This is a genomic window from uncultured Williamsia sp. (assembly GCF_947494875.1).
GTDB lineage: Bacteria > Actinomycetota > Actinomycetes > Mycobacteriales > Mycobacteriaceae > Williamsia_A.
This window is the reverse complement of sequence record NZ_CANLWM010000001.1, coordinates 972,298-1,029,255: the sequence shown is the minus strand read 5'-3', so window position 1 is coordinate 1,029,255 and position 56,958 is coordinate 972,298. Positions and strand designations below refer to the sequence as shown.

Genomic DNA, 56,958 nt, shown 5'->3' with positions numbered 1-56,958 from the left:
TACAGCTTCTTCTCGGTGTCGTCGACGGCGCCACCGGTCGTGCAGTTCACGTCGGTCGGCGGCGCGAAGGACAGCGCGCGCAACGCGATCGAGACCGGCCAGTTCGTCATCAACATCGCCACCCAGGCGCTGATGGAGAAGGCGAACGCGAGCTCCGCCGGGTTCGACCGCGACATCGACGAGTTCGTCGAGGCCGACATCCCCTCGGCCCCCGCCACCGTCGTCGACTGTCTACGCGTCCGGGACTCCCCGGTGGCCATCGAGTGCCGCCTGCACCGGAGTGTCGAGGTCGGGAACAGCGTCGTCGTGATGGGCGAGGTCGTGGCCCTGACCATCGATCCCGAGATCCTGGCCGACGACGGCATGCCCGACTACGCCAAGCTCGCCGCCGTCAGCCGTCTCGGCCGGATGGAGTGGGGCCTGCCCAGCTCGACGGTCGACCTCGAACGCCCGAGCTAGGCGGAGGTGAGCGCCTTCTCGGCGTCGGTCGCCTCGCCGGGGATCTCGGTCCCGCGCAGGGACGTGCCGGCGGTCTCGCGGAGGAACAGCATGGACACCATGCCGATCGCGCAGGCGATCATCATGTACCCCGCAGGGAAGAGGTCCCATCCCGAGTTGTTCTCCACCACAGCGTCGTTCACCAGCGGTGCGGTACCACCGAACGCCGCCGTGGCCACGTTGTAGGAGATCGCGAAACCCGCGTAGCGGACCTGGGTCGGGAACATCGCCGGGAAGGTCGCGGAGATGGTCGCCAGCTGCGGGATGTACAGCACACCGAGCACCACGAAACCGATGATGGCCCAGACGAAGCCCTTGCCCATCAACCAGAACATGGGCAGCGCGAACACGAACAGGCCTATCAACGATCCCCACCACATCGGTTTGCGACCGGTCCTGTCCGACAGGCGCCCGACGAAGGGGATCAGCGCCATCATCACCAACTGACCGATGAGCATCGTCACCGTGGAGTTGTTGCCGTCCAGGCCGATCGTGTTCTTCAGATAGGTCGGGAGGTACGCCAACAGGGTGTAGTTGGCGACATTGAGCGCGATCACCATCCCGAACATGATGATGATCGGGCGGCGGTAGTCGCGGAGCAGGTCGACGAAGCGCGACCATGCCGTGCCCTCGATCTCGCCCTTCTGCTCGATCTCGCGGAACACCGGGGTGTCCTCCATCTGGCTCCGCAGATAGAGGCCGACGAGGCCCAACGGCAGTGCGAAGAAGAACGGGATACGCCAGCCCCAGGTCTGCATCTGGTCGTCGGTCAGGCCGAGCTCCAGGAACAGGACGAAGGCGGTTCCCATGACGAAACCGGCGAGCGTCCCGAACTCCAGGAACGATCCGTACCGGCCGCGCTTGGCATCCGGGGCGTACTCGGCCATGAACGTCGCCGCGCCGCCGTACTCACCACCGGTGGAGAAGCCCTGCACCACACGTAGGACGATGAGCAGGATCGGAGCCCACACGCCCGCCACCGCGTGCGTCGGCAGGACACCGATGAGGGCGGTCGCGATCGAGATCAACAGAATCGTCATGGCGAGAACGGCTTTTCGGCCGATACGGTCGCCGATCGGACCCCACACCATGCCGCCCAGAGGGCGCAGCGCGAACGACACCGCGAAGCCGAGCATCGTGCCGATGGTCCCCAGGTCGCCGGGGAAGAACGCCTGCGTCAGATAGGTCGCGGTCGCGGCGTAGACGCCGTAGTCGTACCACTCGGTGGCGTTGCCCATGGCAGACGCGCCGATCGCCTTCCGCAGCAGCTTCTTCCCCTCCGGCGAGTCAGAGTCGGGAAGGTCCGGCGCGGGACCGTCGGATGCTGTCTTGGTTGTCATCATTCCTCCGCCGCCATCGGGGGCATCGACTCTCCGGACGCGGTCTCGATCCGGACTCTCAGACTGTTCGACGGTAGACCCTCGGCTCGCCGGATGCGGAGAATCCGCACGCTTGTGCTGGTCAGGTCGGGTGCCGCGGGGGCACCGTCCGTGCGGTCACCGTCGATTCCTCCGGCATGATCCGTGACAGGCCGTCACGCATGTGCGCGATCATCAGCTGGTCGGCCGACTCCGGGTCGCGAGCCTCCACGGCTCGCAGCAGATCGGTGTGTTCGTCGATGCGCGCCTGCGCCGACACGTAGGTACCGCGCATGGCGCCCAGGCACATTCGCGTCTCGACGAGGACGGTCTCGTGCATCCGCGACAAGCGTGGGCTGCGAGCACATTCGACGAGCTGGGCGTGGAAAGCCATGTCGGCGTCGGCGATCTCGCGGCCGTTCGGGTCGTCGGCGAACTGCTGCATGTGGTCGATGGCGGCCTGCAGCACCGCGAGGTCCTCGTCGTCGTGACGGGCGACGACCTGCGCGAGGGCGGCGCGCTCGATCGCTGTCCGCGCCACGTACATGTCGTTGATGTCGTCGTCGTCCATGGAGATGACGAACAACCCACGGTTGCGGTGGCTGACGAGCAATCCCTCCTGCGTGAGACGTTGCATCGCCTCCCGCAGCGGACCGCGGCTCACGCCCAGGTCAGCGGCCAATCCTGCCTCGGTGAGCTGCGAACCGGGCGGGAACTCGCCCTCGGCGATCGCAGTGCGCAACTGCCGGGCGATGATCGCCGGCGTCGACTCCTGCACCAGGGGCGCGAGCACACGGCGACGTGCGCCTGCGGCGGCTGCGGCTTCGGTCATGGGCACACCCGGTGGTGCCCGTACACGACAGTCAGGGCGGTCTCCCCAGTTCGTCTCGGTCAGTGATCCGATGGTGCGGTCCCGACGGTAGATTGTCAACAATCCAACCACCCGTGTGACAGGGAACCTGTTCTCGCCCGCTCGATAAGGTCGGCGGATGACGGATACCTCCCCGGACACCGGTGTCCGGGTCCACGCCTTCACCGACGACGCGCTCGGCGACGACGACGCGACCGGTCTCGCGGCTCGCATCGCGTCCGGCGAGATCTCGGCTCTCGAGGCGGTCGACGCCGCACTCGCCCGTCTCGACACCGTCGGCGCCCTGCACGCGATCGCCCACCCCGACTTCGATCGCGCCCGCGCGTTCGCGCGCAGTCCCGGCAAGGGTGTGTTCGCCGGTGTCCCGACCGTGGTGAAGGACAACACCGACGTCGCCGGGCTCCCGTCGGACCAGGGCTCCCGCGCCGTGCACGGTCGACCGGCGAGGCGGAACGCGCCGGTCACCGACCAGTACCTGTCGACCGGTGTCATCAGCCTGGCGAAGTCGCGGATGCCCGAGTTCGGCCTGAACGCCAGCACCGAGTTCGAGGACGCGCCGGCCACCCCGAACCCATGGGACACCCGGTTCTCGGCGGGAGCGTCGTCCGGCGGATCGGCGGCACTCGTCGCGTCCGGTGTGGTCCCGATCGCCCACGCCAACGACGGCGGCGGATCCATCCGCATCCCCGCCGCCGCGTGCGGTCTCGTCGGGCTGAAGTTCACGCGCGGCCGGGAGCTGCCCGACGACCACGCCGACCAGATGCCCGTGAACCTCGTGAGCAACGGCGCCCTCACGCGCACCGTCCGCGACACCGCTGCGTTCGCGGCGCAGGTCGAGCGGTACCGACCGGCCCCACGCCTGCGGCCCATCGGGCACGTCGAGGGCCCGTCGGATCGGCGGATGCGGATCGGTCTCGTCGACCGCTCAATCAGCGAACTCCCCGTCGACGAGGAGACCCGGGCCACGGTCACGGCCACCGCGGAGCGGCTCGAGGCACTCGGGCACGAGATCATCCCGGTCGGTCTACCCCTGCCCGAGAAGGACCTCGTCGCCTTCAAGGACGACTTCGTCCACTACTGGTCCATGCTCGGGTTCGCGCTGACCAAGTTCGGTCGTCGCATCATGAGCCCCGAGTTCGAGGCGTCCGAACTCGAGTCGTTGACGACGGGACTGTCACGACGGTTCCAGCGGAACTTCTGGCGGACACCCGCGGCCTTGTGGCGCCTGCGCGCGTCGGAGGCCAAGTACCGCGCCGCGTTCGCCGACCGGGGACTGGACGCGATGCTCTCACCGACGGTCGCGCACACGACGCCCGAACTCGGACACCTGTCGCCCGCGCAGGGTTTCGACGTCCTCTTCCCCCGCCTGGTGCGCTGGGTCGCGTTCACCCCGCTGAACAACGCGACCGGCGGGCCCGCGATCTCGCTGCCCGTGGCCTCGACGTCGACGGGACTGCCCCTGGGGGTGCAGCTCTCGGCCGACCACGGCGACGAGGCCACCCTGCTGGAGCTCGCCTTCACACTCGAGGCCGATCGCGCGTTCGCGCGGATCCAGGACGCGTGACACCACGGGGGTTGACCCTGACACGGTGTCAGACGGGATCGTCGTGAGCGCCATGATCACCATCGGAGATTTCGCCTCACTCGGCCGGGTGTCGGTGCGGATGCTGCGGCACTACGACGCCATCGGGCTCCTCACCCCGGCGTTCGTCGACCCGCACACCGGCTACCGCCATTACGACCTGGATCAACTCCGCCGTCTGAACCGCATCGTCGCACTGAAGGAGCTCGGTCTCGGGCTCGACGTCGTGCGCCGCGTCCTCGACGACGACCTCACCGGTGACGACCTCCGCGCCATGCTGCGTCTGCGGCAGGCCGAGCTCGCCGAGTCGATCCGGGCCGACGCACACCGCCTGGCCCGCGTGCAGGCGCGACTCCGACTCATCGAGCAGGAGAACACCATGTCCGTCACCCCGACCACCGTCACGCTTCCCGCGACCCGCCTCCACGGGCGATCCGGGGTCGCGTCCGCCGCCGTCTCCGACGAGATCGGCCCGCTCATCCAGTCGCTGTACCCGACCGTCGTCGACACACTCGTCGCCGCAGGACATCCACCGGCCGGACCGGCTGTGGCGCACTACGAGTCGGCACCGGAGACGTCGGAGGACGCGTTGCGGGTGTGCGCCTGCTTCCCGACCGACGCGCTGGTCGGTCACCCCGAATCGGTCACCGACCTCGAGGTGATCGACGTCGCGGCCGGTGAGTTCGTGTCGCTGGTCCACCGCGGGTCGATGGACACCGTCGACGAGACCTATCAGCTGCTGCGGCGATGGGCCACCGAACAGGGCCTGCATCTCGACGGTCGCGGTCGCGAGGTGTACCTCGAGATGGGCGACGACCCCGACGAGTGGGTGACCGAGGTCCTCGTCGGCGTCACCCGCTGACCCAGCCCGTCGCAGACGTCCGCTCCACGTGAGCAGAGGGAGCATTGCCCTCGGCGCCCGTGGAGCGGACGTTCGTGACGGCGTCTACTTCTTCTTCGTGCCCGGGAGCACGCCGGCGTCGATGATGGCCTTGATGTAGGGGCGGATCCGGCCCATCAGCTCGTCGAAGTCGTCGACGCCGGCCCACGCGGCCGCCGCGGCGTCGTCGGTGATCACCTCGAGCTCGTCGTACAGGCGACCGCCCGCGTCGGACAAGGCATCCCGCTCGTCGGGACCGGTCTCGGCGAGGAGCCCGCGGGCGATGAGGGCCGACGACGCGGCGTCCCAGTCGTCGTCGGACCATCCGCGGGTGAGCTGCGAGATGCGTTTGCCCAGCCCGCGTTTGCGGATCGCGGGATCCGGATGCGACGCCTCGTGGAAGACGACCGCCTCCACACGGTCGAACCCGGCGGCGGTCAGTGCCGCCACGTGGCCGTCGCCGCGCCACTCGCGCAGCACCGACACCGCATGCCACAGACGCACGGCGGGATCCTCGGGTGGCGTCGCCTCCGCCCACGCGGACGCGAGCGTCCGGCCACCCATCGGGACGGATGCCCCGACGCTGAGCAGGCGGTCGGCGAGGGTTCGCACCTCGTCCGACGCGGCACGGTCGCCCCAGATGTCGCCGAGCGCGGTCGCCAGCATCTGCTCGCGACGCGCGTGCACGACGTCCAGGCCGACCTTCCGCGCTGCCGCCCACCCGGGTTCGACGATCGCGGGGTTGAAGTTGAAGAACGCCGCGGACACGACCGAACCGGCGCAGTCACCGAGCGGCGCGCCGCGGGCACCGACGTACCAGGCGTAGGGGTCGAGGCCCGTGTCGGACTGTGCCTCGCCGATGCCCGGGTGGAAGTAGGCGAGCACGTTCAGTGGCTCGAGCGTCTCGTAGGCGGTGCGTGCCCGGGCGCGCTGTGCGTCGTCGTACCTCGGTGGCGTCATGCACCGACCCTAGAACCGACCGGTTCGCCGCTCGCGCCCCGCCGTCGCCGCGGATGCGCGATCATCGACCGGATGAGCACCACCTCGGACACCGAGCAGACACCCGGCACCCAGCTCGGCGCCGGACTCAAGCCCCGGCACATCACGATGATCTCGATCGCGGGCGTCATCGGGGCGGGCCTGTTCGTCGGGTCCGCGAACGCCATCGAGAAGGCCGGGCCCGCCGTGCTCATCTCGTATCTGATGGCCGGCACCCTGGTCATCCTCGTGATGCGGATGCTCGGCGAGATGGCCACCGCGAACCCCGACACGGGGTCGTTCTCGGTGTACTCGACGCGCGCGCTCGGCCGCTGGGCCGGTTTCTCCGTCGGCTGGCTCTACTGGTGGTTCTGGGTGCTGGTGATCCCCGTCGAGGCGACCGCCGCGGCGTCGATCCTCACGAATCTGCTCGGCGGGCCGCAGTGGGTGTGGGCGTTGGCCGTCACCCTCCTGCTGACGGTCACGAACCTGGTCAGCGTCGGCAACTACGGCGAGTTCGAGTTCTGGTTCGCACTCATCAAGGTGGTCGCGATCGTCGCGTTCATCGTCGTCGGTGTGTTGGCGATCGTCGGCGTGTTCCCCGGCTCCGAGGTCAGCGGCGTGAAGAACCTGTGGGAGCCGGACGGGTTCATGCCCAACGGGTTCGGTGCCGTGATCACCGGTCTGCTCGTGACGATGTTCTCGTTCATGGGCACCGAGATCGTCACCATCGCCGCAGCGGAGTCCCCGGATCCGAAGGCCGGAATCACCAAGGCCGTCAACTCGGTGATCTGGCGGATCTCGCTCTTCTACATCGGGTCGATCTTCGTGGTGGTGTCGCTGCTGCCCTACAACCGCCTGCAGGACGGGTCGTATCAGTCGGTGCTCGAGGCGATCGGTATCCCGCAGTCCGGCCGGATCATGGACGTCGTCATCCTCACCGCGGTCGCGTCGTGCCTGAACTCGTCGCTGTACACCGCGTCACGGATGCTGTTCTCCCTCGGCGACCGCGGCGACGCCCCTCGTGCGGTGCGGTCGCTGACGTCCAAGGGCGTGCCGTGGGTCGCGGTGCTCGCCTCCATGGTGATCGGCTTCCTCGCCGTCGTCGGCAACTACGTCCTGCCCGACAAGATCTTCGGCTACCTGCTGGCGACCAGCGGCGCCGTCGCCCTGTTCGTCTACCTCGCGATCGCGTGCAGCCAACTGCGACTCGGCCGCACCCTGCGGGCGTCCGGCGAACGCCCGCCCGTGCGCATGTGGCTGTTCCCGTATCTGACGTCGGCGGTCATCGTGTTCATCGTCGCGGTGCTGGTGCTGATGGCGTTCGACAAGAGCCAGCAGCAGGCGATCGGGTTCTCGGTCATCTCAGCCGTGGTGATCATCGCGCTGGGCGTGTGGCGACAGCGGGCGGGGCAGGACTCCCCGGTCGACACCCGGAAGGACACCCGTGTCTGACGGCACCCGACCGCCGCACACCTGGATCGCCGTCGACCCCGACCGCTTCCTCACCGATGCGATCGCCGGCCTCGTCGCCGCCACCGACCACCTCGCGTGGGAGCCCGACCCCGGATTCCTCCACCGCACCGATCGCACCGACGACGGCGTGGCGCTGGTGTCCGGCGGCGGATCCGGCCACGAGCCCATGCATTCCGGGCTCGTCGGCGCGGGCATGCTCGACGCCGCCTGCCCTGGTCTGGTGTTCACCTCACCCAACGCCCTGCAGGTGGCAGCGGCGACGCGTCACGTCGACCGCGGCGCCGGTGTCCTGCACATCGTGAAGAACTACACCGGTGACGTGATGAACTTCCGCGTCGCACGGACGATGGTGCGCGACGAGGTGGCCACCGATCACGTCCTCGTCGACGACGACGTGGCCACCGATCCCGGAGCCGGAGACGACGAGGGCGGCCCCGGCCGACGCGGCACCGGGGCGACGGTCCTCGTCGAGAAGGTCTGTGGCGCAGCGGCGGCGCGGGGAGACAGCCTGGACACCGTCACCGCGATCGGCCGCCGGGTCGCCCACAACGCACGGAGCTTCTCCGTCGCGTTCGCGCCGTGCACCGTTCCCGAAGCGCGGAGCCCCAGCTTCGACCTCGCGCCGGGCGAGATGGAGTTCGGCGTCGGCATCCACGGCGAGGCCGGCGTCGACCGGATCCCGCAGCAACCCGCCGACGAGCTGGTGGACGGGATGCTCGGCCGGATCCTGGCCGCACTGCAACCGGATGACGGGGACGACCTGCTGGTTTTCGTCAACGGGCTCGGGACCGCGCATCCGCTGGAGCTGAACGTCGTGTTCGATCAGGCGGTCCGACAGCTCACCGACCGCGGGTTCACCGTCCGCCGCAGCCTCGTCGCGTCGCTGGTCACGGCACTCGACATGGCCGGCTTCTCCCTCACCGTCGTCCGCTGTGACGACGAGATCGTCGAGCTGTTCGACGCCCCGACCGGCGCGCCCGGGTGGCCCGCCGTCACCGCCACCGGCGCGTCCCGACCGGTCGACGTGCATTTCGCCGAGCCCGACGACGCCGCCGACTCCGGTGACGAATCCGCCTGGCTCACCGCGTTCGTCGGCAGGGTGCAGGAGTCGATCGACGATCTCACCGATCTCGATCGGCAGGCCGGCGACGGCGACTTCGGGACCAACATGGCTGCGGCGCTGCGTCACTTCGGGCTCCCCCTGCGCGGTTCCGACAGCGAGGTCCTGCGGGCCATCGGCACCTCGTTCCTCGTCCGGGCGGGCGGGACGTCCGGCGCACTGTTCGGCGTGTTCTTCGACGAACTCGCCCGGGCCGCAGGAGAGTCCGACGATCGCCTCGAGGTGCTCCGGACCGGCGTCGTCGAGGCGCTGCGCCGCATCCAGGACCTCGGCGGCGCCCGGGTCGGGGACGACACCCTCGTCGACGCGCTGTCACCCGCAGCCGACGCGCTAGGGGCGGGCGTATCTCTGGCGGAGGTGGCGACCGCCGCCGCCGACGGCGCCGAGTCGACGCGCGACCTCGTCGCGTCGCGGGGACGCGCGAGCTACGTGGGTGACCGGGCGCGCGGCGTCGTCGACCCGGGTGCCCTCGTCGTCGCGTGGTTCTTCGCCGCAGCGGCCGACGACCTGTGACCGTTCGCGCGGCCGGGTGGGTGTGGCTCGTCGCCGGCGCGGTCTACATCATCTGCGAAACCGTTGCTGCACAGCCTTACCCGGACTACAGCTACGCACGCGACTACATCAGCGCGCTCGGTGTCCCGCGCGTGTCCCCGTCGGCATCCCTGATGAACGCGGGGGCGTTCGTCCTCCACGGCGTGCTGTTCGCGACCGCCGGGGTGCTGCTGACCCGTTCCGTCCGGCAGCGCGGTCGAGCGTGGATCGCGTTCGCTGCGCTGACTGTGACGAACGGTGTCGGCAACGTGCTCGTCGGCCTGTTCCACGCCGGCGCCTCACCACTGCACGGGTTCGGTGCGCTGCTGGCGATCATCGGTGGCAACGCCGCGATGATCCTCGCCGGGCGTCTTTTTCGGGACGTCGGTGTCGCGCGCTGGCTCTGTGTCGCCGGCCGCATCGCTGGGGTCGTTGGGATCGCGAGTTTCGGTGCGCTGCTCGCGATCGCCGACCAGAACACGGGTGTGGAAGGTGCCGTCGAACGGGGCAGCGTCTACACGATCATCGCCTGGGACGTCGCGGTGGGACTCGTGCTGCTCAGCAGACGGCGGTCACCTCACTCGGTGTGAGGCTGGCCCGTCGAGGCACTCGTCCCACCGTCGACCGCGAGAAGCGCCCCCGTGACGTAGCGCGCGTCGTCGGAGGCGAGGAACACCACCGCCGGCGCGATGTCGTCGGGTTCCCCGGGTCGCCCGAGTGCGATCCGATTCACGAACGGCGCCAACGCCTTCTCGTCGCTGGCCATCCCCGACGTCATCTCGGTGAGGGTGAACGCGGGGAGCACGGCGTTGACCCGGACACCCCGTCCGCCGTAGTCCAGGGCGAGGGAGCGGACGAACCCCGTCATCGCGTGCTTCGAGGCGTTGTACGCTGCCTGACCCCAGTCCCCGGCGATCCCGGACACCGACGACACAGCCACGAGGTTCCCACCGGAGCGCACGAGTTCGGGCAACGTCGCCTGCGCGACGTGGAGGAAGCCGTCGATGTTGACCCCACGCAGCAGTGCCCAGTTCTCGTCGGTCAGTTCGGTGATGTCGCCGCCGCCGTCGTGGACGCCCGCGTTGGAGACCACGACGTCGATCCGCCCGAACCGCTCGAGTGTCGCGGCGACCATCGCGTCGACGTCCTCACGTCGGGCGACATCGCCCGGCAGCACCACGGCGCGCCCGTCGTCCGCACCGGCGACGGTCTCCTCGAGCGGTTCACGACGTCGGCCCGTGACGACGACGGTGGCCCCGTTGGCCAGGAACGCCCGGGCGATCGCGCGTCCGATGCCGGACCCCGCGCCGGTGACCACGACGACCTTGTCGTCGACTGCGTAGGTGTTGACGGTGCTCATGCGCTGCGTGCGCCTCCCTCGACGTGGATGGTCTCGCCGCTGACGAAGCCCGCGGTCATCATCCAGAGTGCCGCGTCGACGATGTCGTCGCTCCTGCCGACCCTGCCCACGGGGTTCGTGGCGGCGACCCCGTCGAACAGCGAACCCCGGTCGGCGTCGGCCATACCGTCCCAGGTCCCCGAGTCGACGATGCCCGGCGAGATGGCGTTCACCCGCACGGGGGCGAGTTCCCTGGCGAGGTGACTCGCGGCGAACGCGACCGCGCCGTTGGTGATGCCCATGACGGCCTTCCCCGGCGACGGCTTCCAGGCCGCCACACCGGAGAAGAGCGTGAGCGAGCCGCTCGCCGGCATCGACGGCGCGAAATGCTTGGCGACGAGCATCGGGCCGATCACCTTCGCCTCGAACGCCGTGACAGTCCGGTCGTGGTCGAGCTCGGTGACCGCGACGTTGTGGTGTGCCGCCGAGGTCACGACGATGTGGTCGACGGCGCCGAGCGTGGCGGCCGCGTCGCGGACGGTCGCCTCGTCGGTGACGTCGATCGCGAGCGAGCGGGCGCCCGCTCCGAGAGATGTCGCGGCCAGGGCCGCCGCCTCGCCGTCGCGCGCCCCGACGACGACATCGGCCCCGAGCTCCGCCGCCCGGCGGGCGATGGCCAGTCCGAGGTTCTTCGCACCGCCGATCACGAGCACGGTCGTGCCGTCGAGTCGCTGTGTCATGTCGTCTCCTCCTGGTGTCGTGAATCTGTCGAGCAGGACGGTATGGTTTCGATACCGGTATCTACAACGAAACCGACCAGGAGCAGCGACGATGAGCACCCGTGCGTACGACGTGATGGCACCGACATGCTCCAGTCGGGTGGTGCTGCATCGGATCGGCGCGCGCTGGACCGTGTTCGTGGTGACCGCGCTCGCCGACGGGCCGATGCGGTTCACCGCGCTGAAGGCGCACATCCAGGGCATCACCCCGAAGGTGTTGACCGAGACGCTGCGCGCCCTGCACCACGACGGTCTCGTCGACCGCATCGACCGCGGCGGTCAGCCCCCACACGTCGAGTACGCACTGACCGAGCTCGGGCGGTCACTGCTGGTGCCGCTCGCGGCCGTCCGCGAGTGGGCCGAGACCCATGTGCCCGACGTCGAGGCGGCGAATGCCCGCACCGACCGCGGTCGGGGATAACGGCTCGATCACGGCGACCCGGCCGCGGTCACGATCGCCGTTCGATCTCCCGCACACGATTCGGGCCCCGCCTCAGCGGGCACCATGGGGACATGGCTGATGCACAGGACAAGGTGTTCGTCGTCGTCGGTGCAACCGGCGAACTCGGGTCGCGGATCGCGAAGGGGCTCGCCGAGAAGGGCGCAGCCCTCACGCTGACGGGGTCGTCGGAGGAGTCTGTCGGGAAGCTCGACATCGACGGCGCTCACACGATCGCCGCCGATCTGCGTCAACCCGACGCCGGCCAGAAGATCATCGACGCCGCGCGTGACCAGCACGGCCGCATCGACGGGGTGGTCATCGCGGCGGGCGTCGCCGCCTTCGGACCGCTCGTCGACATCGACGACGACACCGTCGACGACCTCGTCCTCATCGACTTCCTCGGCCCGCTGCGCATCACGCGTGCGGCGCTGCCGGTGGTGGAACAGGGCGGTGTGATCGCGAGCATCAGCGCGGTGTTGGCCGAGCAGCCGGTCGCGTTCATGGCGACCTATTCAGCGGTGAAATCGGCTGCGGCGGCTCTGTTCTCGGCGGTCGCGAAGGAGGCACGCAAGAGCAAGATCCGCGTCGTCGACATCCGTCCCCCGCACACCGAGACCGGTCTGGCCGATCGCGCGATCGCCGGTGACCCGCCGAAGATGCCGTCCGGTGCCGATCCGGACGCCGTCGCCGCCCGTATCGTCGAAGCCCTTCTCGGCGACGACAAGGATCTCGCCAGCAGCGAGTTCAGCTGACGATCACCGCGGGCTACCTGCGCAGCGACGATCGGGACACCGGGAAGTCGAAGTAGGTGTCCGGGAACGGTTCCGGCTTGTAGGTGAAGTGCCACCACTCGTAGGAGTACGGCGCGAATCCCTGCTGCACCAGCCCGTTGAGCAGCATCACGCGGTTGCGCAGCTGTTGTCCCTGGATTCGCGGGTCGAGGGGCCACGCGAGGGTGTTGAAGCAGTCGAACCCGGTTCCCATGTCGATGGAGTTGTCCGGGAAGCGGAGCGCCTGGGGCGCCGTGCAGTCGACGAGCTTCTGCCCGCGCACATAGGGCCGTGTCTGCCGGGCCGGCAGCCGGACCAGGGTGAGATCCATGGTGCTGCCGCGGCTGTGCCCGGACTGTTCGGCGATGTAGCCGTCCCGGAACAGATTCGCCTTGTCGACGCCGGTGTAGAACTCGGCCTTCATCCGCTGGTCGTCGAGTCGCTTCGCCCAGGCGACGAAGTCGTTCACCGCGCGTTGGGGGCGGTAGCAGTCGTACACCTTCAGCGAGTAGCCCTGCAGGAGGAACAGGATCTGCGCGCGGTGCAGTCCGTCGGCTGCCTGCCGGGTGAGGATGCACATCGGCGCGCGGTATCCGTCGACGGGATCACCGGTGAAGTTGTGCGGCGTGAAGTATCGGATCTCCTGGATGATCGTCGGATCCACGTCGCTGAGGGCCACGAAATCCGACGGAGCCTTCGGATCGACCGGCGCGGCAGAGGCGGATGGCGCGGCCAGTGACAGCGCGACGAGGACAGCGGCCAACACCGCGAGGAGTCGTACGTTCATGCCTCGGGATCATCGCACCGTGGTCGGCAGGGTGTCGGTCAACGGGGTGTTCTGGCCCGCGGCGACCCACCACCGGCCGTCGTGGCGCACCAGCACGTACATCGCCATCTCCGAGAACCCGCCGTCGATGGCACGGCGACGGATCTGGGCGATCACGACGTCGTCGGTCGGTGACGACGCCTGCGCCACTTCGAACGCCGACGCCGGGGCGACCGGCGTCGACGAGCCCAGCTGGGCACGGTGGATGGCGTTGAGGGGCGCGAACCCCTGCAGTACCTGCCCCTTCGGTGAGCCCCACAGGATGTCGTCGGCGAAGGTGCGGTCGTAGGTGTCGGCGTCGGCGGCGTCGAGACCGCGCTGGAGATGGTCGACGAGGTGCGTGACCGCGTCGCGGTGATCGCCACGGTCCAGCGTCGGACGGTCGATGTGTTCCATGGCGCCGACGCTAAGACCTCGACTCCACTCGAGGTCAACAGGCGACCGATGAGTTCCGTCGCTCCCAGCGGTCGGTATCTGTGAACCCCGATGAGAGGAGCCGAGACCGATGACGGGTCACTGGTGGAGTGGCAGGCGGTCCCCGGTGCGTGGATCCAGGTGTACGCCGATGCCGACCGCGCCGGTCGGACCCAGCTGAACCTCGCCGTCGACGACCTCGACGCGGAGATCGCCGCGGTGACGGCGCGCGGTGTCGAGGTCGGCGACGTGGTCGAGGCGAACAAGGGTGTCCGCCTCGCGCCGATCACCGACCCCGACGGCAACGTGGTGACGCTGATCGGCGGATTCCGCGTCGACTACTGAGGCGGACGGTCAGAAACGTCCGCCATACGGCGGCCGAGGGAGCATTGCCCTCGGCGCACGTATGGCGGACGTTTGTGACGGTGTCAGCCCAGGACCAGCGAGTCGCCGTCAGCGCTGACGTTCACCGGCACGACGTCACCGTCGGTGACGGTGCCCGCGAGCAGCTGCTTGGCGAGCTGGTCGCCGATCGCCTGCTGCACCAGCCGCCGCAGCGGTCGCGCACCGTACAGAGGGTCGAATCCTCGTGCGGCGAGCCACCTCTTGGCGTTGTCGCTGACCTCGAGCTCGAGGCGGCGCTGTGCCAGGCGCTCCTTGAGCTGACCGAGCTGGATGTCGACGATCCGCGTCAGCTCCTCCGGGTTCAGTCCGTCGAAGATCAGCACGTCGTCGAGGCGGTTGATGAACTCGGGCTTGAACGCCGAGCGCACCGCCGTCATCACCTGCTCCTCGCTGCCACCGGCACCGAGGTTCGACGTCAGGATCAGGATGGTGTTGCGGAAGTCGACCGTCCGTCCCTGACCGTCGGTCAGACGTCCCTCGTCGAGCACTTGGAGCAGCACGTCGAACACGTCGGGGTGGGCCTTCTCGATCTCGTCGAACAGGACCACCGTGTACGGGCGACGCCGGACCGCCTCGGTCAGCTGGCCACCGGCCTCGTAGCCGACGTAACCGGGAGGCGCACCGACGAGCCGTGCGACGCTGTGCTTCTCGCCGTACTCACTCATGTCGATGCGGACCATCGCGCGGTCGTCGTCGAACAGGAATTCCGCCAACGCCTTCGCGAGCTCGGTCTTGCCGACGCCCGTCGGGCCCAGGAACATGAACGACCCCAGCGGACGGTTCGGGTCGGCGACACCGGCGCGGGCGCGGCGTACCGCGTCCGACACCGCTTCGACGGCCTTCCTCTGACCGATCACCCGGTGACCGAGCTCGTCCTCCATCCGCAGCAGCTTGGCGGTCTCACCCTCGAGCATGCGGCCGGCCGGGACGCCGGTCCACGCGGAGACGACCTCGGCGACGTCGTCGGGACCGACCTCCTCCTTGAGCATCACGTCCTCGTTCACGATGGCGCCCTTGTCCGCCGCCGCCTCGAGTTGCTTCTCGAGTGCGGGGATCTGGCCGTATCGCAGCTCTGCGGCACGACCGAGGTCACCGTCGCGCTCGGCCCGGTCGGATTCGCCGCGCAACGTCTCGAGCTGCTCCTTGAGGTCGCGGACCGAGTCGATGGCCTGCTTCTCGCCCTGCCAGCGGGCGGTCAGCTCGGCGAGCTTCTCCTTCTGGTCGGCGAGCTCACCGCGCAGCTTCTCCAGCCGCAGCTTGGACGCCTCGTCGGTCTCCTTCTCCAGGGCGACCTCCTCGACCTCGAGCCGTCGGACGATGCGCTCGACCTCGTCGATCTCGACGGGCCGCGAGTCGATCTCCATACGCAGGCGCGATGCGGCCTCGTCGACGAGGTCGATCGCCTTGTCCGGCAGGAACCGCGACGTGATGTACCGATCGGACAGGGACGCGGCGGCGACCAGCGCGGAGTCGGTGATGCGGACACCGTGGTGCACCTCGTACCGGTCCTTCAGACCACGCAGGATGCCGACGGTGTCCTCCACCGACGGCTCACCGACGTAGACCTGCTGGAACCGGCGCTCCAGCGCGGCGTCCTTCTCGATGTACTGGCGGTACTCCTCGAGCGTGGTCGCACCGACCAGTCGCAGCTCGCCGCGGGCGAGCATCGGCTTGATCATGTTGCCCGCGTCCATCGCCGAGTCACCGGTGGCGCCGGCGCCGACGATCGTGTGCAGCTCGTCGATGAAGGTGATGACCTGACCGGCCGAGCCCTTGATGTCGTCGAGGACGGCCTTCAGCCGCTCCTCGAACTCACCGCGGTACTTGGCGCCGGCGACCATCGACGAGAGATCCAGGCTGACGACGGTCTTGCCGCGCAACGACTCCGGGACATCGCCGGCGATGATGCGCTGTGCGAGCCCCTCGACGATCGCGGTCTTGCCGACGCCGGGCTCACCGATGAGCACCGGGTTGTTCTTGGTCCGGCGGCTGAGCACCTGGACGACGCGGCGGATCTCGGTGTCGCGACCGATGACCGGGTCGAGCTTGCCCTCGCGGGCCTGTGCGGTCAGGTCGGTGGAGTACTTCTCGAGCGCCTGATAGGTCGACTCGGGATCGGGTGAGGTGACGCGCGCGCTGCCGCGCACGGCCACGAACGCCTCACGCAGCGCCTGCGGTGTCGCGCCGACGTCGTGCAGGAGCTTGGCGACGTCGGAGTCGCCGGTCGCGAGACCGACCATGAGGTGCTCGGTGGACACGTACTCGTCGTCGAGTTCGCCGGCCAGCTGCTGGGCGGCCGAGATGGCCGCGATGCTGTCGCGAGTCAGCTGCGGCGCGGCGTTGCCGCCGGACGCCGAGGGCATCCGGCGAACCATCGCCTGAGCCTGGGTCAGCACCGACTGCGGATCGACACCGACCGCCTTGAGCAGGGGCGATGCGATCCCGTCGGGCTGCTGGAGCAGTTCGACGAGAACGTGCGCGGGACGCACATCGGGGTTGCCGGCCGCGGTCGCGGACTGCACCGCGGCAGACAGCGCGGCCTGCGTCTTGGTCGTCGGGTTGAACCCGCCGCCGTTCGGTTGGGTCATGGGCTCACCTTTCTTGAGTGAGGTATGTGCAAGTCTTGTCGGGCCGACTGGTCCGTCCTACGACTCAACGCACCACCACTTGAGTCTGTTCCGCTCAAGTATGGGGTAGTCGGTCGACGGGCGCAAGCACCGACCTGGCTCACCGGGGTCAGCTCACTTCGAGCCGCGTGCCCACTTCATGCCCCAGCCGTACGTCTCGTCGAGCAGTCGCTGTCCGCCGTTGACGTAGCGGACCTCCCGCGTGACGCTCAGCTCCCCGTCGCGCACCTCGAGCAGCGCGATGGCGCAGGTGATGGCGCCGGCCTCGGCGCTGTCGAGGCGCACCTCGACCTCGGTCCCACCCGGCGGGAAGAGCGTCACCACGCCGTCCGCGGCCGACCAGTTCGGTGTCCCCTCGTAGATGAACGCGAACACCAGGATGCGACGGAAGTCCGCGAGGTGGGAGAGGTCGATGAGGAGGTTCTCGCCGTCGGACACCGTGCCGCTCCGGTCGTCGCCGTCGAGCAGGATCCACGGCGGCGCGGTCAGGCTGCCGAAGGTGTTGCCGAGCGCCTGGACCACGCCCTTGCTGCCGTCGGCGAGTTCGTAGAGACATCCCAGGTCGAGGTCGATGCCCGACGACTTCTTCCGGAACAGGCCACCTGCGCCCGCCCCCGCGCCCCGACTCCAGTTCAGGTTCACCCGCATGGTGCCGGTCGGCCTGTCCCGCGCCTTGGCCAACGAGACGGTCGGCGCGGACTTTGTCAGCGTGATCTTGCCGAGGTTCACCGGGGCGGGCGGCGGTGTCGGCGCCGCGGGTGGTGCGCTCGGAGCGGCCGACGGTGTGGGGGCGTCGTCGACGGTCACCCCGTGTTCGGTCACCAGCGCGGTGAACCCCGCATCCCACCCCGCGGACACGTTGCGGACCTTCCACGCGTCGCCGCGGCGGTAGATCTCGGCGAGCACCGCGGCACGCTCGGTGGTGAGCCCGATGGCGGGCATCGCGACGTCCCCGATGGCGACGGCGAGTCCGCGGACGTCGGCGAGGGTGCCGGGGGCTGCGTCGTCGAGGACGACCGCGATCCGCAGGGTGTCGATGTCCGCCGGGACGGCGGTCAGGTCGACATCGACGCCGTCGGGACCGGTCAGGCGGACCGCGCCCTCCGGAGCCACCGGGTTGTTGAAGAACACGAAGTCGTCGTCGGAGCGGACACGTCCGGCCGCGGTCACCTGGAACACCATCAGGTCGCACGTCCCGGCCGACGGCCCCGACACCGACACCCCGAATCGGCGGGTGTCGATCTGGACGTTCTCTCCCCGGCCGAGTGTCGTCATCTCCCGACCGTAACCGTCATCCGATCACGTAGACGAGGCCGTGACCGACGTCGGACAGTGCACGGGTGAAGGCACGCGCCTCGGTCAGGTACTCGTTGATCGTGTCGGCGGACCAGTCGAGGGGGCCGAGCGTCGCGGCCGTGTCCTCGTCGACGTCGTCGACGAGCAGCAGGTCGTCGGCGATGACCGCCACCTCGTCGGGGTCGAGGACGACGACGTACGGCTCGTACTCGTAGCCGATCCAGCGGACGTGGCCGGCGACGAGGTCGAGTGCAGGTCGCCCCGCGAGCAGTTGCTGCAGCGGACCCCATGCCTTGTCGAGATAGAGCATCACCGGTCGCTCGTCGACCGGACCCCACGCGTCCATCAACGGGTCGTGCGAGAGGAACAGCCGGGGGTCGTCGTGGGCCTGCTCGACGAGCTCGGCCGGCACCGGATAGGCGTAATAGCGGATTCCCATGCGCGCAGCGTCGGCGCGCGCCCCGTCATCCCGACGGGTGCGACCCTCGTTGCTGTGGACAACCCAGCGACGACGGGACCGTCCGGACGATCTGTGGATCGAGGACGTCGGTCAGCGCCGGATCCCGGCGACCAGTCGGTCCCAGTTCCCCGACGCGACGGCGATGCGGTCGGCCTCGGACAGGTCGCTGCCGTCGAGGAAGGTGCGGGCGGCACCGTCGTCGAGGGGGACGTAGGGGTAGTCGGTGGCGAACATCAACCGCTCGATCGGCATCACGTCCCGCGCCCACCCGAGGTAGCGGCGGCTGAGCATCCCCGCCGGGGTGAGATAAGCGTTGTCGGTGAGGTAGTCGGTGACGCTGCGGTCGAGTCCCCCGGCGGGACCGATGCGGTCGGCGCGTTCGACGTAGAACGCGAGCACCTCTCCCCAGTGGCCCAGGATGATCTGCAGGTCCGGGAACCTGTCGAAGACGCCCGCCAGCGTGAGGCGGAGGAACTCGACGCCGGTGTCGTAGTGCCACCCGATCGCGTAGGTGGCGAGGCCCATCTCGACGGCGTCGCCGAAACCGCGGTAGTAGGCCTGCCGGACCGCGGCCGGCGCCACCTGCGGGTGCAGGTACAGGGGTGCGCGCAATGCCTCGGCGGCCTCGAAGATCGGCCAGAACCGGGGGCTGTCGATCGGCTCGTCGCGCACCCGCGAGAAGATCATCGCCCCGTGGAAGCCGAGCTGCCGCACGGCTCGGTCGAGTTCGGCGGCCGCCGCCTCGGGGCGTTGCGGGGCCAGCGTGGCGAAGGCCTGCATCCGGTCGGACGCGCCTCGCACCGCGTCGGCCACCTGGTCGTTCGTGGCCGACTGCAGCGCCACGGCCTCGGATTCGTCGAGATCGAACAGCCCCGGGGTCGTCAGCGAGATCACGTGCTGATCGACACCGACCGCGTCCATCAGCGCCGTGCGTTCGTCGCCGAAGCTGCGGAGCTTGCGGTCCACGTCCGCCGCCATGTCGGCGGGGAACGCCGCCATCGGGTCGACGAGTCCCTCCCCCAGCCGCGACCACGCGGCCGCGACGTCGTCGGTGAGGTAGTGCTCTTCGAGGCCCACGATCCGCATGTCGTCCAGTGTCGTGCGATCGCACGAACCCGGCCACCACTTCGTGTCATTCGGTAACGACTTGCCCGATGTGCCCGACATGTCACCCGTACGGATGATCGGTCACCGAGGAGTCGTCATGAAGATCAGGTTGGTCGCCCCCGCTGTCGCGGTCGTCGCGCTGTGTTCGCTCACCGCCTGCGGGGCCTCCCCGTCGGACACCGCCACCCCGTCTCCGCAGACTGCGGTCACGACGGTCGTCACGATCACCCGGGCACCGACCACGACACCACTGCCCGTAGACACGACCGACCCCACCGACGACGAGACCTCGACTCTCCAACCCGCGCCGACGACGGCGACCAACCAGTCCGGGAGTTCCACACCGGAGTTCGTCGGCCACTACCAAGCCCACGACTCGGAGATGGACATCTCCAGCGACAACACAGGCTGGATGGACCTCGGAGACGGCGCGGCGAACTACGAGCGGTGGCGGACCGCATGGTCGAAGACCGGTGACGGGATGACGCTTCGCCTCGTCCGCAGGGACGAGAAGCGGGGTTTGGGCGTGAACGGACCCCTGGTGCCGGGCACAGAGTTCGCGGCCTCGTTCACCACCGGCGGCAAAGGTGTCACCATCTTGCACATGACCAAGGCGGGACAGGACTACGTCGACTGGTGCGACCTGAATCGCTTCGGCTACACGTACGAGTGCGGCGCCTGATCCCTGTAGCAGTTCGTGTCGTCGGACGACACGAACTGCTACGGATCACGCGGAGACGGCCTCGCGGGATTCCCTGCTGCGCGCGGTGACGGCGTCGACGATCGCGATGACGAGGCCGACGGTGACGAGGGCCGCCGCGACGGAGAGTCCGACCTGGAAGGCGGGTGCCCAGTCGCGGGGGTTGTCGGCGACGCGGGCGAAGAACACTGCTCCGACGAGCGCGATACCGGCCGCGGATCCGATGCGCTGACCGGTCTGCAGCACGCCACCGGCGATGCCGGCACGCTTCACCGGCACCTCGTCGAGGGTGAGGGTGATGTTGGGCGAGATGACGAAACCCGAACCGAGACCGGCGATCAGCAGCGGGAAGGCAGCCGCCCAGCCGACGCCGTGACCCGGCACGAACAGCGATGCGACGACGGCACCGACCATCCCGATGGCGACCATCAACAAGCCGACGGCGACGAGGCTGCGGCCGAATCGACCGACGATCGCGCCACCGATCCGCGCGGACACCGCCGACCCGACCGCGAACGGCGTCACCGCGAGGCCCGCGGCGAGGGCCGAATAGCCCAGCCCCTGTTGCACATACAGCGTGTAGATGAAGAAGATCGTCGTGAACCCGGCGAAGTAGACCATGCCGATGATGCAGCCGAGTGAGTACGACCGGATGCGGAACAGCGAGAGGTCGACGAGCTGCTGCTGGTCACGCTGACCCTGTCGGCGCTCCCAGAGGAAGAACGCGCCCAGGAACACGGCGGCGACGATCAGCAGCAACCACTTCGCCGACCCCTTCCACTGCTGCTCCTGCACCAGCGGCAGCATCACGGCGACCACGCCGAGCCCGAGCAGCACCACACCGAGCGGGTCGAACGAGGACATCTTCAATGGCTGCCGCGCCTCCTTCGGCTCCGACGGCAACAGCTTGATGGCAGCGATGAAAGCGACCACGCCGATCGGCACGTTGACCATGAAGACGTAGCGCCACCCGTGCTGCTCGCCGCCGAGTTGGATGAGGACCCCGCCGAGCAGCGGGCCGACCGCCGTCGAGATGCCGATGGTCGCGGCGAACAGGCCGAACGCCTTGGCGCGCTCGGCACCGCGGAACAGCTGCTGGATGAGGCCTGAGACCTGCGGGCTGAGGATGCCGCCCGCGACGCCCTGGACGAGTCGGGCGATCACGAGTGTGAGCGGCCCGGCCGCGAGGCCACACGCCGCCGAGGCAGCGACGAACAGCACCAGCCCGACGATGAACGTCACCTTGCGGCCGCGGGCGTCGCCGATCCGTCCGGCCGGGACGAGGAACAGACCGAACGCCAGCGCGTAGCCCGACACCACCCACGACAGGTCCGCCGACGTCGCGCCGATGCCCTTCTCGATGGAGGGCAGCGCGACGTTGACGATCGACACGTCCAGCAAGGTCATGAAGCCGACGACGAGGCAGACTGCCAGCGCCGTCCACCGCTTCGGGTCGGGCTGGAACTCCTCCGTCGCGGCGGGTGGGGTCTGGGTGGCCATGAGCGTGTCCAACACCGATGTTCGATCCGGGCTTCCCGAAACTGGGCAGATCGTCCAGTCCGGCCCGGCTCGCCCCCTCACATCGTCGTGCGACCGTCGATGCTCTCGCGGATGATCTCGGCGTGCCCGGCGTGCTGGGAGGTCTCGGCGACGAGGTGGATCAGGACGCGGCGGACGCTGTGGGACGCGCCGGGCTCGTTCCAGGGCGCCTCGGGGAGCGGCGTGGTCCGCGACAGGTCGGCGACGCCGGCGATGATCTCCTCGGTCCGCACCGCGACGTTGCGGTAGTGCTCGACGATCGACTCGCGGGTGTCGCCCTCGAGCATCTGGAAGTCGTTCTGACGGTCGATCGCCCACTGCGGCCAGGTGTGTGCGGTGCCGCTGAAGATGTCTTCCCACGTGACGCCTTCCGGCAGGTCCGTGGCCATCGCGGACGTGCCTTCGACGACGAACCGTCCCCAGGCGGCCTCCGTCGATGCGACGTGCTTGATGAGCCCGCCGAGACAGAGCGCACTCGCGGTCGGGCGCTCGCCCAGCTGCTCGTCGGTGAGCCCCTCGGTGGTGCCGATGATGACGTCGCGGGCGAGCGCGAGTTCGGCGAGCAGTTCGGCGCGGCCGTCGTCGGTCGTTGTCTCGGTCATGGCTTCTCCTGAATCGTTCGGCGGGACATCTCGATCATGGTTCGCATTCCGGACGGTTTCGGTCCTAAATAGAGGAATTCACGCAGACTTCCCCGGCACAATCTCGGCATGTCCTCATCCGAGCGCCCCTTTCGCCGAGTCGAGCACGACGCGCTGCCCGCGTGGCGACGGATCACCGCGGGCGAGCCGCGGTGGGCGGCGGCGCTGGCGATCGTCGCGGTCATCGCCCTGCAACTCGCGCTGCCCGAGCGGCTCAACCTGTCCTCGCGGTGGCTGCTGCCGGCTGTCGAGGCGGTCCTGTTGGTGACGCTGGTGGTGTCCAACCCGTTGCGCATCGAGAGGGGCACCCGCCCGATCCGCGCGATCAGCCTCGGCCTCATCGCCGTCGCGAGTCTGGCCAACGCGTACTCCGCGGTCCGACTGGTCGTCGACATCGTGTCGTCGTCGCATCACGCGAAGGCGCCGGAGCTGCTGGCGACCGGCGGCGCGATCTACCTGACGAACATCATCGTGTTCGGTCTCTGGTACTGGGATCTCGATCGCGGTGGACCCGCCGCGCGGGCTGCCGGGATCCGCGAACACCCCGACTTCCTGTTCCCCCAGATGGCAACACCCGAGATGTCGCCTCCGGACTGGGAACCCCGCTTCGCCGACTATCTCTACGTGTCGTTCACCAACGCCACGGCGTTCAGCCCGACCGACACCATGCCGATGACCCGCTGGGCGAAGCTCGCGATGATGGTGCAGTCGGTGATCGCGCTGGCGACGGTCGCCATGGTGCTCGCCCGGGCGATCAACATCCTCAACTGAGCGATCGCACGCGCGCGGCCTCCCGGATCAGGTGATCGCGTTCGGCCACCGACGACGCCGACGCGGCAGCAGCCGTGTAGAGATCCCCCGCTGCGACGAGGTCGCCCGCCATCTCGGTGAGGTGTGCGCGCACCGCGACGTGGCGGGGCAACTCCGGGTCGAGGTCGGCGAGCGCGGCGAACCCGGCCCGGGGACCGTCCGCCTGCGCGACCGCGACCGCCCGGTTGAGCCGGGCGACGGGGCTGTCGGTGAGGGCGACGAGCTCGTCGTACCACTCGACGATCTGCACCCAGTCGGTCTCGTCGGCGGAGGACGCGTCGGCGTGCAGAGCGGCGATCGCCGCCTGAGCTTGGTACTCCCCCAGTCGATCCCGTGCGAGCGCGGTCTGCAGGATGTCGACGCCCTCGGTGATCAGCGCGGTGTCCCACCGGCTGCGGTCCTGGCGGTCCAGCGGGATCAGCTGTCCGTTCCGCCCTGTCCGCGACGCTCGCCGGGCGTGGTGCAGCAGCATCAGAGCCAGCAGACCCGCGACCTCGGGGTCGTCGGTCATCGCGGCCAGCATGCGGGTGAGTCGGATCGCCTCCGCCTCGAGGTCGACGTCACCGCCGTACCCCTCGTTGTAGACGAGGTACAGGACCCGGAGCACGGTGCCCAGGTCACTGGGCCCGCCGAGACGCAGCCGGCTCACCGTCTTCTTCGCGCGACTGATCCGCTGCGCCATGGTCGTCTCCGGGACCATGTACGCCTCGGCGATCTGTCGGGTGGTCAGCCCGCCGACGGCGCGCAGGGTCAGTGCGACAGCCGACGCCGGCGTCAGGTCCGGGTGAGCGCACAGCAGGTACAGGTCGAGCGAGTCGTCGCGTGCCGCAACAGGTCCCGGCTCCGGTTCCAGCGACACCGTGTCCTCGCGTCGTCGCCGTGCCGACTCCGACCGCACGGCGTCGAGGAACGACCTCCACGCGACCGTGGTGAGCCATGCCCGCGGGTCCCGTGGTGGGTCGTCGGGCCAGGATGCGAGCGCGGTGACCAGCGCCTCCTGCACGGCGTCCTCGGCCGACGCGAAGTCTGCGCCGCGCCGGACGAGGACGCCGATCACCGCGGGCACCAGGGCCCGCAACTCCACGTCGTCGACCACGGTCATGCTCTCAGTCGGTCATCACCGGAGGCATCTCGAGGAACGGCCGCAGCTCGAGCCACTCGTGGATCGGCTCACCGCCGGCACCGGGCGCCGCCGAGAGCTCGCCCGCCAGTTCGAGCGCGCGGTCGTAGGAGTCGACGTCGATCACCATCCAGCCCGCGATCAGGTCCTTGGTCTCCGCGAACGGCCCGTCTGTCACCGGCGGGCGTCCGGGGCCGTCGTGGCGCACGAAGGTCCCCTCGGGCGAGAGCGCCTGCGCGTCGACGAACTCGCCGGTCTCCTTCAGCGAGTCGGCGAAGTCCCGCATGAACTGCATGTGGGCATCGACCTCCTCCGGTGTCCACCGATCCATCGGTGCGCCGCGGAATCCGGGGGTCGGGCCGCCGCGGTAGTGCTTGAGCATCAGGTACTTCACGGTTGTCTCCTCGCGTTCGTCGCGACGCCGGTGCGTCGCTCGTACCCCTGGGACGTCACCGTCGCACGGTTCTCGACATCGTCGACGACAATTTTTCTCGACGATCCTTCGCCGCGATGACCGATGTGCGATGTCGGTCCGGTGGTCCCTGCGTTCCGGCCATACTGGACACGCTCGACGGCAGGCGTCGACGGTGGAGGAAGAGGGCGGCATGAAGAAGCTGGTTTTCGCGGCGATCGCGGCAGGAGCACTGGTCCTGGCGGGGTGTTCCGACTCCGACTCCAGCTCCCCGAGTTCCGCCGACACCGCGTCGCAGTCGGCCTCGCGTGCCGCGGACTCGATCGGTGGCGCCGCCTCGAGCGCGGCGAACGCGGTGGGCGACGCGGCGTCTGCCGCCCGCGACAGCGCCTTCATCGGCGCTCTCGGTGTGGGCAACCTGAAGTTCGGCGACGACTCCGACATGACCTCCGAGGCGCGTGACGTGTGTTCGAGCCTGAACGACGGCAAGAGCGCCGCGGACGCCGGCAACGACGTGAAGGACAAGTACAACGGCGACGAGTCCAAGGCCAAGGGCTTCGTCCGCGCCGCGGTCACCGCGTACTGCCCCACCGAGGTCGGCAAACTCATCTACTGATCGGTCTTGACCCTCACGCAGCGTGGGGCTCGAGCATGGTCGTCACCGGCGCACGGTGCGTCGGGTGAGGAGTTCCGATGACGGACGGCATGCTGCGGGTGGGTCGCCTGGCCGAGCTGACAGGTCTGACGGTGCGCACACTGCACCACTACGACGAGCTCGGCCTGGTACGACCGTCCCACCGCACGGCCGCGGGCTATCGGCTCTACGACGACTCCGACGTCGAGCGGCTCTACCGGGTGATCGCGCTGCGCCACCTCGGTCTGCCGCTCGACCGCATCGCCGAGGTGCTCGAGGACACGTCGTCGTTGGAGTCGACGCTGCGCGCCCACGACCGCCTGTTGGCCGAGCAGATCTCGGCCCTCCAGTCGGTGCGGGCGAGGATCGGCGCGAGCCTGTCCGGCGTGCGGTCGACGTCGTCGTCGGATCTCCTCGACGTGATCCGAGAGGTGACGACGATGGACGAGACGATGGCGAAGTATTTCGACGCCGATCAGATGGGTGAGCTCGCCCGCCGACGGGAGACCGTCGGCGACGAGCGCATCGCACAGGTCGAGAACCGGTGGCCGAGCCTGATGGCCGAGGTCGACGCGGCGATGGCCGAGGGCGTCGATCCCTCCTCACCGCGGGCGGTCGCGCTCGCGGTGGAGTGGATGGGGTTGCTGGAGGAGTTCCACGGCAACGACCCGGGACTGAAGGAATCGCTGTACCAGGTCGCGCACGACAACGCCGAGCTGCAGGCCGACGAGACCGCGCAACCCATGTTCGCGGGACCGACCACGGAGCAGATGGAGTTCGTGGGCGCCGCCTACGAGCACCGCTCCTGAGCGGTCACCGGCCCGGTGCGTACCCCGTGACCCGGACGACGGCCGCCGCCTTGCCGTCGGCACCGACCGCGGTCACGTCGACGATCGCCGTGCTCCGGCCGGCGCGGAGGATCCGCGCCTCGTAGCGCGCCTCGCCCCCGACGGCCATGGGGCGGAGGTAGTTTGCGCGGATGGAACCCGTCGCCAGCGACACCTCCCGCGAACGGTTCATCGTCGCCGCTGCCACCGTCTCGGCGGCGGCGACGATGATCCCGCCGTGCACGATGCCGACACCGTTCTGCAGGCACGGGTCAGCGAGAGCGGCGACCGCGTCGTGGTCGCCGTCGACGGGCCCGCCGAGGCCGAGCATCCGGACCAGGTCGTCGCGGTCGGATCCCTCGACGGTGTCCTCGGGCAGGCCGTCGAGCGGGGTCATCCCGCCGAGCGCCGCGGTCCGCACGATCCCGTGCCCGACCTCGGCGCCGTCGACGGTGATCGTCGATCGGGCCATGGCCGTCGCGCCGTCGCGCGCCACCGTCCGCCCGCTGGACCTCGCCACCCGGCCGGACGGCAGGGGCACGAGGAGGTCGACGGACAGTTCGGTCGTGACGGTCACACGGTCGGCGCCGTAGGCCAGGAAGTTGGCCGTGCCGCCGGCGGAGTCGACCAGCATGGCGAGCAGACCCGCGCTGAGCGCGCCGGTCGCGGGGGTCCGCCAGCGACCGATCGGCATCTCCATGGTCAGCTCGTCCGACGACTGGTCGGCGGCGGGAGCCAGCTCGAAACGGGTCTCGGCCGGGTCCGTGAACTGCTCGGCGATGCTCACCCAGGTGGGGACGGTGGTCATCGGGGGATGGTATCCATCCCCTCCCCGACCGCCCGGGTCGACATCGGCGCCGACCACGCAGCGCGGACCGCGCGGGGGTCGTGACCGCGATGACGGGCCAGGGCGACCCGGATCCATCGGAACTGCCGGTTGTCGCGACCCGGCGACCACACGACGACGAGCAGCCCACCGACGATCGCCACGATGCCGAGCACCGTCATCGAGTCGTGCATGCCCGAGATGAACGCGTCCCGGGCCGCTGACTCCACCGGTGCACCCTGCGGCCCGAGTCGCTGGGCAACGGTCAACGCGGCGGCCAGAGACTGCCGGGCCGCGTCCACCACCTGCTCCGGAGCCCCCCCGAGGCGGTCGACCAGCGCGTGGGTGTATCCGGCGGCGAGGATCGACCCGGACAGGGCGATGCCGATGGCAGCGCCCATCTCCCGGGTCACGTCGTTGACCGCCGACGCCACGCCCTGCTTCTCCCGCGGTGTCGCCGCACTGATGGCGAGGGTGCAGGCCGCCGCGCACAACCCGACACCCGCGGCGACCGCGATCAGCGGCCAGGTGGTAGCCCAGTAGCCGGACTGCGCAGAGATGGTGCGGTGACAGATCAGACCGACGCCGGTGAGCAGACATCCGAGCGTCCCCACGATCCGCAGGCCGAGTCGCGGCAGGAACCAGTGGGTGCAGACGCTGAGCAGCACGATCGGCACCACCATCGGCATCAGCGCGAACGCCGACCGCAGCGGGGAGTACCCGAGCATCAGTTGGTACTGCTGGATCACGACGAAGAACAGGCCGAAGTTCGTCATGAACACGACGGTCACGACGAACGCGCCCGTCGCGAAGTCCGCGCGCCGGAACAGGTGCATGTCGAGCAGGGGATGCTCGCGCCGCAGTTCGACGACGGTGAACGCGGCCGCGAGGACCACACCGGCCACCATCGACGCCCACACCAGTGGGTCCGACCATCCTCGGTGCGGGGCCTCGAGCACACCGAACACGAACACCGCGATGGCCGCCGCGCTGAGCACCGCGCCGACGACGTCGAAGGGGGCCGCGACCTCCTCGCGCGAGGAGGTCACGGTGCACGCGAGGACGGCGAGCAGCGCCCCGGCGACGACGAACGCGACGAAGATCGACGGCCACTCGAAGTAGCGCAGCAGGATCCCGCTGCCGAGGAACCCGACGACCGCGCCGGAGCCGGCGGCGCCGGCCCACACCCCGACCGCCTTCACGCGGTCGGCGTCGGAGAACGCCGTCGTCAGCAGGGAGAGGGTCGCCGGCATGACGAAAGCTGCACCGACCCCCGCGAGAGCTCGCGACACGATGATGGCCGTCGGACCGTCGACGACGAGCGGGATGACCGACGCGAGCGTCACGACCACGAGCCCGCCGATCAACGCCCCGCGCCGCCCGAACCGATCACCGAGTGCCCCCGCCGGAAGCAGAAGGCACGCGAGGACGAGCGTGTAGCCGTCGATGATCCAGGTCAGTTGTGTCTGCGTGGCCGACAGGTCGACCGCCATGTCCGGCAGGGCCGTGTTGAGGGCGACCATCGACGACATCACCAGCGTCAGTCCCAGCGAGCTGACCACGGTCAGCCAGATCCGACGGACGGTCCACGTGGGGGCGGGCGCGGTGGGTGCGGTCATGACTGCCTATCGCCGGTGTGCGACCGACACTAGACAGTCGTGCAGCAATGTGTCTAGATCCGCCCTACGTCTCGCGGCAGGCCAGTACCCCGTCGATCGCGTGCCACGGGGTCGGATACGTCGCGATCGCTGCGGTGCGTGCGGCGAGCGCTCGCCGGACCAGTGGCTGCACCGCCCGCGCGAGCGGCCGCGCGAACCTCGCGTGGTGACGCAGGGTGGACATCGAGTCGTCGAACGTGTGGTGCTGGAAATCGAGATCGCGCTGCGCCGACGCGGTGTCCATCCAATCGGTCGCGAACCAGGTGTCGTCGTCATCGGGATCGCCGTGGCGGACCTTCGGCAACCCTCGGGTGATGCCCAGCGCGGACGCGTAGGCGTCGGCGAAATCCCCGGTGCGCAGTCGGTGCGAGGCGTCCCCGCCGAGCATGTACGTCCGCTCCGCGAGCGTCGTGGACACGCTCGCGGCCGCGAACGCGGCACCCGCGTCGCGCACGTCGATGCTGTGCATGCGCCCGTCCGCGGGCATCACCGCCTCCATCCGGACCTCGTCGCCCTCCAACCACAACGGACGCGCCACGTCGATCACGCCGCCGAGCCTCAGCACGACCCCGTCGATGTCGCCGCGGCGGATCACCTCTTCGGCCGCTGCCTTGGTCTCGCCGTAGAGATCTCGGGGTCGCAGCGGGGTGTCGGCGGCGAGCAGGTCGTCGTGGTGGAAGGGGTTCCGTGGGCCGAAGATCGCGACGCTCGACGCCTGCACCAGGCGCACCGTCGTCCCCTCGACCGACCGGACGATGTTCTCGACGGCCAGTACGTTCGACCGGCGCGCGCGTCCGGGCGATCGATAGCAGGCCGGCGGGATCATCGCCGCGATGTTCGCGATCGCGTCGGGCCGCACCTCGGCGACGGTGCCCGCCACGTACTCCGCATCGGCGAGATCGCCCCATCGCACGTCGACGCGTCCCGGCCCCAGGCGGCGCAAGCGCTGGACGGTCTTCTCGTTCGACCGGCTCCGTCGCGCCATCACGACGACCTCGTGGCCCGCCTGCACGAGCGACTCGACCGTGTGGCGTCCGACGAGTCCGCACCCGCCGGTCACCAGGACATGGCGGCCCACCTCACCCGACATCATCAGTCCTCCCCCGATGACATGGCTGCGACGTGCAGCGCGCGCCTCAGTCGACCACGTGCGCGTCGTGCCGCAGGAAGCGGAACCCGTAGCGCGCAAGCGACCGGAGCGGGACGGGAGCGGGCCAGTGATCGGACCGGAAGTGCGCGTCGGTCCCACCGTCCACGACGACCATGCTCCCGGCCATGTCCGCCGCCGCGGGACCGAGCATCATCACGATCCACGCCGCGATGTTCTCCGGGTCGCCGAAGCGTCGGGTCGGGATCGGGAACGCCCGCAACTGGCCGGCGTTCTGTCCCTGCAGCTGCGTCCGCAGCATCGGGGTCATCACCGCACCCGGGGCGATCACGTTGAGGTTGATCCCGGATCCGGCCCAGGCCCGGGTGACCGCGGCACGCCGGGCCCAGCGGGTCACGGCGATCTTCGACGCCGCGTAGGTGAACGCCCCCGCCGCCGGACCGAACCTGCGCATCACGCGCACCGCGCCGTCGACATCACCGGCGAGGAGTCGACGGACGGCGGACCTCGGGACCAGCGGGGTGGTGGTCGACGAGTTCGACCCGATCACGACCGCCTTCCCGCCGGCGGCCTCCAGTGCCGGGCGCCACCCGGTCAGCAGGTCTCTGACACCCAAGAAGTTGACCGTCGCGACGAGGTGTTCCTTGCGTGGTGTGGGACCCAGCCCGGCCGCCATCACCGCTCCGTCGAGGTGCCCGTCGGCCAGGTCGAGGACCGCGCGCGTCGCCTCGGTCCGCCCCGCCTCCGTCGACAGATCGGCCACGACGTCGGCGGTCTGGCGATCGACACCGATCACGCGGTGACCGTCGGCGATGAGCCGAGCCGTCACCGCCGCGCCCATCCCGGACGCGCTTCCCGTCACCGCGAACGTCCCCATCCGGGCCTCCGATCAGTCGTGGTCTGCGACCGCGGCCACACGTGACCGATCGCTCGTTCGGTAGACCGTACAGCGTCGCTGCGTCCCTGCCCTCAGACGGCGTCGGGATCGCCGAGGAGGTCGACGAGGGCGGGCGAGGCGAGTCCGAAGTTCCGCAGCCGGTCGAGCGGCATGGACCCGACGAGGGTCAGCAGATCGGACCCGGCCATGCCCCCCGCACCGTCGGGCATCGACGACGACAACGCCTCGGCGACGGCGGGATCCGCGAGCGCCTCGACGAGCGTGGACTGCCAGGTGACCGGGAGATCGATGTCGTCCCCGGTCACGGTCACCGACGCCTCGAGGCGGATGTCGCGACTCGACGCCCCGATCTCGACGTCCCAGGACCCACCCTCCACGATCCACCTCCCGACGCGGACGTCCCAGTGCGCCAACGCCGCCCGCTCGAAGGACATCGCGACGCGGTGCGACGCCGTCGGCTCGAGCTCCGGCGTCACGGTGAAGGCCTTCAGTTCGCGCACCGGGCGCACCACCGTCGACTCCGTGCGACCGACGTAGACCTGCACCACCTCGCGTCCGGCGACCGCGCCGGTGTTGGTGACGTGCACCTCGACGCGCACGGTGTCACCGTCGAGGGTCACGGTCGGCTCGGAGTACTCGAAGTCCGTGTAGGACAGTCCGTGTCCGAACGAGAACGTGACGGGCAGTTCGCGCGCGTCGAAGCCGCGGTAGCCGACGAAGACGCCCTCCCCGTAGCGCAGATGCGAGTGCTCGCCGGGGAAGTCGAGGTACGACGGGCAGTCGGCGAGGCGCACCGGGACCGTCTCGGCCAGTCGGCCCGATGGGGTGACGACGCCGAACAGCACGTCGGCGAGTGCTCCCCCACCGGCCTGACCGAGAAGCCCTCCGTCGACGATCGCCGGGACGTCGTCGACGAACGGCGCGAGGCGGACCACGCCGCCGTGCGACAGCACCACCACGGTGCGCGGCTGGGCCGCGACGACTGCCGCCACGAGCTCCAGTTGGTCCGAGGGCACCTCGATGTCGGGGCGGTCGAACCCTTCGGACTCCTGCGTGTCGCCCAGCCCGAGGAACACCACCGCGACGTCCGCGTCGGCCGCCGCACCGGCGGCGGTGGCCCGCAGCGCGACCGCGTCGCCCGAGTCGTCCGTGGTGAAACCCTGAGCCGCGGTGACGGACTCGTCGCCGGCGTGCGCACGGATCTCGTCGACCGGGATGTCGACGCGGGTGGCCGCGACGTGCGAGCTGCCGCCGCCCTGGTACCGCGGCGACTGCGCGAACTCGCCGATGACGGCGATGCGGGCGCCGGGACGCAGTGGCAGCACGCCGCCCTCGTTCTTCAGCAGGACCACGCACCGCGCGGCGACCTCGCGCGCGAGGCGGTGGTGCGCATCGTGGTCGACGTCGTCCCGGTGCGCGCGGCCGACGGCGGTCCGCTCGGCGAGCCTCGCCACCGCCGCGGTGGCGCGGTCGAGATCGGCTGCGTCGAGGACACCGGACTCGAGCGCGGCGACGACCGAGGCGTCCCCCGTCCCGCCGTCGCCGGGCATCGTCAGGTCCAGGCCCGCGCCCAGGGCGGCGACGCGGTCCCGCACCGCACCCCAGTCGCTGACGACGAGCCCGTCGAAGTCCCACTCCCCGCGCAGGAGGTCGGTGAGGAGCCAGTGGTTCTCGGCCGCGTACACCCCGTTGATCCGGTTGTAGGAACACATCACCGTCCACGGGCGCGCGGTCCGCACGATGCGTTCGAACGCCCGGAGGTAGATCTCGCGCATCGGGCGCTCGTCGACGTCGGAACTCGACCGCATCCGGTCCGTCTCGGCCTGGTTGAGCGCGAAATGCTTCAGAGACGTACCGACGCCGACGGATTGGACGCCGGTCACCCACGCGGCGCCCAGCACGCCGGCGACAAGTGGGTCCTCGGACCAGTACTCGAAGTTCCGGCCGCCGCGGGGATCGCGCTTGATGTTGACCCCGGGACCGAGCAACACGTCGACGCCGAGAGCGCGCGCCTCCCGACCGAGAGCGACCCCGACCCCCTCGACGAGATCGCGGTCCCAGCTCTGAGCGAGTCCGACCGCGGGTGGGAAGCACGTCGCGGGTTCCGAATCGGCGATGCCGAGGTGGTCGGCGTCGCCGCGTTGGCGTCGGACACCGTGCGGGCCGTCGGTGAGGACCAACGACGGCACATCGCCGACCGCCTCGGTCGACCAGAAATCGGCGCCACGCGTCAGCGCGACCCGCGGGTCGGTGGGGGCCTCGTCGGCCATGCTGCCTCCTGCCGCTCGTCGATCACCCCGACCCTACGGACGTCATCGCGTGTGATGGTCGCGTCGTCCATCGCCGACGTGCGACGACCTCCACTGCCACGACCAGTGCGACGCACCCTCCGACGAGACCGACGACCGCAGTCGTGAACAGGATCGGGTCGTGGGTGGCGAGTTGCGGCACGTCCCGGCTCGGGACCGCCACCGCACCTGTGAACGCACCCACCACGCCGAACCACGAGTTCCGCATGAACCGCCGGTGCATCTCGACGCGTCCGCGGACCGCGGCCCAGAGTCCGACGGAGATCGTGATCGTCGTGAAGGCCGTCAGTGCGTGGAAGAAGCTGAGGTGCCCCGGTCGGAGCTGCTCGATGAACATCGACGTGGCCAGTGCGACGTACATGACGCCGACCCAGATCCTGCCCAGCCACCGGTGGGCGGTGTCGCCGCGCGGGCGGCGGAGCAGGACCACCGGCCCCAGCAGCAGCGCGAGGGTTGCGCAGACCGCGTGAACGGCGACGACAGGACTCATCACACTGTTATATGCTGGTCAGGTGGCTGACGTCAACGATGATCTCTCCCGCCGCCTCCTCGACGAGGCGGCCCGGATCCTGCACGAGGTGGGTCCGTCGGGCCTGTCCACGCGCAAGCTGGCCACCGCGGCGGGTACGTCGACGATGGCCGTCTACACCCACTTCGGCGGCAAAGACACGCTGCTGTCGGCGCTGTACCGCGAGGGTTTCCGACGTCTCGGCGCTCGGCTCGACGAGGCGACCGGCGCGGACCCGCTGTCGGCGCTCACCGCCGCGGGACGCGCCTATCGGGCGGCGGCCTTGGAGTCACCGAGCCTGTACACGCTCATGTTCGGTCCGCCGCCGGCAGGTCTCGTGCTCACCGACGACGACACGTCGGCCGCCGACGCGACCTTCCAGCCTCTCGTCGACCGCGTCGAGGCGGCGGTCGGGGCGGGGTCGATGACCGGTGACCCCGATCGGATCGCGATGCACCTGTGGGTCGTCGCTCACGGAATGGTCGGACTCGAGCTGTCCGGCAGGACCTTCGCCGACGACACCGACGCGGAGCGCTCGGCCCGCTACGACGAGGCGTTGCTCCTGGCCGCCGCGCCGTTCGTCACCCCGCGCTGACGCCCGACCGGATCGAGTCGTCGATGGTCGAGTTCGGTCCACCGACGCGGTAGCTCGCGCCGCGGTGGTTGTCGGGCAGGCGGTCACCGCGCTCGAAGAGCTTGTGGCGCAGCGTGCCCGGCGTGTACTCGCGCTGGTAGCTGCCGCGCCTCTCGAGCGCGGGGACGACGTGCTCGACGACGTCGGCGAAGGTCCCCGGCGTCACCGCGTAGGCGAGGTTGAACCCGTCGACGTCGGTCTCGGCGACCCACTCCTCCAGCTGCTGCGCGATCGACTCCCCCGACCCGACGAGCACCGGCCCCATCCCGCCGATGCCACCCCACGCGGCGATGTCACGCACCGTCCACTCCTTGCCGTCCGGGTCGGCCTGGGAGAACGCGGCCACAGCGGACTGGATGGCGTTGGACTCGACGTTGCCGATGGGCTCGTCGAGGTCGTAGGCGGACAGGTCGATGCCCATCCAGCCCGACATGAACACGAGAGCGCCCTCGTCGCTGGCGTAGGAGCGGTACTCCGCGGCCTTCGCCTGCGCGGCCTCATCGGTCGCGTCGGTGATGATCGTCAGCAGCGTGTAGATGCGCGCGTCGTACGCACCCCGGCCCGCGGCGACGAGCTCCGCGCGGATCTTCCCGACGACGGACGACAGGATCTCCTTCGTCGGCGCCGCGACGAAGATCGCCTCGGCGTTGCCCGCCGCGAACCGCATGCCGCGCGGCGACGCCCCGGCCTGGTAGATCACCGGCGATCGCTGCGGCGACGGCTCGGAGACGTGGATCCCCGGCACCGAGTAGTGGGTGCCCTGGTGGCCGATGTGGTGCACCTTCGCGGGATCGGCGAACACCCCCGCCTCGCGGTCGCGGCGGACGGCGTCGTCCTCCCACGACCCCTCCCACAGCTTGTAGAGGACCTCGAGGTACTCGTCGGCGTGGTCGTAGCGGGCGTCGTGCGCGAGTTGATCGGTCTCGCCCATGTTGCGCGCCGCCGACGGCAGGTAGCCGGTGACGACGTTCCACCCGATCCGGCCCCTCGTCAGATGGTCGAGGGTCGAGATGCGCCGGGCGAACGGCACGGGATGCTCGAACCCGGTTCCGGTGGTGATGCCGAAACCGAGGTGCTCGGTCGCGTGCGCCATCGCCGAGACCAGCAGCAGCGGGTCGTTCACCGGGGTCTGCGCGCCCTGACGGATGGCGGCCTCGTCGGTGCCGGCGTAGACGTCGTAGGTGCCGAGCACGTCGGCGATGAACAGGCCGTCGAACCCGCCGCGCTCGAGCAACCGCGCCAAGTCGACCCAGTAGTCGATGGTGGTGTAGTCCCACGACCGGTCCTGCGGGTGGCGCCACAGCCCCGGGGACTGGTGGGCGACGCAGTTCATGTCGAAGGCGTTGAAGCGGATGGGGCGGGTCATCCTGCCAGCGAACCGGAGACGGCCTCCACGCGCGACGATTGCGACCACGGTGAGGGGAAAGCGCCCTGCACGGCGTGGGTACGGTGGGCGTCGTCGAGGAGGAGGTCGCATCGCACATGGGAAGTCACGCACGTCCTGGGCTGACGACGGTGCGCGACATGATCCGCTCCGATCCCGATCGCTTCGTCGAGGACTTCTACACGCGGCTGTTCTCCGTCGATCCCGATCTGCGTGACCTGTTCCCGCTGACGATGACCCACCAGCGTGCGGCCCTGTTCGGGATGCTCGACCACGTCCTGGAATCGTTGCCCGATCCGGCCACCCACCCCCAGCTCGTCGAGACCCTCGCCCAGTTGGGCCGCGACCACCGCAAGTTCGGGGTGGTCGACAGCCACTACGACGTGTTCGGCCGGGTGCTGGCCGGCCAGTTGCTCGCCGTCGCGGACCTCGATCCCGCCGACGACGACGCCGGCCCGGTGGTGCAGACCACGTCGCTGGTGACCGGGGTGATGCGCGGGGCGGCGATGACGGCGACGAGCCCGCCGACGTGGTCGGCGCGGGTGGTCGAGAAGTACCGGCTGACCCGGGATCTCGCCGTGGTGCGCCTCGTCGCCGAGCACCCCGAGCACGTCGCGGAGGCGTTCGACGTGGGCCAGTACGTCGAGGTGTCGATCCCGCAGTGGCCGCGCGTCTGGCGCCACCTGTCCCCCGCGATCCCGCCGAACCCGTACGGGGAGATCGAGTTCCACGTGCGGTCGGTGCCTGGCGGCAGCGTCAGCACGTCCATCGTGGCCGAGACCGCGGTCGGCGACGTGTGGACGCTCGCGCAGAGCCACGGCACGCTGAGCGTCGACCCGACCCGGCCGACGCTGATGGTCGCCGGCGGGACCGGCATCGCTCCCCTGCGGGCGATCCTGCACGACCTTGCCCGACGGGTCGATGTCGCACCGACACACCTGTTCTGGGGGACGCGCTACCCCGGTGAGCTGTACGACGCACGGCGCTTGATGCATCTCGCGACGGTCAACCCGTGGTTGTCGGTGACGCTGATGTCGGAGACCGAGACCGACCCGTGGTGGCTCGACGACGCCGTCGACCTCGCGGCTCTGCATGCCGACCACCGCACCGGACGGCTCGCCGACGTCGTGGCGCGTGCCGGCGACTGGTCGCAGCGCCAGGTGCTCCTCGCCGGATCGGCGTCGATGATCGAGACGACGCGTCGAGCCCTCATCGTCGCCGGCGTCCCCGGTCGACTCATCGACCACGACCCGGTCTGAGGGTCAGCCTGCCGAAGAGGGCTTCACCACCGACGCGGCCGGGGACCCACCGGCACCACCGCTGGGATCCGGGACCGTGGTGGTCGTCGTCGGCGGGGTCGTCGTCGTGACCGGGGGCGGCGTCGTCGTCCGTGTGACCGTCTGTGGCGGTGGGGTGACCGTGACCGTCTGTGGCGGGGCGGGCGCCTCGGTCGGGGTGTCGGTCCCCTGGTCCTGTGTCGCGGTGTCGGTCGTGGTGGTCGGCCGTGGCGTCGACGAGGTGCGGCTCGGGGTCGACGTGGTCGTCGGCGTCGTGCTCGAGGACTCGGTGCTGTTCGCGGGCGTCGGCGAGTCCTCGGAGTCGGCGACGAGCACGACCACCGCGACGACGATCGCCAGCACCAGGGCGGCCAGCGCGGCGCCGGCGAGGATGATCCACCGCGTCCGTGCCGATCCGGTCCGCAGGCGGGTGCGGCCATGCAGTGCGGCGCCGTGCGCGGCCGCATAGGTCGGCGCCTCGGCGATCTGGACCGGCAGCTGGGTCTCGTACTCGAGGGCGGCCGCGACACCGGGAACGGCGGCGCCGGGTCCGACGACGAACACGCCCGTGCGGCCGGTCTCACTCACCGGGAGCAGTCGGAATGCCTCACCGACGGTGGCGGCACCCGACGGATCAGTGACCGGTTCGCGCTGCCCACCACCCGGCAGCTGCACCGCGCCGACCACCGTCGCGGTCTCGGTGTCGACGGCAGCGATGGACAACTCGTTGAACGGGATCGCGTCGTCGGCGAGGTCGATCACGACCACCTGACCGCGCTGATCCGACTGCGCCGCAGCCACGTTCGCGAAGGCGAAGGGGGTGTCGGTGACGATCGTCCGGCGGTACCACTCGGGGTCGCCCGAGGCGCCCGCGGTGATCGTGTTGTGGAGCGCGACCTGGACGCTGCGCTGCGCGCACGCGACGGTGATGGCCTCGACCTCGAACGGGACGGTCTCCACGAGCTGGGTGACGGCGTCGAGGACGGAATCCGGGGTGGCGTCGGAGAGGTCGGCGGTGTTGCGGGCGAGCACGTTGCCCGTCTCGGCCTCCATGATCACCGAGGCGACCTGCAGGTCGGTCACGGAGACGCCCAGCACCTGACTCACCGCGACTCACCTCCTCCACGATCTCGAATCGGACCCGACACTATCGGCCCGCGCGCCGCGCGCGGGCATCCGGCTCGCCGGTGTGGGCCACTCGGCGCGCCGCTCGCGTCTACGCTCTGGCCCTGTGACCGCCGATCGTCCTGCCCGCCCGTCCCGGCCGCCGGTGTCCGTCGCGCCGATGCGGGAGCCGGTCGACCCGAACCGCCCCCGTCAGGTCGACGCCGCGATCGGCCTGTGGGCCGTGACGCTGGTGGGTCTCCTCGTGTCGGCGGTGTTGGTCGCGCTGAAGCAGGACGTCGTGCGCGCCACGCTGCGGAGGTCGCTCACCGACGACCACCCCACCACCTCGCCCGGTGACATCCGCGCCGCGGTCGACATCACGATGATCGGCGCCGCCGCGATCGTGGTGATCGTGGTGTTGCTCGTGATCTACGGCTCGGTGCGGATCCGCGAGCGCCTGCGCGGATCGCGGACGACGCTGACCACGATGGGGGTCCTCACCGCGGTGGGATCGATCGGCTTCTGGACCGTGCTCTCCCCCGCACGCGGCGACGTCAGCCCGGCTTTGAACATCCTGCCGTTCGCCGTCGCCGCCCTCGCTGTGATCGCGACCGTCCTGATCTTCCTGCCCCGCGTCTCCCGCTGGCTGGAGGCGGCACCGAAGGTCTAGAGCCTTTTCGCCCGCGATCCGGCCGCTTCGCCACCGCGATCCGGGTTCGCCACCCAGATTCCGCGGGCGAACCCGCCGTCCGGTTGCGAGTCAGCGTCCGACCGGTCGTTGCCGTCGCTAGCATTCCCGGCATGTCCGTTTCCGACGCCTGGGCCGACCTGATGTCCACACTGCGCGAGAAGGCTCCGCGGACGGCCGAGTCGTTCCTGCCGCCACCCTCGGCTGAGCAGGTCCGGTCGGTGGAGGCGTCGACCGGCCTGGACTGGCCCGGCGAGTTGCGCGAGTTCTTCGCCCTTCACGGCGGGCAGCCGGAGAACAACCTCGGAGGCGACATCTTTCCGAGGCAGGAACTGTTCGGCGTCGAGCGCGCGCACTCGGAGCGAGAACTGATGATTGAGGTCTGGCGGGACCTGGCCGACGGGGACACCGAGTACTACGTCGGCGGATACGACGCACTGCCGGTGGAGCATCCGAATGCCGGCGATGTGGCCGTCGCCTTCCTGCCGCAATACATCCCGATCAGTGGACTCGACGGCTGGCTTTACTTCTGTGACGTGCGCCCCGGCCCGCGCCGCGGATGCGTTCGCAACTATTACAAAGACGGGGCCGACGAGGGTGAGCCCACCTGGGAGTCGATCACCGCGATGCTCGTCGGGCTGCGCAGCAGCATCGAGAGCGGGACCGTCGTCGACGGATGGGAACCGCGGATCGTCGACGGATGCGTCGACTGGCAACCCAGGGGCAGTGACGACGAAGCACCGCAGCCCGCACCGATCGAGTCCGTCGTCATCCACACGGGCTACGAGAGCCCGCAGGTCTCGCTGTCCGACCGTGATCCGGATGACCCTGGTGCAGACACTCGAGCCATCGCCCGGGCTGTGATGGCGGCGGCCGCAGAGAAGTACGGCAGCGACCGCGTCGGCGGGGCGCAGACACTCATCCCGTGGATTCCGAACACACCGGGATTCGTGGCCGGCTGCATGGCGATCGTCGACGGCGCCCAGGTCTTCCACGCCGCAGTCGTGACCGAGACGCCCGGACTGTTCCAGGTCCACGAGATCCCACCCGGCGGTACGCGCTTCGAACGCTGAGCTCGCCCCCGTCGTCGCGATCGCATGTCCGCGCGCTGTTCGCACGGTCCCGAGCCGTCCGCACGGCGCCGGAGGCATGCGAACGACGCGAGGGCGTGCGAACGACAGCCGACCGTGCGAAGTTGCGTCATCTCGCCCGCGCTGTCGCCGTATCGCCACCCGGAGGCGGGTTCGCCACCGGGATTTCGCGGGCGAAACCGGCTCGCGGTAGCGAGATAAGGGTCTAGCGAGCGAGTCCGGCGAGGACGCCCTCGGCGCTGCGGGCGGCGGCGTCGCAGGCGAGGGACGTCGGGCGGTCGAGGAGAGGGTGGCGGGCGCGGGCGCGCCACATCCGGACGGCCTCCAGCGCCGCGGCGCGGATGGCGTCGTCGTCGCTGTCGTCGGGCAGGCCGAGGCGGATCGCCGGGTCGGTGCCCATGCCGCCGACGATGCGGGTCAGGTCGGCGAGGTGCTCCTCGGGCAGGTGTATCCGTCCCGACCGCAACCGGCCGAGCAGTCGCAGCTCGGCGAAGCCGTGGACGTCGGCGAGCATCCGCTCGGCGTCGTGACGCAGATCAGTCGCCCCTGCGGCGCGACTGTCGGCGAGGATCCGCCCGACGGCGACGAGGGCGGAGTGACTCTTGAGCTGCTCGGCCCGCTGCCCGAACTGCACGTCGATCACCGACCGCAACTCGTCGAGCCCACTGCGCTCGACGAGTTCGGCTGCGAGCGTGGGTGAATCGGGAGTACCGAGGCGTATCAGCGTGACGGACAACCGGATGCCGAACATCCCGAACCGGTCCAGCAGCCCGGCGCGGACCTCCGGCGACACGGGCAGATCCGTTGTCGGGGAGGCGAACCGGTCCACCGACAGCATCGCCAGGTCCAGATCGTCCGGTGCGACACCCGCGAGGGTGACCAGTGCCCGGTACTCGACCTCGCGCATCGTGCGCGCAGCCAGGGCGACCAGTCCTGCGACGGGGACGACGGCCTGACACAGGCCGGTCCGTTCCAGTTCCCCGGCGAACCGGGCGGCGACGTCACGGGCGGACATCATCGCGTCCATGCGCCCGGCGCCGATCTCGTCGGCGCGGGACACGACGCCGACCACGCCGAGGGGCCCGGACTCCCGCCCGATCGACTCGTTGATGCGGCCGAGCATCGTCGTGTCCGCGGCCGAGAGAGTGCGGAGCAGGTAGACGACGGCGTCGGCGCCCGACTCGGCGTCCTCGGGCGTGAGCATGTCGACGGTCTGCGCGGACACCTCCCGCGACAGCGACGCCGTGCCCGGCGTGTCGATGATGGTGGTGCTGCGCAGCGCCGATGCCGGCCAGGTGACATCGAGACGGGACACGCGGTCGGAGGTGAGGGTGCCGAAGTCGAAGGTGAGTCGCCCGCCGGGCCGCAGCACCGGGATCGACGTGGTGCGGTTCTCGTCGTAGGTGGCGGTCACCGTGGGCGTCGCGCCCTGGCGGTACCAGGTGACGACGCGGGTGCACTCCGTCGCGTCGGTCGGGGCGATGTCCTGCCCGACGAGCGCGTTGAGCAGCGTCGACTTGCCCGCCTTCAGCGACCCGGCGAGCGCGATGCGCAGGGGCTCGTCGAGGCGACGCGAGCACTCGAGGAGACGTCCGTAGCTGTCCGGGTCGTGCGCGTGCGCCTGCAGTGCCGCGTCGATCAGGGCGCGCGCCCGGTCGAGCGTCCTCACGCCTGCCATGGTGACGGATCGGTGCTGTGGCGGCCCGTCGGGGTGGTCGGGGACTGCGCGACGGCCGGTTGCCCGGGCGGGGGCGTGGTTGCGGGCGCGACGGCCGACCGGACCGGTCCGGCGGCCACCTCGAGGCGGTCGGAGACGGTGCGCAGCGCGGCGACCGCCCGCAGCTGCTGCTCGAGTTCGGCGGTGCGCGACGCCCGCAGGGAGTGCTCGGACTGCGCGGCCTCCTGCGCCACCCGCAACGACTCGCTCACCGAGCGCGCGGCCTGGTCGGCGACGTCGACGAAGTGGTCGCGCAGCGCGCGCTGGACCCCGCGGAGACGGTCACGGGACTCCTTGCCGACCTGGAAGCTGACGTCGTCGGTGAACGCGTGGATCGCCTGCTTCGCCTTGATCCGACGCTGGTCGACGCGGGCACCCTTGTCGTCGCGGTAGGCCTTGGACCCGAGCAGCACACCCGCGCCGACGGAGATCGGGTTGATCAGCGCCAGCCCCATGAGCGTGGTGATGAGACCGAACATCAGCACACCGCCGTAGGACCCACGCAGGCCGATGAGCGCCTTCTGTCCGATGCCGAGCCGCCCCGACTCGAGGTCGGCGAGTTCGGTGACCGGTTCGAAGACCCCGTCGATGTCGGCGATGTCGAGGTCGGGCAGTTGTGTCTTCGCCGTCTCCGCGAAATGCTCGGCGACGCGGTTCGCGAGCCACACCGACTGCTCGTGCGCCCACACGAAGTTGTCGCCGACGGCGGTCGCGATCTGGTCGGCCAACCACTCCGACAGCTGCGCCCAGTCCTTGCCGGGATCGCCCTCGTCGACAGCCTTCTCGGCTTCGCGGGTCACCGCACGCAGGCGGTCGCGCAGGTCGTGCTCGACGTCGCCGGCGAGGTCTGCGATGCCGTCGGCCAGGGTCTGCTGCCAGCGCGACGACTTCTGCTGCATCTCCTCGGCCGCGGTCTGCGCCCGACGCAGACCCTCGAGGGCGACGGCCGCGGTCTCGGGGTCCCGCAGGGCCGCGAGTTCGCTGCCCAGGGTGAGTGCGAGGTGCTCGGACACCGATCGCAGGTCGAGCGCGACCGAGGCGCGGGTGGTCTGTTCGGCGTGCGCGACGACGCGGTCGCGGAGGAACCCGTAGAGATCGGTGAAGCCCGACTCGGCCATGAGGCCGGCGTCGTTACGGCGGATCGCGTGGGTCCGCAGCACCGAGCTGATGGGCAGCAGCGGGACGTCGATGCCCTCGCGCTGCAGGTGTGTGCGATCGGCTTCGACGATGCGGCGCCAGTGCGGGTAGAGGTCGGTCTTGGAGACGAGGCACGCCACCGTCGGGCACAGCGCGGTGACCTGCTTGAGGAACTGCACCTCGGGCTCGGTGAACTCCTGGCTGGCGTCGGACACGACGAGCACCGCGTCCGCGGACGGGATGAGACCCAGGGTCGACGCGGCGTGCGGGTTGCCGTGGCCGCCGACGCCCGGCGTGTCGACGAGGACCAGCCCGTCGGCGAGCAGCGGGTTGGGCACGGACACCTCGAGCCGGACGACGGGCCGGCCCTCCGCGTACGGGGTCTCCGGGGTGATGCCGCGGATCGCGTCGATCGGGATCTCGACGATCAGCGGCTCCCCGCCGGCGTCGTCGAGGACGAGCCGCGCCGACGCCGTCTGCGCGTGCTGCACCAGCGTCGGGACCGCGGTGGTCTCGTCGTCGCCGACGGAGCACACCTCGATGTCGAGCAGGGAGTTCACGAACTGGCTCTTGCCCTGTTTGAGCTGACCCACCACGACGATCCGCAGTCGGGGATCGATGATGCGGGTCCGCGCGCCGTCGAGACGGGCGACGAGGTCCTCCCGCTCCAGCCCCGCGGCGACCTCCGCCATCTGCCGCAGCAGTTCCTCCAGCTGCCTGCTCGCCGTCTGATCGGTCCCCGCAGGACCGTGCGATCCCGGGAACTGCTGTGCCGGTGTCGCGGGGCCGGCGGCGGGGAGAGGTGAACCGTGGGGCGGGGGCGTTGGCTGCATGGTGGGGGTGGCGGGGTCCTGTCCGTGTGTCGTGACGCGGGTGCGGTGGCGACGGCCCGGGGCCAGAAACCACACCGGCCCCGTACGCAGAGCGTACGGGGCCGATGCCGTCACAAGGCCTCGAGACGGCAGTTCGGGGCAACCGTCCGTTCGGCCGTGACCGGCTCTGTGGCGCCGGACCCGACGGGCGTCGGGTCCGGCGGGTGGGGATCAGCCGTGGCCGATGTCCGTGTGGTGGGTGCCGGCCGACGGGTCGACGTGGCCGCCACCGGTCAGGCCGCCGGTCACGTCGCCGAGACCGCCTTGCAGACCGCTCGTCAGGCCGTTGTGCAGCCCGCTCGAGAGGTCCGACTCGCCCGAGGTCCCGCCGAACGTGCTGTCGGGGTTCAGGCCCGACCAGCCGCTGTGCGACGAGGTCGAGGTGTCCGGGAACGGGTTGCTGTGCTGCGTGGCCGTCGGATCGCCCGCCGTCGCCGAGGGCGCGACCGCATTGCTGCCGGCGCCGGTGCCGGGCAGGACGCTGAGGTCCGGGCCGGAACCCGACGGGCCGACGAGGTGCGGTCCCGATCCCGACGGTCCGATGATGTTCGGGCCGGAACCCGACGGGCCGATGATGTTCGGTCCGTTGAACTCCGGGCCGACGATGTTCGGTCCGTTGAACACCGGGCCGATCACGTTCGGGCCGTTGAACACGGGGCCGACGATGTCCGGTCCGTTGAAGACCGGACCGATGATGTCGGGTCCGTGGAACACGGGGCCGATGATGTCGGGGCCGTTCAGCACCGGACCGATGATGTTCGGTCCGTTGACGATCGGTCCGACGATGTCGCCACCGGAGGGCAGCTCCGGGGTGAGTCCGCCGATGAGGCCGCCGAGGGCACCACCGAGGTCGGGGACACCCGGCGTCGGAATGGTCGGTGCCGGCAGGTCGGGCAGTCCGATGCCGGGCAGTCCGGGCAGGGCACCCAGGTCCGGCAGACCCAGGTTCGGCAGGGCACCGCCCAGATCCGGCAGGCCGAGCACGGGGGCACCGGAGATGGCGCCGGAGAGCGCGGCACCGAGCTGGGCACCCAGCTGGCCGTCGAGCGACAGGGCATTGGTGACCGTTCCCGCCAGGGCACCGCCGAGTCCGACGCCGGCGCCGAGCTGTGCGACGAGCTGCGTGGCCCCGTCGGCGACGACCGCGCCGCCGAGGACCGCACCCAGGCCCGCACCGACCGCACCCGCGATCGGGCCGCCGGCGGAGAGCGCCGCGGACAGTGCCCCGCCGATGCCGGCAGCGCCACCGAGGGCCGCCGGATCGAGGGCGAGAGCGCCGCCGAGCGCGCCGCCGAGCTGTCCGGCCAGTGCAGGGTCGACGTTCAGCGCACCGGTGAGACCCGTGGCGATCGCGCCGCCGACGGCCAGCGGGTCCAGGGTGCCGCCGACACCGAGGGCGCCGCCGAGATCGAGGCCACCGGTGGCCAGGCCGCCGAGGGCCGCACCGAGCTGACCCGCGACGTCGCCGCCCGCGGCGAGCGACGATCCGAGGGCCGCGGAGAGCGTGGTCTGCAGGCCGGCACCGGCGCCGAGGACACCGCCGAGCGCTGCGCCCACCTCGGCCGCGCCGAGACCGCCGGCCGCGAGGGCGCCGGTCAGGGCGGCACCGATGTCCGGGATCCCGAGCGCACCGCCGAGGCCGAGTGCACCGCCGAGACCACCGGCGAGACCGCCGGCCAGGCCCAGCCCGGCACCGAGGCCGGTCGCCGCGCCGAGGACGGTCGTCAGGGCGCCGGACAGATCCGCACCACCGGCGAGCAGACCCGCCAGCTGGGTGCCGAGCGATCCCGACAGCGCCGTACCGAGTACGGCCCCGAGGGACGCGCCGACACCGGCGGCGAGCGGTCCACCGGCGGCGAGGGCGCCGGAGAGGACGGCTGTGAGATCGCTGCTCGCCGACAGCAGGGTCGTGGGGTCCAGACTGCCGGCGAGCAGCGAGTTGAGGGAGGCGCCGAGGGCGCCGATTCCGGTGCCGTCGATGCCGAGAGCGGCACCGAGGCCACCCGCGAGGGTGCCACCGAGGTTCGCGACGATCGTCGGATCGATCACGACGGTGCTGCCGAGTCCGGCGGCGACACCGAGGACCGGGGCCAGCGCTGCGCCGAGGCCCGCGGCCAACGACCCGCCACCGGCCAGGGCCGTGCCGAGTGCGGTCGACAGCTGACCGCTCAGGCCGCCGTTCAGCAGAGCAGCGAGGTCGGCGTCGAGGACGCCACCCGCGCCCAGCGCTGCGGTCAGGGCACCACCGAGGTCGGCGGCGAGGCCGGTCGCCGCACCGAGGCCAAGACCACCGTCGAGGCCCAGCGCGCCACCGAGGACGGTCGCGAGCGCGCCCTGCAGGCCGACGCCGCCGGCGAGCAGACCCGCCAGCTGAGCACCGAGGCCACCGTTCAGGGCGGCGCCGAGTGCCGCCCCGAGCGACGCACCGAGATCGGCGGCGACGGTGCCACCGGCACCCAGGGTGCCGGCGAGGATTGCGCCGAGGTCTGTCGTACCGGCGAGCACGCCCGCCAGGTCGAGTCCGCCACCGAGGGCGGTGGTCAAGGCCGCACCCAGCTGGGTGACGATCGCGCCGTCCAGGCCGAGGGCACCGCCGAGCGCGGCGGCCAGGGTGCCGCCGAGTCCGAGTGCGCCACCGAGGCCTGCGCCGGCACCGACGAGGGCCGTCAGCGTGCCTCCGAGAACCGCACCGAGCTGTCCGGCGACGGCGCCGCCGGCGGCGAGCGACGATCCGAGGGCAGCGGAGAGCGTGGTCTGCAGTCCGGCACCGGCGTCGAGGACGCCGCCCAGCGCAGCAGTGATGTCGACGGCACCCAGCCCGCCACCCGCGAGGGCGGCGGTCAGAGCGGCGCCGAGGTCGGGCAGACCGAGCGCACCGCCGAGACCCAGCCCGGTGGCCGCACCGAGCACCGTGGTCAGCGCGGCGGACAGATCGGCGCCACCGGCGAGCAGACCCGCCAGCTGGGTACCGAGCGATCCCGACAGCGCCGTGCCGAGCACGGCGCCGAGCGACGCGCCCAGGCCGGCCGCGAGCGGTCCGCCCGCAGCGAGAGCGCCCGAGAGGATCGCGGTGAGATCGCCGCTCGCCGACAGCAGGGTCGTGGGGTCCAGACTGCCGGCGAGCAGCGAGTTGAGGGAGGCGCCGAGGGCGCCGATCACGGTGCCGTCGATGCCGAGGGCGGCACCGAGGCCGGCGGCGAGGGTGCCACCGAGGTTCGCGACGATCGTCGGGTCGATCACGACGACGCTGCCGAGGCCGGCGGCCACACCGAGCACCGGGGCGAGCGCGGCGCCCAGGCCGGCGGCCACCGATCCGCCGCCCGCCAGAGCGGCACCGAGGGCGGTCGAGAGCTGGCCGGCCAGGCCACCGTTGAGCACGGCCCCCAGGTCGGCGCCCAGGACGCCGCCGGCGCCCAGGGCAGCGGTGAGTGCTCCGCTCAGGTCGGCGGCGAGGCCGGTCGCGGCGCCGAGGCCCAGGACACCGTCGAAGACGGTCGCGAGCGCACCCTGGAGGCCGACGCCGCCGGCGAGCAGACCCGCCAGCTGTGCACCGATGCCTCCGGTCAGGGCGGCCCCCAATGCCGTCCCGAGCATGGCGCCGAGGCCCGCGGCCACGGTCCCGCCGGCGCCCAGGGCACCGGCGAGGATCGCGCCGAGGTTCGTCGTACCGGCGAGCACGCCCGCGAGGTCGAGTCCGCCACCGAGGGCGGTGTTCAGCGCGGCGCCCAGCTGGGCCACGATCGCGCCGTTCAGTCCGAGAGCGCCACCGAGCGCGGCGGCGAGTTGGCCACCCAGGCCCAGCGCGCCACCCAGGCCCGCGGCCAACCCGCCACCGGCACCCACCAGGGCGGCGAGCGTCCCGCCGAGGGCCGCGCCGAGGTCGGCACCGATGACCCCGCCCGCCGCGAGGACACCGCCGAGGGCGGTGGCCAGCTGCGCGGAGAGCGTGGAGTCGAGGACTGCGGAGAGGGTGGCCGGCAGCACGCCACCGGCGGAGAGGACGGCCGCGAGCGAGCCACCGAGCAGCGCCGAGAGGTCACCGGTCACGGTGCCCAGCAGGGCGGCACCCGCGCCCAGGTTCAGTGCGCCGCCGAGGACGGTGCCCAGCGCGGCGCCGAGGCCGACACCACCGGCCAGGAGTCCGGCGAGCTGCGCTCCGAGGGCGCCGGTGAGTGCGGCGCCGCCACCGAGCGCGACACCGAGGACGCTGCCCAGGGCGAGACCGAGGTTCCCGGCGACACCGCCGCCGGCCGCGAGGACGCCCGAGAGGGCGGTGCCGAGAGCGAGTCCGAGATCGCCGCCGCCGACGAGGATGGCCGCGAGGTCGAGTCCACCGGCCGCCGACAGGGCGGCGTCGAGGGCGCCGGCGAGGGCTGCGGTCACGCCGCCGCCGAGGCCGAGGGCGCCGGTGAGCGCGGCAGACAGGGCGCCGCCGGCACCGAGGACGCCGGCGAGGTCGAGGGCGCCACCGAGTCCGGCGACCGCTCCGAGGGTGGCACCGAGCGCGAGACCGAGGTCGCCCGCCAGGGCGCCACCGGCGGCGAGGACGCCGCCGAGCGCGGTCTGCAGGGTGGCGGTGAGGTCACCGGCGAGGCCGGCGATCACGGAGGCGTCGAGCAGTCCGCTCAGGGTCCCGGCGAGCCCGCCGGTCACACCGAGGGCGGCACCGAGCGCGCCGGAGAGTCCGGCGACGACACCGGCACCCAGGTCGGCGCCGACGCCGAGCGCCCCGCCGAGGACGGCGGCCAGCGAACCACCGATCCCGAGGCCGCCGGCCAGCGCGGCAGCGAGGTCGGCGGTCAGGGCACCGCCGGCGCCGAGGACGCCACCGAGGGCGACGCCGAGCGCCGCGCCCACGTTCGCGGCAAGGGATCCGCCGACGCCGAGGGCGCCACCGAGGACGGCACCGACCGTGGAGGCACCGCTGGCGGCGATCACCGCGCCGATGCCGCCGGCTGCGCTCACGGCCGCGTTGATGGTGCCGGCGAGCTGCGCGCCGAGTCCGGCTGCGAGGCCCAGTCCGCCGGTGAAGACGCCCGCCACGGTGGCGCCGAGGTCGAGCAGTCCGTCGATGCCGAGGACCGCGGCGATGTTCCCGCCGAGGGCGATGACCGCGTCGACGAAAGCACCGAACGCGGCGCCGAGGCCGAGCGCGATGTCGCCGCCGAGCTGCACGGCGCCGGCGAGCGCCGCGGCCAGGACCGCCGAGAGCTGCGCGCCGAGGGCGAGGTCGCCCAGCGCGACACCGACGTTGCCCAGGCCGAGCCCGACCAGGTTGGAGAGGTTGAGGTCGACGAGGTTGCCGAGGTTGATCCCACCGAGGGTGAGGCCTCCGATGCCGAGGCCGATGTTCCCCAGCGTCAGCGACGGGAAGGCGATGCCACTCAGGTTGATGCCCCCGAGGCCGCCCAAATTGATGCCCCCGAGCCCGCCTATGTTGATGCCCCCGAGGCCGCCGAGGTTGATGCCCCCGAGGCTGAAGCCGCCGAGCGAGATGCCACCGAGTCCGATGCCGCCGACGGCGACGCCGCCACCGATCCCACCGATCCCGCCACCGATGCCGCCCAGGCCGCCGCCGATCCCGCCCGCCGCGGGGATCGCCCCGGCGTTCACGATCTGGGGCAGCCGGGACCCGCCCGGGAACAGACCCGAGTCGGCCACCAGTGGGGCGGCAGCGGCGATGTCGGCGTGGCAGAGGTTGCTCAGGCCGGCGTCGTTGAGCGCGCACTGGGGGTCCGCCATGTATGCGGCGGCCGCCTTGTCGTCGCGCAGCAGGTTCAGGATGAAGTCGAGAACTGCGTTCGTGGGCATCTGAGCTCCTCAAGTGTTCGGGCCCGCTCCCCGAGGGGGGAGGTGGGGGAGCGGGCTCCGTGGGGTCGACACCGGGCGTACCGGGGGGGATGGACCGCCGGTGTCGAGAACTGACGCTAGGTGCGCCGGGGGTCCCCGGGGAACGGGGACGATCCCCCTTCTCGGCGGGTGGGGGCCATTAGGGGGTCCCCCGGGGGCGTTAGGGGGTCGGGGGATCGCCCCGACTTTCCGCGCCACACCGATGACGTGCGGTAACGATCGGGTGTTTGATGACGACAACGCCTGCGATGCCAACTGCAAGAGGAGCAGCGCCCATGCCGACCGCACTCGGGATCACTGTCGGGACCACCACGTCGGTCGCCGTCAGCACCACCCCGTCGGGCACCTACGACGCCCTGGTCCGCCGGACCGCGCTCGAGGTGTCCCCCGGCAGGGAGCCGGCCCTGGCGACGGCGGGCTCCGCCGAGTCCGCGTCGACCCTCGCAGGGTTCACCGCCCGCGTCGGTGACCCGGTCGCGCTGGTCGCCGACGACGGTCGCCAGTTCAGCGGTGAGGACCTGTACGCGATCGCCCTGGCCGGGATCGTCGCCGAGACCGGCGTCGAGCCCGATGCCGTGGTCGTCGCGTGCCCGAACGGGTGGCAGGCCTACACGGTCGACGCCCTGCGCGCCGCCGCCGACGCCCACGGTCTCACCGACCTCACCGTCGTCCCCGAGGCGATCGCCGCAGTCGCGGCCGCCGAGGCCATGCGCGGTGAGGCGTTCCACGCGCCGACCCCGTCGCACGGTGCGCACTCCGCCCCGTCGCCCGACGACGCCCCGTCCGGTTCCGGCCTCGTCGCCGTCTACGACCTCGGCGGGTCGTCCCTCGACATCACGCTCGTCCGCACCGGTGAGGCGTCGCAGGTCATGGGCCGCCCCCAGCACTCCGACGACATCAGCGGCGCCGCTTTCGACCAGCTGCTGCTGGCGCACGTGGTGGAGTCCGTCGACGCGGCCGACTCGATGGACCCGTTCGACCCGGAGACGATCGCCGCCCTCGAGCAGCTGCGGGAACGCTGCGCGCGGGCCAAGGAGGCGCTCTCCTCGGAGACCGACACCGTCGTCAGCGTCGACCTCCCCGGTGTCCACACCGACATCCGCCTGGTCCGCGACGAAGTGGAAGACCTGCTGCGCGAGCCGATCCTGACCTCGCTCACCCTGCTGCGGGAGACCGTCGCGGCCGGTGGCCACACCCTGCGTGACCTGTCCGCGGTCGTCCTGACCGGCGGCGGCGCGGCCATCCCCCTCGTCAGCGAGGTCCTCTCGGGTGCGCTGCGCGTGCCCGTCGTCGCCGACGGCGACCCGACGACGACGTCCGCGTTCGGTGCCGCGGTGCTGGCGTCGGAGATCGCGTCCGCATCGGCCGCCCTCGACGCCATGCCGGCCAACGCCGCGGCGGCCGCCGCCGACATGGCCGCAGCACGATCGGCCCGCGTCGCACCCGCCCCGCGGACCACCGTCGTGGAGAAGACCACGATGGGCCGCACGAAGCGCCTCGCGATCATCGGCGGCGCCGCCGTGGCGATCGCACTGCTCACCGCGGGTGGCCTGTCGCTGGGCACGGCCCTCTCCGACGAGCCCGCACGCTCGACGACGCCGTCGACACCGTCCGCCGCGCCGTCCGCCTCGACGGGCGCACCGTCCGCCTCGACGGCGCCGGGTGCCGCGAACCCGACCGGATCGCAGGGCTCTGGCGGATCCGGCGGCGCGCAGCAGGCCCCGCAGCAGCGCTCCGGCGGCTCCGGTTCGGGCGGTGCCGCGACCGGTGGCGGCACCCAGTCCGGCGGCAGCGGATCGCAGTCGGGCTCCGGGTCGACCGGCGGCACCTCCTCGGGTGGCGGCACCCAGTCCGGCGGTGGCACATCGTCGGGTGGCGGGACCTCCTCGGGCGGCGGGACGTCGTCCGGCGGCGGCACCGGCAGCGGTGGCGGCGGCGCGTCCTCCGGCGGCGGCTCGGGTGGCGGGAACACCCCGCCGGAGACCGGTGGCCGTCCGACCCTGCCGAGCTTCCCCACGTACACCTACACACCGCCGAACCTCGGCGGAGTCACCAATGTCCCCGGCGCGATCGTCGGCGGCGCCCGCGACACGGTCGGTGGCCTCGGCAACTCCGTCGGCGGGCTGCTCGGCCAGTGACGACGGCCGGTCTGCGTCCACCGGCGCCGGACCTGTCCGGCATGCCCGACGCGCGGTCGCTCGTCGTCGACGCGACCGCCTCGGCCGGGCACCCCTGCGCGTACGGCGTCTTCGGCGTCGCCGGATCCGGCACGTCGGCCGTGGTCACGGCGGTCGGCACGGCCGCCGCGGGTGACGACCGGACACGACTCGTCCGTGGCGTCCCGGCCGATGCCGACGCGGGCAGCGTCGTCGTGGTCGACGACGTGCACACCCTCGACGACGACGCGCTCGGTCATCTCGCGGCGCTGCTGTCCCGCCCGGACATCTCGGTCGTCGTCGGGGGCCGCGCCCTCGACCACCGCCGGCCCCTGCACGACCTGCTCGCGACGATCGCGGCCCGCGGCCGCGTGGTCTTCCTCGCGCCACTGACCGTTCCCGGCGTCGTCGAACGGTCACGGCGACGCCTTCTCACCAGCGCGGCGGCGGCCGTCGTCCGGGCCTCCGGCGGCAACCGCGCCGCCGTCGACGCCGGTCTCGCGGCGGTCGCGGCCCATCCCGACGAGTCCGACCAGCGCATCCTCGCCGATCTGGCGACCGCCGCGATCGGTGCACGGCACCACCAGACGCTGCGCCGTCTCGACCGTCAGGTCCAGCGCACCCTGGCCGTCGCCGGGGCCGGCGCCACCCTCGACCCCGACACCGTCTCGGCGGTCTGCGAGGTCGACGACGACACCGCGCGCTCACTGATCGACGCGGCTCGCGCGTCGGGGTTCCTCGGCGACTCCGACGGTTTCCTCGCCGCGGCCGTGTCCCCGCTCGCCGCCGTCGTCGGCGCGCACCAGATCACCGCGGTCCGCGAGGCCGTCGTCCGGATCCGGTTGGCGCACAACACCCTGACGGTCGACGGCGCGATCGCCGCGGCGCAGTCGGGGATCAGCCATCCCGAGCTCGCCGCCCTCCTGGTCGACGCCGCGCGCGGGGCCACCGGGCACCGTCGCATGGCCGTGTGGTCGGCTGCCCGCGCGGCCGGTGCCGACCACGCAGTGGTCGATCCGGAACTCGCGCGCGCCGCCCTCGAGACCGACGACCTCACCGTGGCGACACGCGTCGCCGACGACTCCCTCGCCTCCACCGACGACGCCGTCGTCGCGCTCGGGGTGCGGATCGGTGCGGCGGTCGCCGCGCGGCGGGGCACGTACTCCCGTGCAGCGCAGTTGTTCCGGTGGTTGGGTGCCGATCGCGCCGGGTCGCAGGCGGCGGTTGGTGTCGTCGCGCTGCTCGGCGCCGGTGACCGCACGACCGCGGCGGAGTTCGCCGCCGCCGCACGGTCGGCCCCGCCCACCACCGACAACGCCGCCGACGGTCTGCTCGCCGACGGGATGTTCGCGTCGCTCGACGCGTCCGCGGCCGGCGCGGTCGGGTCCGTCCTGCGGTCGATGTCGTTGCGGCCCGAGGCCGGTATCGGTGTCGAGGACGCAGCCGACCTCGCAGTGCTGATCCATGTGCACAGCGGCGACCTCCGCGGCGCTCGCGCCGTGGTCGACCGCGCAGGCCTCGACCGCCCGACGTCGTCGATCCGGCTGCGATTGCTCGAAGCGTGGATCGCGATGGCGGGTGGTGATCTCGCCGACGCCGCGGAGATCGTCGGCGCGATCACCCCGGTCCACCACCGCGACCTGTTGCTCGCCCATGCCCTCGCCGCCGCGATCGCCCGGCGACGCGGGGACACCGGCACACTCGGCGCAGCCTGGCGTGCCGCGCAGACGACCGTCGCCGAGGCCGAGGTGGACCTGTTCAGCCTGCTGCCGCTGGGCGAGTTGTGGCTGGCCGCAGTACGACTCGGCGACGGCGACCGCATGGCCCACCTCGTCGACGGGGTCACCCGACTTCTCGCCGGACTCGGCGATCCACCGGTCTGGGCGTCGGCGTGGCACTGGTTCGGGGTGCAGGCCGCCATCCTCGGCGACCAGCCCGCAGCTCTCGTCCCCCACGCACGCGCGCTCGGAGTCGCCGCGGAGACGACCCCGTATGCGGCCGTCCTCGCCCGCGCGGGACGGGCGTGGCTGCGGGTGCTGCAGGGCGACGACGTCCCTGACGTGACACCGCTGTCTGAGAACGAGATCCACACCGCCGCGACGGAACTCCAGGTGTGGGGCCATTCGTTCGACGGGGCGCGGCTGGCCGCGGAGGGCGCGCTGCGCATCGGCGACACCCGTGCTGCGACAGCGCTCCTGCAGACCGCCCGCAGCATCGGGACGGCCGCACCGGTGGCCGACGGCACCCAGGGCGGGTCGGCGCTGTCGGAGCGCGAGGCCGAGGTCGCCGACCGCCTCGTGCTCGGCGAGACCTACCGCGAGATCGGTGCGGCACTGTACATCTCGGCGAAGACCGTCGAGCACCACGTCGCCCGCATCCGACGGCGCCTCGGTGCGCAGTCTCGCTCGGAACTGCTGTCGATGCTGCGCGCGGCCGGTCACGGGGCGGACTGAGAGCCGTCAGGCGCACAACGCCTCGGGACCGAGGTGGTCAGCGGAGGACCTCGACTGTCGGGCAAGCGTGCGGTAATCTCGATTTCCTAGTCGCAATCCTGCGAGGAAGACCTGCCACGCGGCGTTCCTGATGCGAGTTCCGGGCGCCCACAGCTTGCCCACGACCGCGCACTCACAGCGCCGAGGCCGGACCGGCTGCACTCCCCTCCGGGACCTCACTCTCTCGAGTGCAGGTCGGACGGACCATCGATTCATCGATGTCCTCGTCTCACCGGTCTCCATCCACAGCCGGGTGGGTGACAGTCGAGGGTGTCGGTCTCCCGAGTCCCAGGACATCCACTGTGGAATCGCATCACCCCTTGCGCTCATCCCGACCGGGCGCCGCGGAGCGATCCTCCGATCCCCGCGGCGCTCACCGGTCCGACGTCGGCGCTCGCGACATAGTCACGGTCGTCGACTCCGGCGGACCCACCATCGTCTATCAGCCGATCCGTCGATGCTCCGACCACGCGGTGGTCGGGTACGAGGCATTGTCGCGATTCGACCACGGCGGCCCGCCCGACGTGTGGTTTCGTGCCGCCGCCACGCTCGGGCTGTCCGCGGAGCTCGAGGCGGCGGCCCTCAGCCGCGCGCTGGCCGAGACCGCGCACATCCCGCCCGACAAGTTCGTGGCCGTCAACGTCTCCCCCGGCTGCGTGCTCGACGGGGCCGTCCAGGCTCTGCTGACCGCCGGTGACGACCGAGCGATCGTCGTCGAGATCACCGAGGGAAGCCGCGATCGAGGTCGGGGACGCCGTCCACTGCGCACTGATCGATCTCCGCACCGCCGGCACGCGCCTCGCCCTCGACGACGTCGGGACGGGTCACGCCGGACTCCGTCAGATCCTCACCGTGCAGCCCGATCTGATCAAGATCGACGCGACGTTCGCCCACGGGATCGACGCCGATCCCACCCGACAAGCGATCGCTCGAGCGATGGTCACCTTCAGCCGGGACGCCGGGACGCAGTGCTCGTTCGAGGGGGTGGAGACGTGCGCGGAACTGACCGCCATCGTCGAGTGTGGGGGTGAGCTCGCCCAGCGATTCCTCCTCGGACGCCCCGGTCCGCTCCCCGACGACCCGTGACGCGCCGGCTGCTACGAGTCCGCACGCTTGCGACGGGGTTGCCACACGACGAGCGCACTGGTACGCGGGACCGGCACCAGTTCGCCGCCGTGGCGCCGGCGGGTGTCGGCACGCGCGGCGGCCAACTCGGCCTCCAGCTCACGGACCCGGGCCGACAAGGCGTCGACGTGGTTGGTCAGATCGATGATGCGTTTGATGCCCTCGAGGTTGACGCCCTCGTCCTGCGACAGCCGCTGCACCTCGCGGAGCAGGTCGACGTCACGCTGCGAGTAGCGCCGGCCGCCGCCGGCCGCCCGCTGGGGACGCACGAGCCCGAGGCGGTCGTAGGTCCGCAGGGTCTGTGCGTGCATGCCCGCGAGTTCCGCGGCCACCGAGATCATGAACGTGGCGCCGTCCGTGGGCCGTTCGTCACGGTTCTTGCCCGGCATCACTGATCACCCCATCCCTCCCGTGGGCGGAAACCGTCGGCGCGTTCGGCGTCGGCGTACTCCCGCAGCTTCGCCAGGGCATCGGGGCCGAGCGACGACGGCACGGCGACCTTGACGGTCACCAGCAGGTCGCCGGCACCGCCGGACCGCTTCGGCACACCCCGTCCGCGGACGCGCAAGGTGCGACCGTCGGCGGTGTTCGGCGGGATCTTCAGACCGACGGTGCCGTCCAACGTGGGGACGGACACCGTGGCGCCGAGCATGATCTCGCCGAAGCTCACCGGCAGCTCGACCTTCAGGTCGTTGCCCGACCGCGTGAAGACCTTGTCGTCACCGACGTGCACGGTGACATACAGGTCGCCGGAGGGCGCGCCGCGCAACCCGGCCTCGCCCTGGCCTGCGAGCCGGATCCGCTGTCCGTCCTCGACGCCGACCGGGATCCGCACGTTGATCGTGCGGGTCCGGACGGTCACGCCGTTGCCGGAGCAGTCGGGGCAGGGCTCGTCGATCTTCGAGCCGGTCCCCTGGCAGTCCGAGCAGGGCTCACTGAAGCCGAAGTGCCCCTGGTTGCGACTCACCACGCCCGCGCCGTTGCAGGTGGGGCACACACGGGGGCTCGTGCCCGGCTTCGCACCGCTGCCGTGGCAGGTGGTGCACGGCGAGGGCGATGTCAGCGACAGTGACACCGTGGTGCCGCGCGCCGCGTCGCGGAAGCCGAGCGTGGTCTCCGCCTCGAGGTCGTTGCCGCGCTTGGGGCGTGACGACGACCGCGGCGAGCGGTTGAAGAGACCGCCGAACAGGTCGCCGATGTCGGCGCCACCCGCGCCACCGCCCCCGAACAGGTCGCTGACGTCGAAGCCGCCGTTACCGAAATCGGTTGTGCGGGTGTAGCCGCCGGGGAACCCGCCGGCTCCGCCGTTGCCCCGGAACGCGCCGCCGGCGAAGGCTCGACGGGTCTCGTCGTACTCCTTGCGCTTGGCGGGGTCGCCCAGGACGCTGTGCGCCTCCGAGACGCGCTTGAACCGTGCCTCGGCGGCCGCGTCACCCGGATTGGCGTCGGGGTGGAGCTCACGCGCGAGTTTGCGGTAGGCCTTCTTGATCTCGTCGGCCGAGGCGTCCGAAGCGACGCCCAGGTCCTTGTAGAAGTCCTGTTCCAACCATTCCCGTTGGGGAGCCATCGGGCGTCACCTCCTGTCTGTGTGGATCGTTGTCGTGTGTGTGTCGGTGCCTCCTCGGCACCGACGGGGCCGACCCCGCGCCGACCGCCACCAGTGTCGCAGGCAGGCGGTC

At 71.1% G+C, this 56,958-nt stretch carries 48 protein-coding genes and 2 pseudogenes (1 of these 50 only partly in view); 21 read left to right on the top strand and 29 right to left on the bottom strand.

Annotated features, from left to right (window positions below; genetic code table 11):
- A protein-coding gene (locus Q1A98_RS04810; protein WP_299570297.1) for a flavin reductase family protein crosses the window boundary here: on the top strand, positions 1-459 show its 3' portion. 141 nt of this gene lie to the left of the window's left edge; 459 of the gene's 600 nt are visible here — the last part of the coding sequence; the start codon falls outside the window, past its left edge; the stop codon is at positions 457-459.
- Here the strand turns inward: Q1A98_RS04810 and Q1A98_RS04805 are convergent.
- Together Q1A98_RS04805 and Q1A98_RS04800 are read right to left on the bottom strand one after the other, a co-directional pair.
- Positions 456-1,838 (bottom strand): MFS transporter, encoded by a 1,383-nt coding sequence (locus Q1A98_RS04805; protein ID WP_299570295.1) that lies wholly within the window; start codon positions 1,836-1,838, stop codon positions 456-458. The two genes, Q1A98_RS04810 and Q1A98_RS04805, sit on opposite strands and share 4 nt — an antisense overlap.
- A 121-nt stretch (positions 1,839-1,959) precedes the next feature.
- On the bottom strand, positions 1,960-2,688 hold the full coding sequence (locus Q1A98_RS04800) for a GntR family transcriptional regulator (RefSeq protein ID WP_299570294.1): 729 nt from the start codon (positions 2,686-2,688) through the stop codon (positions 1,960-1,962).
- A 157-nt stretch (positions 2,689-2,845) separates the two neighbouring features.
- On the opposite strand from Q1A98_RS04800, the gene Q1A98_RS04795 reads away from it, so the two are divergent.
- Both Q1A98_RS04795 and Q1A98_RS04790 read left to right on the top strand, forming a co-directional pair.
- Positions 2,846-4,291 carry an amidase gene (locus Q1A98_RS04795; RefSeq protein ID WP_299570292.1) on the top strand — a complete coding sequence of 482 codons (1,446 nt, stop codon included), beginning with the start codon at positions 2,846-2,848 and terminating at the stop codon, positions 4,289-4,291.
- 25 nt (positions 4,292-4,316) lie between these two features.
- On the top strand, positions 4,317-5,171 hold the full coding sequence (locus tag Q1A98_RS04790) for a MerR family transcriptional regulator (RefSeq protein WP_299570291.1): 855 nt from the start codon (positions 4,317-4,319) through the stop codon (positions 5,169-5,171).
- An 84-nt stretch (positions 5,172-5,255) separates the two neighbouring features.
- On the opposite strand, the gene Q1A98_RS04785 is transcribed toward Q1A98_RS04790, so the two are convergent.
- Complete coding sequence (locus Q1A98_RS04785; RefSeq protein ID WP_299570290.1) at positions 5,256-6,149, bottom strand: hypothetical protein; 894 nt, start codon at positions 6,147-6,149, stop codon at positions 5,256-5,258.
- Positions 6,150-6,221: 72 nt separating this feature from the next.
- Between Q1A98_RS04785 and Q1A98_RS04780 the strand changes: the two genes are divergently transcribed.
- The 3 genes from Q1A98_RS04780 to Q1A98_RS04770 are packed head-to-tail and all read left to right on the top strand — an operon-like array spanning position 6,222 to position 9,884.
- Positions 6,222-7,622, top strand: a complete 1,401-nt coding sequence (locus tag Q1A98_RS04780) for an amino acid permease (protein ID WP_299570289.1) — start codon at positions 6,222-6,224, stop codon at positions 7,620-7,622.
- Positions 7,615-9,276: a dihydroxyacetone kinase family protein gene (locus Q1A98_RS04775; RefSeq protein ID WP_299570288.1), complete on the top strand. Its 1,662-nt coding sequence runs from the start codon at positions 7,615-7,617 to the stop codon at positions 9,274-9,276. Before Q1A98_RS04780 ends, Q1A98_RS04775 begins: the two co-directional genes overlap by 8 nt.
- Positions 9,273-9,884, top strand: a complete 612-nt coding sequence (locus Q1A98_RS04770; protein ID WP_299570286.1) for a DUF998 domain-containing protein — start codon at positions 9,273-9,275, stop codon at positions 9,882-9,884. The genes Q1A98_RS04775 and Q1A98_RS04770 overlap by 4 nt, the downstream gene beginning before the upstream one ends.
- Here the strand turns inward: Q1A98_RS04770 and Q1A98_RS04765 are convergent.
- The gene (locus Q1A98_RS04765) at positions 9,872-10,654 is read right to left on the bottom strand and encodes an SDR family NAD(P)-dependent oxidoreductase (RefSeq protein WP_299570285.1); all 783 of its coding nucleotides are present in this window, start codon (positions 10,652-10,654) and stop codon (positions 9,872-9,874) included. The two genes, Q1A98_RS04770 and Q1A98_RS04765, sit on opposite strands and share 13 nt — an antisense overlap.
- A complete protein-coding gene (locus Q1A98_RS04760; RefSeq protein WP_299570284.1) occupies positions 10,651-11,373 on the bottom strand; it encodes an SDR family oxidoreductase in 723 nt (240 codons plus the stop codon). The genes Q1A98_RS04765 and Q1A98_RS04760 overlap by 4 nt, the downstream gene beginning before the upstream one ends.
- 91 nt (positions 11,374-11,464) lie before the next feature.
- Between Q1A98_RS04760 and Q1A98_RS04755 the strand changes: the two genes are divergently transcribed.
- Both Q1A98_RS04755 and Q1A98_RS04750 read left to right on the top strand, forming a co-directional pair.
- A complete protein-coding gene (locus Q1A98_RS04755) occupies positions 11,465-11,833 on the top strand; it encodes a helix-turn-helix domain-containing protein (protein ID WP_299570282.1) in 369 nt (122 codons plus the stop codon).
- A gap of 92 nt (positions 11,834-11,925) precedes the next feature.
- Positions 11,926-12,606 carry an SDR family NAD(P)-dependent oxidoreductase gene (locus Q1A98_RS04750; RefSeq protein ID WP_299570280.1) on the top strand — a complete coding sequence of 227 codons (681 nt, stop codon included), beginning with the start codon at positions 11,926-11,928 and terminating at the stop codon, positions 12,604-12,606.
- Between the two features lie 13 nt (positions 12,607-12,619).
- Here Q1A98_RS04750 and Q1A98_RS04745 read toward each other — a convergent pair whose 3' ends face one another.
- The gene (locus Q1A98_RS04745) at positions 12,620-13,411 is read right to left on the bottom strand and encodes a M15 family metallopeptidase (RefSeq protein ID WP_299570279.1); all 792 of its coding nucleotides are present in this window, start codon (positions 13,409-13,411) and stop codon (positions 12,620-12,622) included.
- A 9-nt stretch (positions 13,412-13,420) separates the two neighbouring features.
- Positions 13,421-13,846 carry a DUF4440 domain-containing protein gene (locus Q1A98_RS04740; protein WP_299570277.1) on the bottom strand — a complete coding sequence of 142 codons (426 nt, stop codon included), beginning with the start codon at positions 13,844-13,846 and terminating at the stop codon, positions 13,421-13,423.
- A gap of 90 nt (positions 13,847-13,936) precedes the next feature.
- Between Q1A98_RS04740 and Q1A98_RS04735 the strand changes: the two genes are divergently transcribed.
- A complete protein-coding gene (locus tag Q1A98_RS04735; protein WP_299570275.1) occupies positions 13,937-14,209 on the top strand; it encodes a VOC family protein in 273 nt (90 codons plus the stop codon).
- An 83-nt stretch (positions 14,210-14,292) separates the two neighbouring features.
- Here Q1A98_RS04735 and clpB read toward each other — a convergent pair whose 3' ends face one another.
- The 5 genes and pseudogenes from clpB to Q1A98_RS04710 all read right to left on the bottom strand — a co-directional run bounded on the left by clpB (position 14,293) and on the right by Q1A98_RS04710 (position 19,738).
- Positions 14,293-16,857 carry an ATP-dependent chaperone ClpB gene (clpB, locus tag Q1A98_RS04730; protein WP_299570274.1) on the bottom strand — a complete coding sequence of 855 codons (2,565 nt, stop codon included), beginning with the start codon at positions 16,855-16,857 and terminating at the stop codon, positions 14,293-14,295.
- A gap of 153 nt (positions 16,858-17,010) precedes the next feature.
- Positions 17,011-17,625 carry a Tellurium resistance gene (locus tag Q1A98_RS04725; protein WP_299570580.1) on the bottom strand — a complete coding sequence of 205 codons (615 nt, stop codon included), beginning with the start codon at positions 17,623-17,625 and terminating at the stop codon, positions 17,011-17,013.
- A gap of 96 nt (positions 17,626-17,721) precedes the next feature.
- Positions 17,722-18,171, bottom strand: a pseudogene (locus Q1A98_RS04720) (TerD family protein); the annotation flags it as partial.
- 16 nt (positions 18,172-18,187) lie between these two features.
- Positions 18,188-18,631, bottom strand: a complete 444-nt coding sequence (locus Q1A98_RS04715) for a hypothetical protein (protein WP_299570273.1) — start codon at positions 18,629-18,631, stop codon at positions 18,188-18,190.
- Positions 18,632-18,742: 111 nt separating this feature from the next.
- Entirely contained in the window at positions 18,743-19,738 is a 996-nt protein-coding gene (locus Q1A98_RS04710; protein WP_299570272.1) for an amidohydrolase family protein, read from the bottom strand.
- Between the two features lie 118 nt (positions 19,739-19,856).
- On the opposite strand from Q1A98_RS04710, the gene Q1A98_RS04705 reads away from it, so the two are divergent.
- Positions 19,857-20,441 carry a hypothetical protein gene (locus Q1A98_RS04705; protein ID WP_299570271.1) on the top strand — a complete coding sequence of 195 codons (585 nt, stop codon included), beginning with the start codon at positions 19,857-19,859 and terminating at the stop codon, positions 20,439-20,441.
- Between the two features lie 45 nt (positions 20,442-20,486).
- Here the strand turns inward: Q1A98_RS04705 and Q1A98_RS04700 are convergent, their stop codons facing one another.
- Both Q1A98_RS04700 and Q1A98_RS04695 read right to left on the bottom strand, forming a co-directional pair.
- A complete protein-coding gene (locus Q1A98_RS04700) occupies positions 20,487-21,959 on the bottom strand; it encodes an MFS transporter (RefSeq protein ID WP_299570269.1) in 1,473 nt (490 codons plus the stop codon).
- Positions 21,960-22,036: 77 nt separating this feature from the next.
- On the bottom strand, positions 22,037-22,600 hold the full coding sequence (locus tag Q1A98_RS04695; protein ID WP_299570268.1) for a DinB family protein: 564 nt from the start codon (positions 22,598-22,600) through the stop codon (positions 22,037-22,039).
- 108 nt (positions 22,601-22,708) lie between these two features.
- Here Q1A98_RS04695 and Q1A98_RS04690 point away from each other — a divergent pair, with 108 nt between their 5' ends.
- The gene (locus Q1A98_RS04690) at positions 22,709-23,410 is read left to right on the top strand and encodes a hypothetical protein (RefSeq protein ID WP_299570266.1); all 702 of its coding nucleotides are present in this window, start codon (positions 22,709-22,711) and stop codon (positions 23,408-23,410) included.
- Here the strand turns inward: Q1A98_RS04690 and Q1A98_RS04685 are convergent.
- Together Q1A98_RS04685 and Q1A98_RS04680 are read right to left on the bottom strand one after the other, a co-directional pair.
- Positions 23,403-24,551 carry a sigma-70 family RNA polymerase sigma factor gene (locus Q1A98_RS04685; RefSeq protein ID WP_299570264.1) on the bottom strand — a complete coding sequence of 383 codons (1,149 nt, stop codon included), beginning with the start codon at positions 24,549-24,551 and terminating at the stop codon, positions 23,403-23,405. The genes Q1A98_RS04690 and Q1A98_RS04685 overlap by 8 nt on opposite strands.
- A gap of 4 nt (positions 24,552-24,555) precedes the next feature.
- Complete coding sequence (locus Q1A98_RS04680) at positions 24,556-24,951, bottom strand: YciI family protein (RefSeq protein ID WP_299570577.1); 396 nt, start codon at positions 24,949-24,951, stop codon at positions 24,556-24,558.
- Positions 24,952-25,174: 223 nt separating this feature from the next.
- On the opposite strand from Q1A98_RS04680, the gene Q1A98_RS04675 reads away from it, so the two are divergent.
- Positions 25,175-25,597 (top strand): DUF732 domain-containing protein, encoded by a 423-nt coding sequence (locus tag Q1A98_RS04675; RefSeq protein ID WP_299570262.1) that lies wholly within the window; start codon positions 25,175-25,177, stop codon positions 25,595-25,597.
- A 77-nt stretch (positions 25,598-25,674) separates the two neighbouring features.
- On the top strand, positions 25,675-26,424 hold the full coding sequence (locus Q1A98_RS04670) for a MerR family transcriptional regulator (RefSeq protein WP_299570260.1): 750 nt from the start codon (positions 25,675-25,677) through the stop codon (positions 26,422-26,424).
- 4 nt (positions 26,425-26,428) lie between these two features.
- On the opposite strand, the gene Q1A98_RS04665 is transcribed toward Q1A98_RS04670, so the two are convergent.
- The 6 genes from Q1A98_RS04665 to Q1A98_RS04640 form a co-directional block, all read right to left on the bottom strand.
- On the bottom strand, positions 26,429-27,250 hold the full coding sequence (locus tag Q1A98_RS04665; RefSeq protein WP_299570259.1) for a PaaI family thioesterase: 822 nt from the start codon (positions 27,248-27,250) through the stop codon (positions 26,429-26,431).
- Positions 27,247-28,887 (bottom strand): MFS transporter, encoded by a 1,641-nt coding sequence (locus Q1A98_RS04660; protein WP_299570257.1) that lies wholly within the window; start codon positions 28,885-28,887, stop codon positions 27,247-27,249. Before Q1A98_RS04660 ends, Q1A98_RS04665 begins: the two co-directional genes overlap by 4 nt.
- Positions 28,888-28,951: 64 nt before the next feature.
- A complete protein-coding gene (locus Q1A98_RS04655) occupies positions 28,952-30,019 on the bottom strand; it encodes an NAD(P)-dependent oxidoreductase (protein ID WP_299570255.1) in 1,068 nt (355 codons plus the stop codon).
- 43 nt (positions 30,020-30,062) lie between these two features.
- Entirely contained in the window at positions 30,063-30,911 is an 849-nt protein-coding gene (locus Q1A98_RS04650) for an SDR family oxidoreductase (RefSeq protein WP_299570254.1), read from the bottom strand.
- 92 nt (positions 30,912-31,003) lie between these two features.
- Positions 31,004-33,202, bottom strand: a complete 2,199-nt coding sequence (locus Q1A98_RS04645; protein ID WP_299570252.1) for a glycoside hydrolase family 3 C-terminal domain-containing protein — start codon at positions 33,200-33,202, stop codon at positions 31,004-31,006.
- Positions 33,203-33,224: 22 nt separating this feature from the next.
- Positions 33,225-33,731 carry a DUF2306 domain-containing protein gene (locus Q1A98_RS04640; RefSeq protein ID WP_299570250.1) on the bottom strand — a complete coding sequence of 169 codons (507 nt, stop codon included), beginning with the start codon at positions 33,729-33,731 and terminating at the stop codon, positions 33,225-33,227.
- Between the two features lie 22 nt (positions 33,732-33,753).
- Here Q1A98_RS04640 and Q1A98_RS04635 point away from each other — a divergent pair, with 22 nt between their 5' ends.
- Complete coding sequence (locus Q1A98_RS04635; RefSeq protein WP_299570248.1) at positions 33,754-34,344, top strand: TetR/AcrR family transcriptional regulator; 591 nt, start codon at positions 33,754-33,756, stop codon at positions 34,342-34,344.
- On the opposite strand, the gene Q1A98_RS04630 is transcribed toward Q1A98_RS04635, so the two are convergent.
- Positions 34,331-35,749: an LLM class flavin-dependent oxidoreductase gene (locus Q1A98_RS04630; RefSeq protein ID WP_299570247.1), complete on the bottom strand. Its 1,419-nt coding sequence runs from the start codon at positions 35,747-35,749 to the stop codon at positions 34,331-34,333. The two genes, Q1A98_RS04635 and Q1A98_RS04630, sit on opposite strands and share 14 nt — an antisense overlap.
- 116 nt (positions 35,750-35,865) lie before the next feature.
- Here Q1A98_RS04630 and Q1A98_RS04625 point away from each other — a divergent pair, with 116 nt between their 5' ends.
- On the top strand, positions 35,866-37,026 hold the full coding sequence (locus Q1A98_RS04625) for an FAD-binding oxidoreductase (protein WP_299570245.1): 1,161 nt from the start codon (positions 35,866-35,868) through the stop codon (positions 37,024-37,026).
- Between the two features lie 3 nt (positions 37,027-37,029).
- On the opposite strand, the gene Q1A98_RS04620 is transcribed toward Q1A98_RS04625, so the two are convergent.
- On the bottom strand, positions 37,030-38,151 hold the full coding sequence (locus tag Q1A98_RS04620; RefSeq protein WP_299570244.1) for a hypothetical protein: 1,122 nt from the start codon (positions 38,149-38,151) through the stop codon (positions 37,030-37,032).
- A gap of 124 nt (positions 38,152-38,275) precedes the next feature.
- On the opposite strand from Q1A98_RS04620, the gene Q1A98_RS04615 reads away from it, so the two are divergent.
- Both Q1A98_RS04615 and Q1A98_RS04610 read left to right on the top strand, forming a co-directional pair.
- Positions 38,276-38,821, top strand: coding sequence for a hypothetical protein (locus Q1A98_RS04615; protein WP_299570243.1), 546 nt, complete (start codon positions 38,276-38,278; stop codon positions 38,819-38,821).
- A gap of 131 nt (positions 38,822-38,952) precedes the next feature.
- Positions 38,953-39,912, top strand: a complete 960-nt coding sequence (locus Q1A98_RS04610) for an SMI1/KNR4 family protein (RefSeq protein WP_299570241.1) — start codon at positions 38,953-38,955, stop codon at positions 39,910-39,912.
- 223 nt (positions 39,913-40,135) lie between these two features.
- Here the strand turns inward: Q1A98_RS04610 and Q1A98_RS04605 are convergent, their stop codons facing one another.
- The 3 genes from Q1A98_RS04605 to Q1A98_RS04595 form a co-directional block, all read right to left on the bottom strand.
- Positions 40,136-41,608 (bottom strand): dynamin family protein, encoded by a 1,473-nt coding sequence (locus Q1A98_RS04605; RefSeq protein ID WP_299570240.1) that lies wholly within the window; start codon positions 41,606-41,608, stop codon positions 40,136-40,138.
- Positions 41,596-43,617, bottom strand: a complete 2,022-nt coding sequence (locus Q1A98_RS04600) for a dynamin family protein (protein ID WP_299570239.1) — start codon at positions 43,615-43,617, stop codon at positions 41,596-41,598. Before Q1A98_RS04600 ends, Q1A98_RS04605 begins: the two co-directional genes overlap by 13 nt.
- A 210-nt stretch (positions 43,618-43,827) precedes the next feature.
- Positions 43,828-49,467: an IniB N-terminal domain-containing protein gene (locus Q1A98_RS04595; RefSeq protein WP_299570237.1), complete on the bottom strand. Its 5,640-nt coding sequence runs from the start codon at positions 49,465-49,467 to the stop codon at positions 43,828-43,830.
- A gap of 314 nt (positions 49,468-49,781) precedes the next feature.
- Between Q1A98_RS04595 and Q1A98_RS04590 the strand changes: the two genes are divergently transcribed.
- The 4 genes and pseudogenes from Q1A98_RS04590 (at position 49,782) to Q1A98_RS04580 (ending at position 55,240) form a co-directional block, all read left to right on the top strand.
- Entirely contained in the window at positions 49,782-51,644 is a 1,863-nt protein-coding gene (locus tag Q1A98_RS04590; RefSeq protein ID WP_299570236.1) for an Hsp70 family protein, read from the top strand.
- A complete protein-coding gene (locus Q1A98_RS04585; RefSeq protein WP_299570235.1) occupies positions 51,641-54,115 on the top strand; it encodes a LuxR C-terminal-related transcriptional regulator in 2,475 nt (824 codons plus the stop codon). Before Q1A98_RS04590 ends, Q1A98_RS04585 begins: the two co-directional genes overlap by 4 nt.
- Before the next feature lie 257 nt (positions 54,116-54,372).
- Positions 54,373-54,828, top strand: a pseudogene (locus Q1A98_RS22365) (EAL domain-containing protein); the annotation flags it as partial.
- 19 nt (positions 54,829-54,847) lie between these two features.
- Positions 54,848-55,240 carry an EAL domain-containing protein gene (locus Q1A98_RS04580; RefSeq protein WP_299570233.1) on the top strand — a complete coding sequence of 131 codons (393 nt, stop codon included), beginning with the start codon at positions 54,848-54,850 and terminating at the stop codon, positions 55,238-55,240.
- An 11-nt stretch (positions 55,241-55,251) separates the two neighbouring features.
- On the opposite strand, the gene Q1A98_RS04575 is transcribed toward Q1A98_RS04580, so the two are convergent.
- Together Q1A98_RS04575 and dnaJ are read right to left on the bottom strand one after the other, a co-directional pair.
- On the bottom strand, positions 55,252-55,668 hold the full coding sequence (locus tag Q1A98_RS04575; protein WP_299570231.1) for a helix-turn-helix transcriptional regulator: 417 nt from the start codon (positions 55,666-55,668) through the stop codon (positions 55,252-55,254).
- A complete protein-coding gene (dnaJ, locus tag Q1A98_RS04570; RefSeq protein ID WP_299570229.1) occupies positions 55,668-56,846 on the bottom strand; it encodes a molecular chaperone DnaJ in 1,179 nt (392 codons plus the stop codon). Before dnaJ ends, Q1A98_RS04575 begins: the two co-directional genes overlap by 1 nt.
- Positions 56,847-56,958: the final 112 nt, after the last annotated feature.

Excerpts from the sequence above, each read along its gene's own strand:
- Q1A98_RS04805 (WP_299570295.1), bottom strand. The coding sequence starts at position 1,838 with ATGACAACCAAGACAGCATCCGACGGTCCCGCGCCGGACCTTCCCGAC.
- Q1A98_RS04800 (WP_299570294.1), bottom strand. The coding sequence starts at position 2,688 with ATGACCGAAGCCGCAGCCGCCGCAGGCGCACGTCGCCGTGTGCTCGCG.
- Q1A98_RS04795 (WP_299570292.1), top strand. The coding sequence starts at position 2,846 with ATGACGGATACCTCCCCGGACACCGGTGTCCGGGTCCACGCCTTCACC.
- Q1A98_RS04785 (WP_299570290.1), bottom strand. The coding sequence starts at position 6,149 with ATGACGCCACCGAGGTACGACGACGCACAGCGCGCCCGGGCACGCACC.
- Q1A98_RS04780 (WP_299570289.1), top strand. The coding sequence starts at position 6,222 with ATGAGCACCACCTCGGACACCGAGCAGACACCCGGCACCCAGCTCGGC.
- Q1A98_RS04765 (WP_299570285.1), bottom strand. The coding sequence starts at position 10,654 with ATGAGCACCGTCAACACCTACGCAGTCGACGACAAGGTCGTCGTGGTC.
- Q1A98_RS04760 (WP_299570284.1), bottom strand. The coding sequence starts at position 11,373 with ATGACACAGCGACTCGACGGCACGACCGTGCTCGTGATCGGCGGTGCG.
- Q1A98_RS04755 (WP_299570282.1), top strand. The coding sequence starts at position 11,465 with ATGAGCACCCGTGCGTACGACGTGATGGCACCGACATGCTCCAGTCGG.
- Q1A98_RS04750 (WP_299570280.1), top strand. The coding sequence starts at position 11,926 with ATGGCTGATGCACAGGACAAGGTGTTCGTCGTCGTCGGTGCAACCGGC.
- Q1A98_RS04745 (WP_299570279.1), bottom strand. The coding sequence starts at position 13,411 with ATGAACGTACGACTCCTCGCGGTGTTGGCCGCTGTCCTCGTCGCGCTG.
- Q1A98_RS04740 (WP_299570277.1), bottom strand. The coding sequence starts at position 13,846 with ATGGAACACATCGACCGTCCGACGCTGGACCGTGGCGATCACCGCGAC.
- Q1A98_RS04735 (WP_299570275.1), top strand. The coding sequence starts at position 13,937 with ATGAGAGGAGCCGAGACCGATGACGGGTCACTGGTGGAGTGGCAGGCG.
- clpB (WP_299570274.1), bottom strand. The coding sequence starts at position 16,857 with ATGACCCAACCGAACGGCGGCGGGTTCAACCCGACGACCAAGACGCAG.
- Q1A98_RS04715 (WP_299570273.1), bottom strand. The coding sequence starts at position 18,631 with ATGGGAATCCGCTATTACGCCTATCCGGTGCCGGCCGAGCTCGTCGAG.
- Q1A98_RS04710 (WP_299570272.1), bottom strand. The coding sequence starts at position 19,738 with ATGCGGATCGTGGGCCTCGAAGAGCACTACCTCACCGACGACGTCGCG.
- Q1A98_RS04705 (WP_299570271.1), top strand. The coding sequence starts at position 19,857 with ATGAAGATCAGGTTGGTCGCCCCCGCTGTCGCGGTCGTCGCGCTGTGT.
- Q1A98_RS04700 (WP_299570269.1), bottom strand. The coding sequence starts at position 21,959 with ATGGCCACCCAGACCCCACCCGCCGCGACGGAGGAGTTCCAGCCCGAC.
- Q1A98_RS04695 (WP_299570268.1), bottom strand. The coding sequence starts at position 22,600 with ATGACCGAGACAACGACCGACGACGGCCGCGCCGAACTGCTCGCCGAA.
- Q1A98_RS04690 (WP_299570266.1), top strand. The coding sequence starts at position 22,709 with ATGTCCTCATCCGAGCGCCCCTTTCGCCGAGTCGAGCACGACGCGCTG.
- Q1A98_RS04685 (WP_299570264.1), bottom strand. The coding sequence starts at position 24,551 with ATGACCGTGGTCGACGACGTGGAGTTGCGGGCCCTGGTGCCCGCGGTG.
- Q1A98_RS04680 (WP_299570577.1), bottom strand. The coding sequence starts at position 24,951 with ATGCTCAAGCACTACCGCGGCGGCCCGACCCCCGGATTCCGCGGCGCA.
- Q1A98_RS04675 (WP_299570262.1), top strand. The coding sequence starts at position 25,175 with ATGAAGAAGCTGGTTTTCGCGGCGATCGCGGCAGGAGCACTGGTCCTG.
- Q1A98_RS04670 (WP_299570260.1), top strand. The coding sequence starts at position 25,675 with ATGACGGACGGCATGCTGCGGGTGGGTCGCCTGGCCGAGCTGACAGGT.
- Q1A98_RS04665 (WP_299570259.1), bottom strand. The coding sequence starts at position 27,250 with ATGACCACCGTCCCCACCTGGGTGAGCATCGCCGAGCAGTTCACGGAC.
- Q1A98_RS04660 (WP_299570257.1), bottom strand. The coding sequence starts at position 28,887 with ATGACCGCACCCACCGCGCCCGCCCCCACGTGGACCGTCCGTCGGATC.
- Q1A98_RS04655 (WP_299570255.1), bottom strand. The coding sequence starts at position 30,019 with ATGATGTCGGGTGAGGTGGGCCGCCATGTCCTGGTGACCGGCGGGTGC.
- Q1A98_RS04650 (WP_299570254.1), bottom strand. The coding sequence starts at position 30,911 with ATGGGGACGTTCGCGGTGACGGGAAGCGCGTCCGGGATGGGCGCGGCG.
- Q1A98_RS04645 (WP_299570252.1), bottom strand. The coding sequence starts at position 33,202 with ATGGCCGACGAGGCCCCCACCGACCCGCGGGTCGCGCTGACGCGTGGC.
- Q1A98_RS04640 (WP_299570250.1), bottom strand. The coding sequence starts at position 33,731 with ATGAGTCCTGTCGTCGCCGTTCACGCGGTCTGCGCAACCCTCGCGCTG.
- Q1A98_RS04630 (WP_299570247.1), bottom strand. The coding sequence starts at position 35,749 with ATGACCCGCCCCATCCGCTTCAACGCCTTCGACATGAACTGCGTCGCC.
- Q1A98_RS04625 (WP_299570245.1), top strand. The coding sequence starts at position 35,866 with ATGGGAAGTCACGCACGTCCTGGGCTGACGACGGTGCGCGACATGATC.
- Q1A98_RS04610 (WP_299570241.1), top strand. The coding sequence starts at position 38,953 with ATGTCCGTTTCCGACGCCTGGGCCGACCTGATGTCCACACTGCGCGAG.
- Q1A98_RS04605 (WP_299570240.1), bottom strand. The coding sequence starts at position 41,608 with ATGGCAGGCGTGAGGACGCTCGACCGGGCGCGCGCCCTGATCGACGCG.
- Q1A98_RS04600 (WP_299570239.1), bottom strand. The coding sequence starts at position 43,617 with ATGCAGCCAACGCCCCCGCCCCACGGTTCACCTCTCCCCGCCGCCGGC.
- Q1A98_RS04595 (WP_299570237.1), bottom strand. The coding sequence starts at position 49,467 with ATGCCCACGAACGCAGTTCTCGACTTCATCCTGAACCTGCTGCGCGAC.
- Q1A98_RS04590 (WP_299570236.1), top strand. The coding sequence starts at position 49,782 with ATGCCGACCGCACTCGGGATCACTGTCGGGACCACCACGTCGGTCGCC.
- Q1A98_RS04575 (WP_299570231.1), bottom strand. The coding sequence starts at position 55,668 with ATGCCGGGCAAGAACCGTGACGAACGGCCCACGGACGGCGCCACGTTC.
- dnaJ (WP_299570229.1), bottom strand. The coding sequence starts at position 56,846 with ATGGCTCCCCAACGGGAATGGTTGGAACAGGACTTCTACAAGGACCTG.